41 protein-coding genes (1 of these 41 only partly in view) are annotated in these 43,622 nt (G+C 66.6%); 21 read left to right on the forward strand and 20 right to left on the reverse strand.

Going from position 1 to position 43,622, the window contains the following annotated elements; genetic code table 11:
* The 4 genes from MOM01_RS20940 to MOM01_RS20955 form a co-directional block, all read left to right on the forward strand.
* A protein-coding gene (locus MOM01_RS20940) for a DNA cytosine methyltransferase (protein WP_241387369.1) crosses the window boundary here: on the forward strand, window positions 1-444 show its 3' end. The gene continues 876 nt to the left of window position 1, outside the view; 444 of the gene's 1,320 nt are visible here — the last part of the coding sequence; its start codon lies beyond the left edge, outside the window; its stop codon occupies window positions 442-444.
* A gap of 20 nt (window positions 445-464) precedes the next feature.
* Window positions 465-944 carry a very short patch repair endonuclease gene (locus tag MOM01_RS20945; RefSeq protein WP_374112351.1) on the forward strand — a complete coding sequence of 160 codons (480 nt, stop codon included), beginning with the start codon at window positions 465-467 and terminating at the stop codon, window positions 942-944.
* Window positions 945-1,147: 203 nt separating this feature from the next.
* Window positions 1,148-3,043 carry a TerD family protein gene (locus MOM01_RS20950; protein WP_241387370.1) on the forward strand — a complete coding sequence of 632 codons (1,896 nt, stop codon included), beginning with the start codon at window positions 1,148-1,150 and terminating at the stop codon, window positions 3,041-3,043.
* Window positions 3,044-3,258: 215 nt separating this feature from the next.
* Complete coding sequence (locus MOM01_RS20955) at window positions 3,259-4,263, forward strand: hypothetical protein (RefSeq protein WP_241387371.1); 1,005 nt, start codon at window positions 3,259-3,261, stop codon at window positions 4,261-4,263.
* Between the two features lie 39 nt (window positions 4,264-4,302).
* On the opposite strand, the gene MOM01_RS20960 is transcribed toward MOM01_RS20955, so the two are convergent.
* The 3 genes from MOM01_RS20960 to MOM01_RS20970 form a co-directional block, all read right to left on the reverse strand.
* The gene (locus MOM01_RS20960; RefSeq protein WP_241387372.1) at window positions 4,303-5,478 is read right to left on the reverse strand and encodes a DUF3761 domain-containing protein; all 1,176 of its coding nucleotides are present in this window, start codon (window positions 5,476-5,478) and stop codon (window positions 4,303-4,305) included.
* A gap of 352 nt (window positions 5,479-5,830) precedes the next feature.
* Window positions 5,831-6,601: a helix-turn-helix domain-containing protein gene (locus MOM01_RS20965; RefSeq protein ID WP_241387373.1), complete on the reverse strand. Its 771-nt coding sequence runs from the start codon at window positions 6,599-6,601 to the stop codon at window positions 5,831-5,833.
* 267 nt (window positions 6,602-6,868) lie between these two features.
* On the reverse strand, window positions 6,869-7,870 hold the full coding sequence (locus tag MOM01_RS20970; protein WP_241387374.1) for a hypothetical protein: 1,002 nt from the start codon (window positions 7,868-7,870) through the stop codon (window positions 6,869-6,871).
* A 15-nt stretch (window positions 7,871-7,885) separates the two neighbouring features.
* Here MOM01_RS20970 and MOM01_RS23215 point away from each other — a divergent pair, with 15 nt between their 5' ends.
* Both MOM01_RS23215 and MOM01_RS20975 read left to right on the forward strand, forming a co-directional pair.
* Window positions 7,886-8,011 (forward strand): hypothetical protein, encoded by a 126-nt coding sequence (locus MOM01_RS23215; protein WP_277610055.1) that lies wholly within the window; start codon window positions 7,886-7,888, stop codon window positions 8,009-8,011.
* Between the two features lie 174 nt (window positions 8,012-8,185).
* On the forward strand, window positions 8,186-9,565 hold the full coding sequence (locus tag MOM01_RS20975) for a T3SS (YopN, CesT) and YbjN peptide-binding chaperone 1 (protein ID WP_241387375.1): 1,380 nt from the start codon (window positions 8,186-8,188) through the stop codon (window positions 9,563-9,565).
* A 149-nt stretch (window positions 9,566-9,714) separates the two neighbouring features.
* Here MOM01_RS20975 and MOM01_RS20980 read toward each other — a convergent pair whose 3' ends face one another.
* Window positions 9,715-10,053 (reverse strand): hypothetical protein, encoded by a 339-nt coding sequence (locus MOM01_RS20980; RefSeq protein WP_241387376.1) that lies wholly within the window; start codon window positions 10,051-10,053, stop codon window positions 9,715-9,717.
* Between the two features lie 193 nt (window positions 10,054-10,246).
* Window positions 10,247-10,714 (reverse strand): hypothetical protein, encoded by a 468-nt coding sequence (locus MOM01_RS20985; RefSeq protein ID WP_241387377.1) that lies wholly within the window; start codon window positions 10,712-10,714, stop codon window positions 10,247-10,249.
* Window positions 10,715-10,929: 215 nt separating this feature from the next.
* Here MOM01_RS20985 and MOM01_RS20990 point away from each other — a divergent pair, with 215 nt between their 5' ends.
* Together MOM01_RS20990 and MOM01_RS20995 are read left to right on the forward strand one after the other, a co-directional pair.
* Window positions 10,930-12,189, forward strand: coding sequence for a hypothetical protein (locus MOM01_RS20990; RefSeq protein ID WP_241387378.1), 1,260 nt, complete (start codon window positions 10,930-10,932; stop codon window positions 12,187-12,189).
* Window positions 12,176-15,007 carry an FtsW/RodA/SpoVE family cell cycle protein gene (locus MOM01_RS20995; RefSeq protein ID WP_241387379.1) on the forward strand — a complete coding sequence of 944 codons (2,832 nt, stop codon included), beginning with the start codon at window positions 12,176-12,178 and terminating at the stop codon, window positions 15,005-15,007. The genes MOM01_RS20990 and MOM01_RS20995 overlap by 14 nt, the downstream gene beginning before the upstream one ends.
* A gap of 21 nt (window positions 15,008-15,028) precedes the next feature.
* On the opposite strand, the gene MOM01_RS21000 is transcribed toward MOM01_RS20995, so the two are convergent.
* From MOM01_RS21000 to MOM01_RS21010, 3 genes are all read right to left on the reverse strand, one after another.
* On the reverse strand, window positions 15,029-16,018 hold the full coding sequence (locus tag MOM01_RS21000; RefSeq protein ID WP_241387380.1) for a rod shape-determining protein: 990 nt from the start codon (window positions 16,016-16,018) through the stop codon (window positions 15,029-15,031).
* Between the two features lie 169 nt (window positions 16,019-16,187).
* Window positions 16,188-16,541, reverse strand: coding sequence for a hypothetical protein (locus MOM01_RS21005; RefSeq protein WP_241387381.1), 354 nt, complete (start codon window positions 16,539-16,541; stop codon window positions 16,188-16,190).
* Between the two features lie 55 nt (window positions 16,542-16,596).
* Window positions 16,597-17,148: a helix-turn-helix domain-containing protein gene (locus MOM01_RS21010; RefSeq protein ID WP_241387382.1), complete on the reverse strand. Its 552-nt coding sequence runs from the start codon at window positions 17,146-17,148 to the stop codon at window positions 16,597-16,599.
* A 145-nt stretch (window positions 17,149-17,293) separates the two neighbouring features.
* On the opposite strand from MOM01_RS21010, the gene MOM01_RS21015 reads away from it, so the two are divergent.
* Window positions 17,294-17,590, forward strand: a complete 297-nt coding sequence (locus MOM01_RS21015) for a hypothetical protein (RefSeq protein WP_241387383.1) — start codon at window positions 17,294-17,296, stop codon at window positions 17,588-17,590.
* Between the two features lie 18 nt (window positions 17,591-17,608).
* Here MOM01_RS21015 and MOM01_RS21020 read toward each other — a convergent pair whose 3' ends face one another.
* Entirely contained in the window at window positions 17,609-18,274 is a 666-nt protein-coding gene (locus MOM01_RS21020; protein WP_241387384.1) for a FadR/GntR family transcriptional regulator, read from the reverse strand.
* Window positions 18,275-18,285: 11 nt separating this feature from the next.
* Here MOM01_RS21020 and MOM01_RS21025 point away from each other — a divergent pair, with 11 nt between their 5' ends.
* Window positions 18,286-19,509, forward strand: coding sequence for an MFS transporter (locus MOM01_RS21025; protein ID WP_241387385.1), 1,224 nt, complete (start codon window positions 18,286-18,288; stop codon window positions 19,507-19,509).
* Window positions 19,510-19,544: 35 nt separating this feature from the next.
* Here the strand turns inward: MOM01_RS21025 and MOM01_RS21030 are convergent, their stop codons facing one another.
* Genes MOM01_RS21030 through MOM01_RS21080 form a run of 11 tightly spaced genes read right to left on the reverse strand, consistent with a single transcriptional unit; the run spans window position 19,545 to window position 30,550 of the window.
* Entirely contained in the window at window positions 19,545-20,954 is a 1,410-nt protein-coding gene (locus MOM01_RS21030) for an NAD-dependent succinate-semialdehyde dehydrogenase (protein WP_241387409.1), read from the reverse strand.
* 8 nt (window positions 20,955-20,962) lie between these two features.
* On the reverse strand, window positions 20,963-22,342 hold the full coding sequence (gabT, locus tag MOM01_RS21035) for a 4-aminobutyrate--2-oxoglutarate transaminase (protein ID WP_241387386.1): 1,380 nt from the start codon (window positions 22,340-22,342) through the stop codon (window positions 20,963-20,965).
* 56 nt (window positions 22,343-22,398) lie between these two features.
* Complete coding sequence (gene speB, locus MOM01_RS21040) at window positions 22,399-23,340, reverse strand: agmatinase (RefSeq protein WP_230825293.1); 942 nt, start codon at window positions 23,338-23,340, stop codon at window positions 22,399-22,401.
* Between the two features lie 25 nt (window positions 23,341-23,365).
* Window positions 23,366-24,124 (reverse strand): class II aldolase/adducin family protein, encoded by a 759-nt coding sequence (locus MOM01_RS21045; RefSeq protein ID WP_241387387.1) that lies wholly within the window; start codon window positions 24,122-24,124, stop codon window positions 23,366-23,368.
* A complete protein-coding gene (locus MOM01_RS21050; RefSeq protein ID WP_241387388.1) occupies window positions 24,121-25,104 on the reverse strand; it encodes a PDR/VanB family oxidoreductase in 984 nt (327 codons plus the stop codon). The genes MOM01_RS21045 and MOM01_RS21050 overlap by 4 nt, the downstream gene beginning before the upstream one ends.
* Window positions 25,101-26,306 (reverse strand): aromatic ring-hydroxylating oxygenase subunit alpha, encoded by a 1,206-nt coding sequence (locus tag MOM01_RS21055; protein ID WP_241387389.1) that lies wholly within the window; start codon window positions 26,304-26,306, stop codon window positions 25,101-25,103. The genes MOM01_RS21050 and MOM01_RS21055 overlap by 4 nt, the downstream gene beginning before the upstream one ends.
* Complete coding sequence (locus MOM01_RS21060) at window positions 26,303-27,211, reverse strand: sugar phosphate isomerase/epimerase family protein (RefSeq protein ID WP_241387390.1); 909 nt, start codon at window positions 27,209-27,211, stop codon at window positions 26,303-26,305. Before MOM01_RS21060 ends, MOM01_RS21055 begins: the two co-directional genes overlap by 4 nt.
* Complete coding sequence (locus MOM01_RS21065; RefSeq protein WP_241387391.1) at window positions 27,208-28,173, reverse strand: C-terminal binding protein; 966 nt, start codon at window positions 28,171-28,173, stop codon at window positions 27,208-27,210. Before MOM01_RS21065 ends, MOM01_RS21060 begins: the two co-directional genes overlap by 4 nt.
* 40 nt (window positions 28,174-28,213) lie before the next feature.
* Entirely contained in the window at window positions 28,214-28,984 is a 771-nt protein-coding gene (locus tag MOM01_RS21070) for an amino acid ABC transporter ATP-binding protein (RefSeq protein WP_277610056.1), read from the reverse strand.
* Window positions 28,981-29,712, reverse strand: coding sequence for an amino acid ABC transporter permease (locus tag MOM01_RS21075; RefSeq protein ID WP_241387392.1), 732 nt, complete (start codon window positions 29,710-29,712; stop codon window positions 28,981-28,983). The genes MOM01_RS21070 and MOM01_RS21075 overlap by 4 nt, the downstream gene beginning before the upstream one ends.
* A 4-nt stretch (window positions 29,713-29,716) precedes the next feature.
* Window positions 29,717-30,550 (reverse strand): transporter substrate-binding domain-containing protein, encoded by an 834-nt coding sequence (locus MOM01_RS21080; protein WP_241387393.1) that lies wholly within the window; start codon window positions 30,548-30,550, stop codon window positions 29,717-29,719.
* 248 nt (window positions 30,551-30,798) lie between these two features.
* Between MOM01_RS21080 and MOM01_RS21085 the strand changes: the two genes are divergently transcribed.
* From MOM01_RS21085 to MOM01_RS21135, 11 genes are all read left to right on the forward strand, one after another.
* Window positions 30,799-31,731: an Lrp/AsnC family transcriptional regulator gene (locus MOM01_RS21085; protein WP_241387394.1), complete on the forward strand. Its 933-nt coding sequence runs from the start codon at window positions 30,799-30,801 to the stop codon at window positions 31,729-31,731.
* Window positions 31,728-32,384 (forward strand): hypothetical protein, encoded by a 657-nt coding sequence (locus MOM01_RS21090; protein WP_241387395.1) that lies wholly within the window; start codon window positions 31,728-31,730, stop codon window positions 32,382-32,384. Before MOM01_RS21085 ends, MOM01_RS21090 begins: the two co-directional genes overlap by 4 nt.
* A 146-nt stretch (window positions 32,385-32,530) precedes the next feature.
* Entirely contained in the window at window positions 32,531-33,889 is a 1,359-nt protein-coding gene (locus tag MOM01_RS21095) for an MFS transporter (protein WP_241387396.1), read from the forward strand.
* Window positions 33,890-33,997: 108 nt separating this feature from the next.
* Complete coding sequence (locus tag MOM01_RS21100; protein ID WP_241387397.1) at window positions 33,998-34,876, forward strand: sulfurtransferase; 879 nt, start codon at window positions 33,998-34,000, stop codon at window positions 34,874-34,876.
* A gap of 168 nt (window positions 34,877-35,044) precedes the next feature.
* Window positions 35,045-37,579 (forward strand): phosphoenolpyruvate synthase, encoded by a 2,535-nt coding sequence (locus MOM01_RS21105; protein WP_241387398.1) that lies wholly within the window; start codon window positions 35,045-35,047, stop codon window positions 37,577-37,579.
* A 61-nt stretch (window positions 37,580-37,640) separates the two neighbouring features.
* Entirely contained in the window at window positions 37,641-38,426 is a 786-nt protein-coding gene (locus tag MOM01_RS21110) for an AraC family transcriptional regulator (protein WP_241387399.1), read from the forward strand.
* Window positions 38,427-38,567: 141 nt separating this feature from the next.
* A complete protein-coding gene (locus MOM01_RS21115) occupies window positions 38,568-39,605 on the forward strand; it encodes an iron-siderophore ABC transporter substrate-binding protein (protein WP_241387411.1) in 1,038 nt (345 codons plus the stop codon).
* Window positions 39,602-40,645, forward strand: coding sequence for a FecCD family ABC transporter permease (locus MOM01_RS21120; protein WP_241387400.1), 1,044 nt, complete (start codon window positions 39,602-39,604; stop codon window positions 40,643-40,645). The genes MOM01_RS21115 and MOM01_RS21120 overlap by 4 nt, the downstream gene beginning before the upstream one ends.
* Complete coding sequence (locus MOM01_RS21125) at window positions 40,642-41,694, forward strand: FecCD family ABC transporter permease (protein WP_241387401.1); 1,053 nt, start codon at window positions 40,642-40,644, stop codon at window positions 41,692-41,694. The genes MOM01_RS21120 and MOM01_RS21125 overlap by 4 nt, the downstream gene beginning before the upstream one ends.
* On the forward strand, window positions 41,691-42,491 hold the full coding sequence (locus MOM01_RS21130) for an ABC transporter ATP-binding protein (protein ID WP_241387402.1): 801 nt from the start codon (window positions 41,691-41,693) through the stop codon (window positions 42,489-42,491). Before MOM01_RS21125 ends, MOM01_RS21130 begins: the two co-directional genes overlap by 4 nt.
* Window positions 42,492-42,542: 51 nt before the next feature.
* The gene (locus tag MOM01_RS21135) at window positions 42,543-43,592 is read left to right on the forward strand and encodes a LacI family DNA-binding transcriptional regulator (RefSeq protein ID WP_241387403.1); all 1,050 of its coding nucleotides are present in this window, start codon (window positions 42,543-42,545) and stop codon (window positions 43,590-43,592) included.
* Window positions 43,593-43,622 lie beyond the last annotated feature (30 nt).

The raw sequence follows: 43,622 nt of genomic DNA on the forward strand, positions 1-43,622 counted from the left end.
GGATGGTACGGAGAGTTCACTGGGTGGGAATTTCTGGGTAAGAAGACTTCGGTCTATCGTCAAATCGGGAATGCCTTTCCTCCGCCGGTGGCCAAAGCGCTCGGTGTATCGATAAGGGACGCCCTTCTCAAGACTGGAGCACGTCGCAAACTGATCGAAGACGTAGATGTTGTCCACGATCCGATCTATACGCTTTTGCGCAGTTGTGTGCAGCCGTTGACCGTCGATCAGATTTGCGCGCGGCTGTCGAAGAATGAAATTTTTATTGCCGCTCCGGAAGTGGAACGCCGAATCGCGAATCTATCGAGGGACTTCGAGATCGCAACGACTGAACGATCGAGCGGTACGCTTGCATTCAGATTAGGTGAATTTCTCGGATTCGTCGGCCAAGAATCGCACGTGCGACACGAGCTTTTCGCCCTGAATCGCTCCAAGATCAGTTAAGCGGTGTAAGCTCGTCGAAGATGAGCCGAAATGGAGCGAACACGCCCGCCGGCAAGGCTGAGGGGCGTGAAACATACCCGCGCGCGAGCAACGCCGGCAGGTCGCGGAATATGCGGGCTATCCGCAGGTCCAATACGAAACCGGAAGTGCAGTTGCGGAGTGCCTTGCATCGGAAGGGCTACCGATTCCGGAAGGATTACCGGCTCGACTTGGGAGCATCTCGAGTCCGGCCGGACATCGTATTCACCGCCCGCAAGATTGCGGTCTTTGTCGACGGCTGCTTTTGGCATGTATGCCCAATTCATGGACGGCAGCCGACGGTGAACGAATGGTACTGGTCTCCAAAATTATTGAGAAACGTCGAGCGTGACAGGCGGGCGGATGAGCTCCTCGCTGCTGCAGGGTGGACTGTAGTTCGGGTATGGGAACATGAAACCCTTGAGCAGGCAATGGACTTGGTCGAGCAGGCGCTAATGCGCTCGAGCGATGGCGCAATGTGAGCGACGAGCCGTGAGAGAGAAGCAGCGAGCAACTTCGTGGGCGCACCTGTCAAATTCGAGGGGTGAGAGCGCCGAGGATCCGGATTTGAGCCGGTACGATACTGCGGTCCCAAGGTCCGGATGGCAGTGGGACTCGATGGTGGACGTTATCCTCGGAGATTGCGATCCTCCGGGTTCTGACGGTCGGGGAGGAAGGTAGCCGCATGCGCCACATCGAAGCCCACGTCCCGGGGGATGCAGGGTTGCCCGAGGGGCGTCGATGGGCAGTAGCGCATGTGGAGACATCGGGCACGCGTCTTACTTCGGACCGAGTGATTGGTCTTTGCATCCTTGTGCTCGGCGGCGACGGCATGGTCGAAGACGAGTACGCCACAGCTATCGATCCGGGTCCTGACTTTGGCCTCGGTTCGTTGCACCATCGTTTACGCGATCGGCTCGCGGGAGCTCCGCACTTCGAGGATGTGACGGACCGCGTGGTCGATCTGCTCCACGGGCGGACGCTCGTCGCGTATGACGCAAGTACCCATTACGGTTTTCTGGATGGAGAGTTTCGCCGAGCCGACATTGCCAACCCCATCGTTTCGCGCCTATGTGTGCGTACGCTGTCGCGGCGCCTTGAATTGGACGTGCCGAACCTCCAGCTGACGTCCCTAGCCGAACACTGGGGAATCGAACGGCGCCCGATGGGGGACAAAGCGCGCGACGAAGCTGATCTTGTAGCACGAGTGTTTCTCTCGACCTTAGGGCTAGCCGACTCCCTTGAGCTCCCACTGCCGGTCGTCGAGTGCGTGGCGAATAAGGCGGGCGCACCGAGACTGTCCCGCCGAGTGCCGTGTCCGTGGGTCAATCCTGGAAGATTCGACCCTGGCGTCGGCTTGGTGCAGGGAACGAAAGTTGCCATCATCGGCACTACGAAGACCCCACGCGATGCGCTCGAACGAAAGCTAGCATTGGCCGGGCTCGATGTAATGAGCACAGCCGGAAGTCATGTAGGTCTGGTCATCTGCAATGACAGAACGTCCGGCTCTACAGAAGTATCCAGATTGCTGGACGATGGGATCAGTGTCATACCAGAAAAGACACTAGAGCGCTTATTGGAAAGTGTTCTCCCGGGAATTCCGCGAACGAAACCGGAGCAAGATGGATGGACTGCGCTGCCCGCTGTCGACGAGGCGAGCCCAGAGCGTGCGCATCCTGAGCGGCCCGTAGAGACGGCAAGCACCGATTCCATCGACGCCGTCGCCTCAGCGGATCCAGTCCCCACGTCTCTTGCAGAGCAGCCGACAGTACCGAGCTTCGTGGACAATCCATGGCAGAATCGCCACATTTTGGTGATCGGTGGCACCCATGAAGACGCGGCAGCAATGCGTTCGAAAATTGCGCGGCTGGGGGGTACTCCCGCGATCAACCTCTCCGCTGCGGTAACAGATCTACTTGTGCTCGGCGGCGATGGAAGGGATCGCAAGACGGTCACGATCGGAGGCCGGGAGCTACCTGTCCTGACACCCGAGATTTTGAAGGAGGCCAACGAGAACGAAGCCATGCACTCAGACATTGTGCAGCGCAGGCCGGGTGTTCGGTCGCTTGCCAGAGGAGAGGTTGTCGATCTCCACATGGACGATACACAAGTGAGCATTCATGCGTCCTGGCGTGCGGATTCGACGCGTGACGGAATTATCGTCGATATCGTCGGATTCATGCTGTCCGAGGAAAATTCGGTGAATTGTGACGAGGACTTCGTCTTCTACAACTTCCCGAGTAGGGACGACGGGGCAATGGCTCTCACCGTCGACGGAAACTGCGAGCAAAGTATCCATATAGATCTTAAGGCGTTGCCGGACAACTGTGTCAGGATTGCAATTGCCGCAGCCATTGAGGGAACAGCGACCTTCGGTCAGCTGGGTCCGGTAGCAGTAAAGGTGGAGGCATCCGAGCAGCCGGAGGCCGAGTTCGTTCTCGATGCAGGTACAACGGAACGAACGATGGTGCTGTGCGAGGTATATCGGCGGGCGAACAGATGGCGCCTGCGTGCCTTTGGCCAGGGCTACGATAGTGGCTTGGATGCTTTGGCAACACTGTACGGGGTGGATGTCAAGTGAATATGGGTGACGCAAGGCAAAGGCGGGTCCAGCCATTCGATTGCTGAAACTCGTCGATGCTGAATTCTCGGCAAATTGAGGTGCGGGTGCGCAACGGTGATTCACAGTAGTGTATGAGCCTGTGAAATTGCCCTGGACCTCGTAGGCCAGCCTTGCGACATGAGCTATGCGGTGATCGATATGCCATCTTCCCACGATTGACATCCGAAGGTCTCATGCCCAACGAATATACGAAACCGGCTGCGGGTCGTTCGGCTCAAATCGTCGAGATTGATCAGTCGAGTTGCCCACAACTCTTGGTAGTGGTACCCGTAGCAATTGATCTCTCGGGTTGCATGGACTCTTGGATATTTGAAGCGACGGCTCGATACAAGTCATCGTCGAGCCATGAGCCGAAGCTCAAGATCAAGCGGCGGCACTCGCTCAACATATTGCATGCAGACACTAAGATCATCGGTGTGGCTGTGAAGGTGGATCTCTCGGCAATTACCCGACCGACGGTCCTGTCCGCGATCGAAGAGTTCGACACACTCGGACAAGAAGAGTTCCTGCGTACACGGGGCTATGCCGAAGCGCGAAACTTCAGGCTGGTCTATCGCGGCCGCTTCTACGATTCGAAAGCGATCGCCGGTGTCGCACACGGGTACGCGACGGGGCATTTCTGCGACAGCTCTGAATTCTCCGGCGGGCTCGCAACGGTTTCCGATTGCCTCACCGCACTCGGGTTTGTCGTCGATCACGGCGGTAAGCACGCTCGCGGCGGCCTCTTGTGGGACCTCGAGACCACTCAGGTGTTCAAGATGGGTGGCCGAAGTGCTGCGTACAAGTTTGTCGTGCTGCTCTGGGCCGTCATCCATGCAGACACGTTAGTCGGGCTCATGCCGTTCTCTGAGGTTCGGAAGGAACTGGCGGCATTATTGGCGCCCTTTGCGCTAGCTCAGTCTGCACCGAACCCCGCGGACCCTTGGGTGGCGTTGAGGGGAAGCAGCTGGTGGACGCTGGAAGTTCCCGAGGGAGTTGATCAGGCCGAAGCCGGGCATCAGGTCCTGAGCTCGCTGGCCGTGCGGGAAGACTTCCGCGCCGGCCTCTCGGAATCTGTCAGGTACAGACTCCGAGAGGCCGAATGGTGCCAGGAAGCTACCGAAGTACTCGAGCGGCGAATTGCGGAGCTGTCCAGTCCTGCCCGCGCTTACGACCTCGTCAAGCAACTCCGCAATTGAGGGGATACTGGTGTATTCCGGGCCGGCCGGCCTGCTCGCCTACAGCCATTCGTCCACGCCGCCATGGCCCGAACACGTGCCGCGTCGATTCTGACTGAACGAATACGTGCCATCAACACAGCGGGCGGATGCTCCAGCCGGAGCTGTGGGCGCCTGGACAGGGCCTGGGATGCAGTTGCCGTTCACATTGACGTAGCTGTTCGCTCCGCAACCGCCGCTGTAACCACTGTCGGGAGCGGGAGCGGGAGCGGGAGCGGGAGCGGGAGCTGGTGCCGGTTCGATCTCGACCGGTGGGGGAGGAGCGACAATCGCAGCCGCCGGCGGAGGCGTGTACTGCTCTGTGGTCGGCGCGGGATCGGTAGTCGTGGGGATTGTGATCGGGGCAATGCCACCGCACGAACGCAATTCACGTTCGAGCGCTTGGCGTTCCGTGATCGTCGTCCACAGCTGATACGCGGCCTTCACCTCGACCTGCCGTGCTACATACGTGCAGCGGTAGCCCTCGTTGGGCGGCAACCATGCAGAAGCGTCTCTGTCGTTCTTCTCTGTGCTGACGCTCTGTGCGACCGCCTGAAGGTTGCGAGGATCGTTGGCCAGGTCCTGGAGGGCCTCGGCACCGAGTTCGTACGCACCCTTCTGCCATGCATCGCTCAACGAGACGACGTGGTCGATGACGACATCGTCGAAGGCGACCGAATCACCTGTGTAGGCGTCTTCGAGCGTTCCGGTACGGACTGTGCACGAAGACTCTGGATCGAGTGATACGGCCGTCAGGTCGCGGCGGAGGATGTCGTTACGCGTGTCGCACCCATTGTGGCCACCATCGACTGTGACGTCGTCGGACCATTCTTCACCGAAACGAGAAAGGTCGAACTGCGCGGCAGGTGCTTCATCGCGGACGCTGATCGTTGCAAGGGTCTTCAGCGCCAGCGTGGCGCCATCGCTGTCGACCGGTTCGAAACTGGCCGGTGCCGGTAGTGGCTCCGGTGGCGGCGGCGTACTCGATGTGGACGAGGAGACCGGTGCTGCAGTAGCGGAAGTCTGCTCGGCAGCGGGCGTTTCCGGATCAGGTTCGGGCTCTGGGGCAGTAGCGCCAGCGAGTATGAAGCCGGGGATGAGGGCCCACGCCGCCCATTTGTAGCGCGCAGGCCGGGTGCGGTCCTCGCGCAGGTACATGACGCCTGCAGCGGTCGCAAGGAGTCCGAAGACTGCCATGCCCCACGCTCCTGTGAAGATGGCCAATGCAAGCGTTGCGCCGAGCACGATCGCGATTACAGCAATGAGCTTTCCCAGGCGAGAGCGTGCTCCCCGATCACGTTGTGACGTTCGGGAGGGATTTGTCGACATGGTTACACCTGCTCGACGCGGAAGCAGGGATGGATGACCGCGGCAAGAATGGCATGCGCGGAGGTGGAGTAGAGCATGTGTATACCAATTCATAGGGGCCGGCAATGGACGCCGAGCCGGTGCACTTGCTTGTTTCGGTGGCAGTGCGAAATCCGTTACGCCATGTCCGAAAAGACGGAAATTTCGCTACTCGGAGGTCATTCGGCGGGTGTAAGCCTGCTTACGCGACGCGAGCGAGGCGGCATCGACACTTCACCGCACGCCCGTACTCGTCGTCCGGTAGCCATCCGTACTCGTCGCAATCGTCGCACTTCTCCGGGACGCTGCGCGGGACGGTCAGTTCTTGCCACATACGCACCCACGCTTGTGCGTACTTCATGGGGTTCTCCGGACGATGGACGGCCCTGGCTGCTGCGACCAGCTTCGCGGTGCCATGGATGTCGATCAGTTTCTCGATTGCGACGGCCGCCTCGGGCTTGAGGTACGCGAATGTCGCCATCAATCCCACCTGCTTGCAGGCTGCTGCCAGGCTTGCCACAGCCGGAGTGAGCGGAGCATTGGACGCCGGCCGGGTGCGGTTGGTTTTCATTCTTGGTTCATCGGTACTGATAAGAGCGCCTGGCATACCGTTGTCCGCGCGACCGCGCGTCGGTTTTTCAGGCCCCGGGTCGGTACGCGGCTCCTCGTAGATCGTCTGGATAGTGATCCACTGTCCGCGCTCGTTCTGGATCTTCTCCCGGATCAAGTAGCCGAGCTCTGCCAGCTCGCGGAGGGAGGAGCGGATGGCGTCGCGCCCTTCCTTCGGCGACTGGTCGGCTATCGAGTCGGATCGGGTACGCCAGTCGTCCGGCTTCGACAGCAACCAGATGAGCACGCCCCGGGCGCGGAAGGACAAGCGCTCATCGTTGATGACGGCATTGCTGAGGATGGTGAAGTTGCTGGCGAGGCGCGGTCCACGACGCACGCCGCCAGCCAGGGTATTCTGGCCCACGTTCGACTCCCATTTAGTCGGACATCCGGCCCGTCGGGAGTTGCCGCTCCTGGCGGGCCTTCTTCAATTGTGACGCCACGCGGGGCGGTGACGATCTTGGAATCTTGGCACCAGTTCTGCAGCGGGCGCAAGAGGTCTCTCAATATTGTTTTGAGTCAGAGCATTTCGTGCACTCGGCGAAGTTGAGGGTCTATTGGAACCGTTGGCTTGGCGGCCATGGATGTCCTGGAACCCGCAGAAACAAGCGAGGGGTTCCAGGACAGGTCCCTACGCCGGATCGGGAATTGCCGAGTGAAGCGCGGCCTGCGCGAGTTGTGCGCAATGTGACCGGGTCTGCGAGCTCCGCCCCTTACGCATCAGCGCGAGGTTCAGGCTCGCAGCTGCGCGTGCAATCACAGGATCCGTGATCATTGCTGCGATAGCTTCGGGGCCGCGTGCAATGAGGTGTTTCTGGGTCGGCCCGCCCGGCGCGTGCGTGATGCTGCTTCGGTGGATGCCTCGTCGCCGGAGATAGAGTGCCTGCCGGATCCGGCCCTGTGGAAGCTCCTCGCCGTCGACGAACAAAGATGCGCGTACTTGTCCCGAGGGAGCAACGAAGAGAACGAACGTTTCCATCCAGTTCAATGTCACGCAGGCCAGCCGATTCGGGTTCGAGGTCGGGAGGCAGCTGACGGACCAGAACTGGGCCTCGGTGCGGTGCGGGTGGCATACCGTATCCGATAGATAGAGGTTCACGAGCCGCACGAGTTCGTCGGCATCGGGGCGATCCGTGAATCGCTTCCAGCGATGCGCATAGCCCTCGATATGACTCGCCGGCAGCGCCGGTGGCGTGCACGCATCGTCGAGCGCATTTCTCACGCTCGGCTCTTCGAGCCACAGCTCTTGTTCGTCGGGATCCACGACGTCATCGAAGACCGATGTGCCCTCGAAACGAAGTGCGTGCTCCCGGTTACGCACGACAAGCCCGTGCTTTTCGGCATCGTGAATGAGTTCACGTTCTCGCGCGCGCAACGCCGAATACGAACCGGAGAATCGCTGCAGCCGAAACGCTGAGATGTCGTCGTAGGTCTTGCCGTGTGCGGCCAGGCGATGAGCGCAATTGCTACCGGATATCCCGATATAGCAGGCGCCGTTGGAGAACTCGACGAGGTAGATGCCCCGCGCACCACGAGGACCGCGCGGTGCGCGCGAGACCGACAATGCTTCGGGAGTGTAGGTGACGCGTGGGCCGAAGCCGTTCGTCGGAGCCCATGAATCTATCGGTTGCATCAAATGTCCTGCCTGATGGATCTGGTTGCACCGCTCGAGGACGCGCTGTGCGAAGAGCTGTTGTACGTGATGGTGATCGTCGTCCTACGGCCTGCCTCTGCACTCGCGGTGAAAGGCCCGTCGGCGACCGTTGCCGAATAAAGCTGCGACTTCATGGTTCGTCGGTGTTCCGTCCCTTCTGCAGGCTGCCGGTACACGCCGACCTGGCCGTGTGCCCGGGCTGCTTTGGAGACATCGGCTCGGCAATGCGAAATGTAACAACTATCCAGTATGTCGCTCTCGTCCGTTCTGGGTGAACAGGCATACTTCCCCCTCATGAGCGGTATGCGAACTGACGATGTCCTCGTGCCGGACGGACGTCTTCTCGGAGTCAGGCCGTGGGAAGAGCGGCGGACGGAAGGCTGGTTGGCGTTCAAGAACTGGCTCGCGAGGGAGACCGAACTCTTCAAGGAGCCGTCCTCGATCATGTGTACGGGGGTCATGGAAGATCGTGAAGTCTGTCTCCAGATCGAGATAAGTTCCTCCGGCGGCACGGCCAGGCTCTCGATCGCTCCGGAATCTGTGACACCCGACCAGGTCGAGCGTTTGATGAAACGACGCGAGTGGTCGGAGCGGCACGCACCCTCTGAGCGCGGCGCTGAAACCAAGGGCAAAACTGTAGTGGAGTACCGGGCCTCACGCTCCACAGCGCTCGGTACCGGCCTACTTGCCGATGTGGTCGACATCTTCCAGCATGTGTTCAAGGTCCCTCACGCCGACGGCATCACACTGAAAATGACGTTCCGTCTGAACGGGCGCGTACGAGCATCTCAGTTCGTTCAGTCCACTCTTCCGATCGTCGGAGGCCGGTTGTCGTCGATAACCGAGGACGAAGTGAACACCGCGGTCTTTGCTCGAGGCCAGGATGATCTCGGCCGCATCGTCTATCGGCACCTGTGCCGGATACTCGGTCGTGCACCGAAAGTCGACAAGGCGAACTCGTGGGAATTTTCAGTGAGCAGTCGCACAGTGCACGCAAGGGTGAGCCCTACCTACCCGAGAGTGATCCTGATAGTCCCGGCAGTCCCCAAACCGTTCGGGCTCAAAGAATTCCCGAAGCGGCACGTGGAGCTCGTCGTCAAGACCGCGTATCTCAGATTGCTCGAACATGAGAACTCCTTGTCGGCCATGATAGACATACCGGCCTACCCGTTCGTTCCTCGGCATCTCGACGACGCAATCGATAACCTGCACACTTTCTTCAACCGGCTCGCCGGTGAGTACTCGATGAGCACAGAGGGAAGAACGCGGTATCGCGCGATCTTCTCCGAGGTCGAGAAGGCGGCAACCGAGCCGACAAGCTCCGAAGACGACCTGCTTCCTCCAGCATTGCAAGCCTTGATCCATCTCGATGACGACGGGACCGGTACCCTCGACCCGCATCATGTCGCCCACGTTTGTGGGCATGATAGGGATGCAATTCTCGCCTACTTGAGAATCGTGCAGGAACAAGAAATCGATTGGCGTTCCGGTGCGGATGAGGCCACGGCCGATGGCGATGAAGAGGAAGCAGCTGCGCAGAACCACGAGGCAGATGGCTGGGCGAACACGTACCGGCATTTGAGGTCGGCGTTGGAAGTTACGGTGCTGCCCGGTGGCAAGGGTCCATGCGTGCACTGTGAAGTGCCCATGGCCGCAGCAGTATCGCGTTCTTGACCATAGTGCCGGCATTCGAGTCGAGCCATCGCGACCTCGTACGCCGGACCGGGGTCCGTTCGCGCTACACGCGGGGCGAGTCTCGGTTCAGCGCGCAAGAGTTGTACGGGCGTAGTTGGCCCGGCGGCACGGCCCCCGACCCCTTTGGGCTATGAACCCTTCCATCGCGACGTGTGCCGTCGATCGCCGTTGCCGTAGATGACAGTGTCGAGGTTCTGGGTCCACCCGGGCCCACGCGCGAACGCGGTCACCTTGCCAGCCGCCGGGAACATCCCGTCGATATTGCCCCAATTGTTGTTGATGCCGGAGCAGTCGTTGCCCGAGCACCTCGGACTGTCGTTCGCCTTCGTGAGATCGACCTTGATCGTTGCCGAGTTCCGGTCGCCGATCGCGTCGGGAGCGACGCCGAGTCCGCAGATCTCCGGCTCGAACTCCTGCCCTCGATCGTTGCCACGGCGAGTCCCCAGCGATCCCCCATGCGATCGCACCCCTGAGCAGTCGCTAGTCCGGGTCGTGATAGTCGGCACAAGCGACGATCAGGGCACTCCGTCGTCCGGTCACCGTATTGCACCCGTCTGTTCTCGTTCTGCCTGTGCAGGTGGGGAGGCCGCTACACCACCCGCATGCGACACGATTCCGACCGGTTCCGCACCGGCTGGCCGCGCCCAGTTCATCGGGGAATTACCTGCATTCCGGTGTCGGTGGCGCAGCCGGGTACGCGGGAGGATTCCCGATGGTGCGCCGCGAAGACGCAGATCGTTGCGTGAACGTCACGACCAGCCCCGCCGCCACCATCAGCTGGCCCACCATCAACGCTGCCGGCAGCGCGACGAGTTCCCACCCGGTCGACGCGAACCCGAAAGCCCACACCAGGATGGCCGCGGCCAGCGCCACGGTGGCCACCTGTCCGAGGGCCATGAGGACTGTCGCCGGCCCGCGAGTGCGCCGCTGGAGAATACAGGCCGTGCCGACGACGGCACCAGCGAGAGAACAGGGCAATCCGACCAATGTCGGCAGCACCACCAGCAGTTCGAGACCACGGCCGCCTACCTCGACAACCCCGGGCGAGAGCAGCGGCGGCACGACGTAGATCAGGATCGACAGGGTGCACAGCACCGAGATGATCGACGTGGCTCGGAGCATCTTCATCAAGGCAAGGTAACGGACGAGGTGAGCCGTTCGGAGAATCCCCGGACGGGTCGCGGGGTTTCGATCGAAAGTCACCGCAACAGAGGGGTGAATGACACAGAATGGATTCCGGTAACGAGTAGCAGGCAAGTGGGGAAGGCGCTTGCAGGGTCCACCGTCCGCCCGCTCCGGTCTGGTTGAAAGCTGCGGGGGGACTGTAGTTTTCAGGATGCGCGATGAGTGAAGCACTCGTGGGACTCCATGCGAAGGATGACGAGCCTTCCCGTGCCCGGCCCGGATCGGCCGCACGGATCGAGGACGATGCAGGTGGCGCCGGTATTCCCCTCGAGAGGCTGCTCGCGATCGCGAAGCTGACCCCCGCGCAGGCGGCCGTGCTCGTCACCGATGTGGTCGATCAGGTCGAGTCGGCACACGAGCTGGGGTGTGCTCCGGCGAGTCTTCGCGGAAGCGCCGTGAGGGTGTCCGAAAGCGGGCACCTCACGATCGAGCGCGGCGGCAACCTGGGATCCTGGGACGAGGTGCGTGATGCGGTCGCGGTCCTGCTTCGAGAGCTCACGGCGAACTGCCGCAGTGCGGCACTTGCCGCGCGGGTGGACGAAGCGATCGCGGAGGCGTCGGATCCGGTCGTCCTCGCGCAACTCGTACACAACACTGTCGCAACAGAATTCGCTCCGGGCGAGGTGGACTCCACCCGGCGTAGGATCGCCGCGCTCGTCTCGGCGACGCTGGGACGCGCTCGCCCGGACGATCGAGAGCCGGAGCGGCCGGACGCGCCGGATCCACCGCCCCCGGCTACCGGATCCTCTCTCGCCTCGATCGGCTGGCATCCACCCACAACGAAGATCTGGCATCGCAAGAGAAGACGACCCTCGTGGCGCCGAGGTCTGCTCGCTCTGCTCGCGCTCCTGGTGCTCGCAGGGATGGTGTGGATGGCTCCGAAGGCATGGTCGGAGCTGAGGCAGGGATGGAATACGCTTCTCGACCCTGGGGAGTCGTCGATGGATGATCGGATCAGCCCGGTGTCGCCACCGCCCCCGGCGCCCGACGCCGCATCCCCTCCGGTCGAGCCGGGGGCCACCGAGCCGGGCCCCCTCCCCATCGATCTTCCCGGTGAAGCGGGACCGATCAGGCAGATGACCGCGACCTTCGCCAACGGCGCGTGCGAGCCGGGCCGACCGTGCGACCTGCGGGTGGACGTCGCTGTCGATCCCGCGGCGAATGTCGGTGCGGTGACCTGGAATGTGACCGTCTACGACCGCTGCACGGGTGTGGCCCGCCCAGGCGCCGACATCACGGTGCCGGTACCGCCGGGTGCGCAGGAGACATACGGTGTCGGCCGCGTCGACCTGCCGCCGGGCTCCGCACTCGCCGTCGCCGCGGTCAGCACGGCACCTGCAGCGGCCGCATCGGAGCCGCTGTACGTGCCCGCCGAGAACGCCACCTGCCCGCCCGGGGGTTCTCGTGACGGCGGATAGGCGCCGCTCGGATCCCTGGCTCGTCACCGCGGCCGTCGTCCTGGTCGCTCTGGGCGTGCTCAACATGGTCGCGGCGGGCATGACCTCGCTTGCGGTGCGTCACGCGATGCTCGCGGCCGTGGGTCTCGGCGCGATGTGGGTGACCTCGCGTATGCGGATCGCTGCTCTGAGCCGGTTCGGCTGGGTGCTGTTCGCAATCTCGGTCGTCCTGCTCGCGGCGGTGCCTCTGCTCGGGATCGCGACGAAGGGCGCCCAGCGCTGGCTCGACCTCGGTGTGTTCACCCTGCAACCCTCCGAGATCGCCAAGCTCGCCCTGGTTCTCGTGCCTGCCTCGCTCCTGGCCGGCGACTACACGGTCGGCCGGTTCTTCGCGGTCCTGGGCGTGGCGGCCGTGCCGATCGCGCTGGTTGCGCTGCAACCGGACCTGTCGACGGCGGTGGTGCTCGTCGTCACCGTGGTGCTCATGCTGATCCTGGCCAGGGTGCCGATGCGGTCGCTGCTTCCGCTGTTCGCGATCGGTGTGGCCTCGCTCCCTCTGGGCGTGCTGTTCCTGCGCCCGTACCAGCTCGAACGGATCAATGTCTTCCTCTCGAACGACTCCGACCCGCAGGGTTCCGGCTGGGCGGCCTGGCAGGCGGACATCGCCATCGGCAGTGCCGGATGGTGGGGTCTCGGGCGTGAACCGGACTACGGTCTCAGAGCCACCTACCTGCCCGAATCCGAGCACGACCTGGCGTTCGCGAGCCTGGTCTACGGGTGGGGTCTGGCCGCCGGGATAGCCGTGGTGCTGGCCGTCGTCGTCATCGTGTGGTGCGCTGTGCTCGCCGCCCGGAAGGCACGGACACGGGAGGCGGCGCTCGTCGCGGCGGGCATCGCCGGGCTGTTCGGGATTCACACCGCCGTCTCGGTCGCCCAGAGCCTGTCGCTGATGCCGCACACCGGCATGCCGATTCCGCTGTTCAGTTACGGCGGCACCGCCTCGATCGTCGGATTCGTCTCCATCGGGCTGGTGCTCGCGGTGCGCCGTGACGGGGTGACGCGCTCGCTGTGGGCCACCGAATCCCGGAAGCGCCGGCTCCCGCGAGGAGTGTCGACGAGCGCGGTGGCTCTCACGGCGTCGCTGGTCGCGATGTCGGTCTTCGCCTGGCAGCTGCAGACCGCTCACGGCAGGGATCTGCGCGCGACGAGCGACACGCAGATGCTGCGCTGCCTCCGGCTGCCCGCCGAACGAGGTGACATCCTCGACCGCACCGGGGTTCCCGTCGCTGTCAACGTCCCCGAATATTCCGTCGCGGTGGTTCCGCGGATGTTCGCCGAGGGGGATCCGGCGGTGCGCGACGAGCTCGCCGCGCTGCTCGCCATCCCCCCGGGCGAACTCGCGGACGAGCTCCGGAACGCGGAGGGGGAGATGCAGCTCGTGCTCGGACGCGTCGGGTCCGAGCAGGCTCGGCAGGTCGTGGATGCGCGACTGCCCTGGGTGCTCGTCTATCCGACCGGACGCAGGCAGTATCCGCAGGGGGAGGCGCTGGCGTCCGTCCTCGGCTATGTCGGGACTGCGGATGAACAGGACATGCAGCGCTGGCCGAATCTCGCGCTCGGGTCGCGGGTGGGCAAGGCGGGATTGGAGAGCCAGTACGACGCCTTGCTCCGCGGCACCGACGGCCGGCAGTGCATGTACGTCGATCCGTCCGGGCGCCCGGTCGGCACGGGGGAGAGGGTGGACCCGGTGCGGGGCCACGACCTGCGATTGCATCTCGATCTCGGCCTGCAGGAGGCCGCGACCGATGCTCTCGCACAGGCGATGCGCACCAGTGGAGGCGATCTCGGTGCCGCGGTCGTGATGGATGCGCGCAACGGGGGTGTGCTGGCGCTGGCGAGTGTTCCCGGTTACGACAACAACGTCTTCGAACCACCCGTCGACCCGGTCGCGCTCGCGGCGCAGACCGAGGGCTCGGGGCCGGGCCGGATGCTCAATCATGCCGTGCAGACGGCGGTGCCCCCGGGCTCGACGTTCAAGATCGTGGCCGCCTCGGCGAATGCGGCCCACCACGTGCTGTCACCGGACACGGTGCTCGCCGGCGGTGCCTCCTACACCTACGGAGGCAACACCTTCGCGAACTGGCAGCCGATGGGAGGCAACGACCTGCTCGGGGCACTCCAGTGGTCCGACAACGTCTACTTCTATCAGCTCGCCGATCTGCTCGGCCCCGAGCGCATCGCGGCGACCGCGCAGGAGCTGGGGGCGGGGTCGCGGTCGGGCATCGATCTGCCGAACGAGTCCGCGGGCTTCCTCGGCACCCCGGAGAACGTCGGCAGTATCGGCGGAACCTGGTATCCGGGGTCGACGCTGCTGATGGGAATCGGTCAGGGCACCGTCAGCTCGACCCCGGTGCAGGTGGCGCGGTGGACGTCGGGCATCGCGTCCGGTGCGGTGGTGACACCGCAGCTCGCGGCGGCGTACGGGCCGGGGGAGGGTGTGCCCGTTCCCGGCACGGAGCCGCACCGGCTGTCCTTCGCGGACGAACTCGGTCCCGTGCGGGCGGGCATGCGGGCGTCGGCCGCAGCGGGCACCGCTGCCCAGCTCGCGAGCCTGCCGGTGACGGCGGGAGCGAAGACCGGGACGGCGGAGGATCCCTCGGCCCCCGGGAAGGGCCTCAACGCCTGGTTCTCCGCGGTGGTGCCTTTCGAGTCACCCGAAATCGTGGTGACGGCACTGGTGCGGGGCGGCGGATTCGGTTCGGCGACAGCGGGTCCGGTGGTCAAGTCTCTGATCGAGCGGTATCTCGCGCAGGTCCGCGGTCCGGCCCCGGCCCGCTGAGCGACCGACGTGCGTGACCGATCACGCGCTGTAGGCGGCGACCACCTCGGGGTGATCCATGCAGGCGGTCGCGCCTTCCGCAACGCAGGTGAGGGGCCGTTCGGCCGTCTTCACCGGGAGCCCGAACGCATCTTCGAGCAGTTGCGGCAGGCCACGCAGCATCGATCCGCCGCCGATCGCCAGCATGCCTTCGGCCATCACGTCGCCGATCGCCCGCGCCGGAAGGTCGTCCAGGCATGCGGACAGCGTCTGCACGATGCTCGTCATGGTCGGTCGCACCGCGTCGAGGATCTTCTCGGTGTCGAGGGTGACGAGCCGGACCCGGCCGGTCGCGGCGTCGCGGCCTTCGACCACGAGCGGTTGTTCGTCGGCGGTGTCGGGTGCCCCCACTTTGGCGCGTTCCGCGGTGAGTTCGCCGACGACGAGTTCGTGTTCGGCGCGAAGGTAGCGCAGTATCGCCCGATTCAGGTCGTTTCCTGCGATTCGGCAACTGCGGTGGGACAGCACGCCGCCGTAACAGATGGCGGTGACTTCCGAAGTCCCGCCGCCGATGTCGACGATGAGATGGGTGGACGGCTCGAGCGGGTTGAGGCCGCAGCCGAGAGCGCCGGCGACCGGTTCCGGTATCAGCCCCACCTTCCGCAGGCCCGCCTCGTGTCCGACCTCGAGCATCGCGCGGCGCTCGAGCGGGGTGACCCCGGCGGGAACCGCGATGACGCCCGTGGGCCGGGGACCGAACCGGCGACGTGGGGCGGACCGTTCGAGAACAGCGGTGACGAACGTGCGAGCCGATCCGAGGTCCACGATCACGCCGTCGCGTATCGGGCGAATCGCCGTGATCCCGGCGGGAATGCGGTCGACGAGGTCGCTCGCCTCGTGGCCGATCGTGAGCGCTCTGTGTGGCTCCCTCGCCCGAACCATCAACAGCGACGGCTCGTTCAGGACTATGCCGTCTTCGGGGGTGCCGACGACGGTGTTGGCAGTTCCGAGATCGATACCGAATCCACGCACATCGGCCTCCGAGAGGATTCCCAGCGAGATGTTCAGATGGTGTCCACCGGCATCGCAAGATGTCGAATACCACTCAGGCTACCGCTGTCGAATTCCCCTCAGCGCGTTGTTCGGCGGAATAGGTGACATGGAGTTCCGGCGAGTGCCCCGCTCGTCGTGGATGACCGGATCAGGCGGGGCCGAGCCGCAGCACCACGGTGACGCGCCCCCGATCGTCGCGCGTCGCGACGGCGTGGCCGGTGCGCTCCTCGTCGTCGAGCCGGATGGACATGGGTGCACCGTCGCCGAGAAAGTTGCGCCACCACGACTTCTCGTCGGGCATCGCGACGCCGATCGTCACGGTGTCGCCCGAGAGGCGGTAGCCGACCGGAAGCGTGATCGTCCTGCCGGACCTGCGGCCGGTGTAGGTGATCGAGGTGATGTGCTTGCGGATGCGGCTGCCGATCACGGGCAGTCCGGCGGCCGTCATGACGGCGGAGTTGAAGGAGCCTGCGTGGCGAAGGAGCGAACCGGCGAGCGTCATGTCTACCTCCCACCGTCACGGTACGGGAATGTGCAGCTCTGTCTTCGGCGGTCGGCTACTTCTCTTCGGGCGCGACGGCCGGGGGAGTGGGAATCACCGCGGTGGTCAGGTCGACGCGCATCCGGTCGCCGCCGGTATCCGTTCGGTACGGGGCAAGGATCTCGCCGAGTCGCGCCTGGATCTCCGCGAGGTCGTCGGTGGTGACGTAGAGCGGAGTGGTTCCGAAACCCAGATAGCGTCGGAGCTGTCGATCGTCGTTCTCGACGAAGGTGTCGAAACTCTTGCCGAGTGATCCGAGGAAGGCGAGAAAGGCATTCCGCAGTTCGGCGTCGTCCATGGCAGCGAGCTCGTCGTGCCCGACATGGGCCATACGCTCGCCGAGCGCGAGGGTGCGTTCGATGGTGCCGCGTACGCGGCGTTCGTCGACGACGGTGACGATCTCGGCGTCGATCAGGGCCGAGATGTGCCGATAGAGGGTGGCCTGGGTGACGTCGGGGAGTTCGGCCCGGAGTTGTGCGGTGGTCAGCCGGCGTCCGCCGAGTTGCTGCACGATCCGCAGTCGAACGGGGTGCAGCACCACCTCGGCGATCGGTGAGATCTTCCCCATCGGCACCCTTCCCTCATTATTATCAGTCTGATAATGTTCTCAGTACTGCATCCAGCTTACCGCCGACGGGAGACCTGACGTTATGGCGACATCGATATGTCGAGACGATGCCCTTCACCTCTCCTTCTCCTGGTGGGAAGCGATCATGGTCCGCCGGAGCACGATGAAGGTGCCGTTGCCGGAGATCTCGAGCGTCGAGGTCCTGCCGGGCTGGACGTCCGAGATTCTCGGCATCAGATCGGGATTGGTGATCTCCGGATACCTGAAGGTGGGCACCTTCCGGCATCCGCGCGGCGCCCGGCGCCTGGTCGCGATGAAGCGCGGATATCCGGTGCTGCGTATCGGGGTGCGCCGGGTCGGCACCGGGTTCGACGAGCTCCTGCTGAGTTCTCCGAATGCCTACGCGCTCGCGAACGCCGTGGACCCGGCCGGGGCTCACTGACCGCCGACGCCGTCCGGCTCAGCCGGCGAGTTCGGCGAACAACACCTGTGCTGCCCGCATGGCGGCGTCTTCGTCGCCGTCGATCACGGCCGTCACCAGCGCGGAGTGTTCGGGTTCGAAGCCGAGACCCGTGGCTCGGACGTGCCTGTCGATCGTCCGGCGGATCGAGGGGAGCAGCGAGTCGTAGAACTCGAGGTAGACGGCGTTGTGGCTGGCTTCGACGATGCCCCGGTGCAGCGCGACGTCGGCGTCCACCGCGGCGGCCGTATCGGAACCGCCGAATACCCGATTGCGGTCGGCGAGCAGTCGCTCGAGCCGGGCTGCGTCGTCGGGGGTGCGGCGCTGTGCGGCCAGGACGGCGGCGGTGACGTCGAGCGTCTGCCTCAGTTCGAGCAGGTCGCGTTCGCGGGCGGTGGCGAAGTACTTGCCGAGTGTGCCGCTGACGTCGGAGGTCGCGACGACGTAGGTGCCCGATCCCTGGCGGCGTTCGAGCATGCCGGTGTGCACGAGTGCCTGCACCGCTTCGCGAACGGTGTTGCGACCGGTGCCGGTGAACTCGCACAGTTGCGGTTCGGTGGGGATACGGTCGCCGACCTTCCAGCGTCCGCTGCAGATCTCGCTCCGCAACTGTTCGGTGACCTGCTCGATCAGGTTGGTGCGCCGAACCGGTTTTCCCAAATTCATCCCATCATCCTATGATTTTTGCCGTGAGTCTTCTTCGTGGTCGTCTTCTGGTGTTCTGTGCGATCGCGATGTCGGCACTCGTCCTGAGGCTCGCGGTCACCTCGTTCAGTCCCCTCGCCGCGCGAATCAGTGAGGACATCGGCTTCTCGTCCACCGTCGTCGGCGTGTTCGGCATGATCCCGACCGCCATGTTCGCCGCCTTCGGCCTGGCCACCCCGATGCTCGCCCGTCGATGGGGACTCGAACGCACCGCACTGATCGCGATGCTCATGGCGGGTGCGGGCATGGCGACCCGCGCGCTGATGACCGACACATGGTCGCTGCTGATCCTGTCGGGTGTCGCGCTGGGCGGAATGGGCATCGGCAACGTCGTCATTCCCCCTCTGGTCAAGCGCTACTTCTCCGACGGGCTGGCGCTGGTCAGTTCGGTATACATCGTGGGCGTTCAGCTGGGCACCATCGTGCCCGCTTTCGTCGCGGTACCGCTCGCCGACGCCTTCGGATGGCGCATCTCGCTGGGAGTGTGGGCGCTGGTCGGATTCGCGGCGGCCCTCCCGTGGATCTGGGTCCTGCTGCGACGTCGCGGTGCCGACACCGGGGAGGCGTTGCCCGCCGACCAGCCTGCGCCCGGCAAGGTGTGGCGCTCCCCGGTGGGCTGGGGAATGGCCGGCATGTTCGGGATGACATCCCTCGTCACGTACTCGATGTTCACGTGGATCCCCGACATCCTCGCCGACGCCGGGGCCAGTGCGGCATTCGGCGGCGCGATGGTGGGATTGTTCGCCCTGCTCGGGCTGGTCTCCGCCTTCGGTGCTCCCTCCCTGTGTGCACGGATGGAGAACCCGTTCCCGGTGGTCGTGGCGTGCGGCGCGTGTTTCCTCGTCGCCTTCGCCGGTCTGTGGATCGCGCCGATGAGTGCCCCGATCCTGTGGATCGTGCTGCTCGGGCTCGGACCCAGCACCTTTCCGATGGCGCTGACCTTGATCAACCTGCGCTCACGCACCCACGCCGGGTCGGCCGCACTGTCGGGCTTCACCCAGGGCGTGGGCTACACCGCCGCCTGCCTCGGCCCGCTGCTGTTCGGCGTCTTCCACGACCTCACCTCGGGCTGGACGGCCTCGTTCGCCTTCATGACCGTCGCCGTCGCGGTGCTGATGACCGGCGCCTACCAGGCGTGCAAACCGCGCGTGGTGGAGGACAGCTGGCACGCCGACCGCACGACTTCTGTGGGGTAGAGCCCGCTCACCGGGCCCTACCCCACAGAAATCGGCTACAGCGCGACGTACTTCCTCTCGAGATACTCCTCGATCCCTTCGGTGCCGCCCTCCCGGCCGAAGCCCGACTCCTTGATGCCGCCGAAGGGTGCGGCGACATCGGAGACGACCCCGCGGTTCACGCCCACCATCCCGGCCTCGAGGGCCGACGCGACACGCACGGCCCGGTCGAGATCGCGGGTGTAGAAGTAGGCGGCCAGGCCGTACTCGGAGTCGTTCGCCGCGGCGACGGCCTCGTCCTCGCTGTCGAAGGTGGTGAGTGCGACGACGGGACCGAAGATCTCCTCCCGCAGCACCCGCGCGTCGGCGGGGACCCGGTCCAGGACGGTGGGCGGATAGAAGGTGCCCGGACCGTCGGGGACCACACCACCGGTGAGCAGGCGCGCGCCGCGCTGCACCGCGTCGACGACCAGCTCGTGCACCCGGCAGCGCTGCACCGAGGTGATGAGCGGACCGAGATCGGTGCCCTCGTCGAGGCCGTGGCCGACCCGCAGCGCCGACATCCGCGCGACCAGCTTCCCGGTGAACTCCTCCGCGACCTCCCGGGCGACGTAGAAGCGGTTGGCGGCAGTGCACGCCTCACCGCCGTTGCGCATCTTCGCGGCCATCGCACCGTCGACGGCGGCGTCGACGTCGGCGTCGGCGAACACCAGGAACGGGGCGTTGCCGCCGAGCTCCATGGACGTGCGCAGGAGTCTCTCGGCGGACCGACGGACCAGCAGCTTGCCGACCCCGGTCGAGCCGGTGAACGTGATCTTCCGCAGTCTCGAGTCGGTGAGCAGCGGCTCGGTCAGCGCGGCAGCATCGGAGGTGGGCAGGATCGACAGCACACCGGCAGGCAGACCCGCGTCGGCGAAGACCTGCCCGAGCAGCAGCATCGTCAGCGGGGTTTCGGCCGCGGGTTTGACGATGATCGGGCAGCCCGCCGCCAGTGCCGGGCCGATCTTGCGCGTCGCCATGGCCAGCGGGAAGTTCCACGGTGTGATCGCGAGAACCGGCCCGACGGGCTCCGCGGTGACGAGGATGCGGCCGGTACCGGCGGGCGACGTCGTGGTGCGCCCACCGATCCGCACGGCCTCCTCGGCGTTCCAGCGCAGGAACTCGGCGCCGTAGTTCACCTCGCCGTGTGCTTCGGCGAGGGGCTTGCCCATCTCCGAGGTGATGGTGTGGGCGAACTCGCCGGCACGTTCTTTCACGAGATCGAATGCCTGGCGGAGGATCTCACCGCGCTCCCGCGGCGGGGTCGCCGCCCACGAATTCCGGACCGAGACGGCCAGGTCCAGCGCGCGCAGACCGTCGGCCGGGGAGGCGTCGGCGACCTCGGCGAGGAGTGCACCGGTCGCGGGATCCTGGACGGGGAACGTCGCGCCGGTGGAGGATCCGGTGAGGTTGCCGCCCAGCCACATCAGCGCGGTCACTGCGCTGCTCCCACGAGCGCGCCGGCGGTGGCGCGCACGGCGTCGGCGAGGACGTCGAGGCCGTCGGCGAGCAGATCGTCGGAGATCACGAGCGGCGGCAGCAACCGGATGACATTGCCGTAGGTGCCGCAGGTGAGCAGGATGACGCCCTCGGCGAGTGCGCGGGCGGCGATCTCGGAAGCGGCCTTCGGGTTCGGATCGCGGGTACCGGGACGCACGAGTTCGATCGCGAGCATCGCACCGCGGCCACGCACCTCACCGATCACGTCCACCTCCTCGGCCAGGGCACGCAACCGCGCGGTGGCGATCTGCTCGATCCGGCGGGCCCGCTCGCACAGATCCAGTTCGGCCATGCGGTCGAGCGTCGCGAGCGCGGCGGCACACGCGACGGGATTGCCGCCGTAGGTCCCGCCGAGTCCGCCGCCGTGGACCGCGTCGATGAGGTCGGCACGACCGGTGACCGCCGCGAGCGGCATCCCGCCCGCGACACCCTTGGCGATGGTCACGAGGTCGGGGACGATGCCCTCGGCGTCGCTGGCGAACCACGAGCCGGTGCGGGCCAGGCCGGTCTGCACCTCGTCGGCGACGAAGACGATGCCGTTGGCCTTCGCCCAGTCCACCAGTGCCGGCAGGAAGCCTTCGGCGGGCACGATGAAACCGCCCTCGCCCTGGATCGGTTCGATGACGATCGCCGCGACGTTGTGCGCGCCGACCTGCTTGTCGATCTGCAGGATGGCCCGCTGCGCGGCCTGCGCACCGCTGATCGGGGTGCCGTCGTGGTCGAGGCCCTCGCGGAAGGGATAGGACGCCGCGACGCGGTGGACGTCCGCGGCGAACGGGCCGAAGCCCTCCTTGTACGGCGCGTTCTTCGCCGTCATCGCCATCGTCAGGTTGGTGCGCCCGTGGTAGGCGTGATCGAAGACGACCACGCTACGGCGACCGGTCGCGACCCGGGCGATCTTCACCGCGTTCTCCACGGCCTCCGCGCCGCTGTTGAACAGCACCGTGCGCTTGGCGTGATCGCCCGGGGTGAGCTCGGCGAGCTTCTCGGCGACGGCGATGTACCCCTCGTAGGGGGTGACCATGAAGCAGGTGTGCGTGAAGTGCGCGGCCTGCTCCTGGATCGCCTTCACCACAGCACGATCCGAGGCACCGACGGAGGTGACGGCGATACCGGAACCGAGGTCGATGAGGGCGTTGCCGTCGACGTCGAGGACGATGCCGCCGTCGACATCGGCCGCGTAGACGGGCACGGACGAGGCGACACCCGCACCGACGGCGTTGCGGCGACGCTCGGTCAGCGCGGCAGAACGCGGGCCGGGCAGTTCGGTGACGAGGCAGCGCTGCTGGGGGATGCGGTATTCGATCTCGGGCATCGACGGGCCTTTCGGTGGAGCAGAGGAAGGAGGGGGTCAGGCCTTCGGCAGTGCCGTCAGGCCTTCGGCAGGGCCATGGCCGAGAGCAGTTCGTAGCCGACGTGCGCGGCCGCGATACCGGTGATCTCGGCGTGGTCGTAGGACGGGGAGACCTCGACGATGTCGGCGCCGACGAGGTTTGTGCCGGCGAAGGCGCGCAGCATGCGCAGCAGTTCGCGGCTCGTCAGGCCGCCGGCCTCGGGGGTGCCGGTGCCCGGGGCGTGGGCGGGGTCGAGCACGTCGATGTCGACGGAGACGTAGACCGGGCGGTCGCCGATGCGGGCGAGCATCCGCTCGATCGCCGCTGCGACACCGTCGATCTCGATCTCCGGGGAGGTGACGGCGGAGAATCCGAGCATGCGATCGTCCGACAGGTCCTTGTCGCTGTAGAGGGGGCCTCGGGTGCCGATGTGCATGCTGGCCTCCTTGTCGATGAGGCCTTCCTCCGATGCGCGGCGGAACGGCGTGCCGTGCGTGATCGACGCGCCGAAGTAGGTGTCCCAGGTGTCGAGGTGCGCGTCGAAGTGGACGACGGCGACCGGTCCGTGGCGACGCGCGACCGAGCGCAGCAGCGGCAGGGCGATCGTGTGGTCGCCGCCGATGGTGAGCAGGCGCGTGCCGTCACCGGTGAGGGCGTCGGCGCCGCGCTCGATGTCGGTGACCGCTTCGTCGATGTTGAAGGGATTGCATGCGATGTCGCCGGCGTCGGAGACCTGCATCTCCCGGAACGGGGAGACGTCGAGTGCCGGGTTGTAGGGGCGCAGCAGCTTCGACGACGCGCGGACGTGGGCCGGGCCGAGGCGCGCGCCGGGCCGGTAGCTCACGCCGGTGTCGAACGGGACGCCGACGATCGCGACGTCGGTGCTGGTGACCTCGTCGAGACGAGGCAGTCGCGCGAAGGTGCCGGGCCCGTTGTAGCGGGGGATCTGCGAGGCGTCGACGGGTCCGATGGGGCTCATGGTGGAAGGTCCTTTGCTGGGAGGGTCAGTCGGCGTAGCCGGGCGCGATGCGGTCGAGCAGGCGCAGCAGTGCTGCCCACGCGAGGTCCGCGCCCGGATCGGCGAAGTCGTCACCGCTGTTCGTGCCGGTGAGCTGGCGGGCGCTGCGTTCGCACACGTCCGGTGGCGGCAGCACCAGGGGACCGGCCGCGGCGGCCGTCACCTGGATCTCGCACGCCCGGTTGAGATAGAACATCCGCAGGAATGCCTGGGCGGGAGTGCTTCCCACGGTGAGCAGGCCGTGATTGCGCAGGATCATCACGGGGCGGTCGCCGAGGTCGGCGACGAGCCGGGCCTGCTCGTCGAGGCTCAGCGCGACACCCTCGTAGTCGTGGTAGGCGACGCGGTCGTAGAACTCCATCGACATCTGGTTCACGGGCAGCAGACCGTCGGTGGTCGCCGCGACCGCGCAGCCGGCCCGGGTGTGGGTGTGCAGCACGCAGTGCGCGTCGGGGCGGGCCGCGTGGATCGCGCCGTGGATGACGAAACCGGCCGGGTTCACCAGGGTGCCGGTGTCACCGACGGGCATCCCGGCCGGATCGACCACCACGAGGTTCGACGCGGTGATCTCCTCGAAGAGCAGGCCGTAGGGGTTGATGAGGAAGCGTGGTTCCGGTCCGGGCAGCCGCAACGAGATGTGCGTGAAGATCAGGTCGGTCATCCCGAAGTGCGCGACGAGCCGGTACACGGCGGCCAGTTCGCGGCGCAGCCTCAGTTCCTCGGTGCGGGCGACGGTGCCGGTCACAGGTCCAGCACCGCCGTCGAGATCGGCCGGGACACGCAGGGGAAGAAGCACTTTCCTTCCTCGCGCTCGTCGTCGAGGAGGATGTTGTCGCGGTGGTCGATCTTCCCGGACAGCACACCCACCTCGCAGCTGCCGCACGTGCCTTCGCGGCACGACCACATGACGTCCGCACCGGCACGTTCGAGCGCGTCGAGGACCGATTCGTCCTCGGCGACCTCCACGACGGGTCCGTCCGCGCCGAGCTGCACCGAGCACGCCGACGACGGCGCGGCGTCCTCGGATGCCGGAGCGGACCCTGCCGGAGCGGGCGAGAACGACTCGATGCGCAACGCCTCGGCCGGAAGCAGTTCCGTCAGTTCGGTGAGCATGCGTTCCGGCCCGCAGGAGTACACGAGCGCGTCCCCGGTACCGGCCGCGAACAGTGCCGGCAGGTCGAGCCGTCGGCCCTCGGCGGAGGGGTGGAGGTGGACGGGCACGCCGGTCGCGGCGAGGCGCTCGACGAACCGCGCCGGAGCCTGACCCGAGTAGGCGTAGTGCACGCTGACGGTCGCTCCACGCGCGGCGGTCGCCTCGATCATCGGCAGCAGCGGGGTGATCCCGATACCGCCGGCGACGAAGACGTAGGCCGGGGCGTCCTCGAGCGGAAAGTGCTGACGCGGGCCCTGCACGCGCAGGATGTCACCGGGACGCAGCGTGGAGTGCACGTAGGCCGAACCCCCGCGGGAGTCCGCGGCGGCCCGCACCGCGACCGTCCAGCTGCGCAGGTCGGCCGGGTCCCCGCACAGCGAGTACTGGCGGGTGAGTCCCGGGGCCAGTTCCATGTCGACGTGGGCGCCGGGATCCCAGGCCGGCATCGGATCCCCGGCCGGGTCGGCGAGAGTCACCGACAGGATTCCCTCTGCCTCCCAGGTGATTCCGGTGACCCGCACGGAGCGGGTGCGCGGGGTGCGGTCGGTGGAACGCTCGAGCAGGGCGGTCATCGGTAACCTGCTTTCGTTGCGACGCGGTCCTGGAACAGTGCGGTGATCTGATCCCAGTGCGAGACGAGGTTCGTCGAGTCGGAGCCGGGGGAGTTGCGGCCGATCTGCAGGCGGTGCAGCATCGGCATGTCCTGCTCGTTGACCTCCCACAGCACGTCGCACAGCTGCGACCTCGTCTCGGCGAAATCGTCACCGGCGGCGGAGGAGTCGACGAAGATCGCCATGTATTCGACGGTGTGATCGGGGGCGACGGGGTGGTAGCCGATCACCTGGAACCAGTCGGCCTCGAGGAAGACCAGGGCGTTGGGGAACAGGCAGAAGATGTCCTGGCGTTCGAGGCGGTCGGCGGGGACGTCACCGAGCCAGGGCAGCGACTTCGCGGTCTTCTCGGCCTTGCCGGCGGCGCCGCGCGGATAGCTGCCGCCGATGATGTCCGGGTGCAGTGCCACATCGTCGACGTCGAGGGAGGCCGTGACCGGCCCGACCTGCGGGTGCACGAACGGCAGGTGGTAGAAGTCGAGGAAGTTCTCGACGACCAGCTTCCAGTTCGCGTCGACCTCGAACTTCTTCTCACCGGCCAGGTGGAGGCGATCGAAGTCGATGTGCGACCAGCGGCCCAGCACGGGCTCGAGCTTCGCGGCGAAGTCGTCGGCGCAGGCCTGCGGATCGGTGTCCGTCGCCGACAGATCGACGAAGATCATCCCGGCCCAGGTATGGCTCGCGACCAGCAGCAGGCTCAGCCGCTTCGCGACCTCCGGGTCGAGCTTCGAGCGACGCTCACGCGTGTAGTAGGGGGCGGCGGCGAGCGTGCCGTCGAGCTTGAACGACCAGCAGTGGTAGGCGCACTGGATGCGTCCCTGCACGACCATCGGATCCTCGGTCAGCGCCATGCCGCGGTGCCGGCACGAGTTGTGGAACACGCGGATGCGGCCGTCCTCGCCGTGCACGAGCAGCAGCGGCTTGCCGCCGATGGTGACGGGATGGACCGCGCCGGGTTCGGCGACCCAGTGGGCGTAACCGGCCCACACCCAGCCCGACGAGAAGACGCTCTTCTGCTCGTCGGCGAACTCCTCGGTGCCGGTGTACGCGCGGGCAGGGACGATCGCGCGTCCGGTGGGCAGCTCGGGCAGCGGGCCGTCGATCACGACGTTGCCGGTCGAGGTGGTGGTGCGCTCCGGCAGGGGGAACTGCGAGGTGCTCATCGTGACGCTCCTGAGGTCGTGAGGGTGGAAGTGCGGCCTGTGGACCCGGTCGCGGATGCGGCCTCGGCGAAGGCGGCGACGGCCCGGTCGCGCAGGGTCAGGGTGTCGGCCCACCGGTCGGACAGCTCGACGCCGTCGCGATCGGTGATGGCGTAGGGGGTGGTGCCGAGTTCGGTGCAGAACATGACGGGCTCGTCGCTGCCGGCCCGGGCGCGGCGTTCGAGGATCGAGGTGAACGCGCGGGTCCACCAGCCCGTGAACAGCTCCTCCCATTCGCGGTGCTGGGGGAAGCCGAGGGGGATCTGCACCTGGCAGCGGGTCGCGACGCGGCCCTGGACCGATTCGGCGCGGGCGAACAGGGCCTCGATGTGCCCGTCGATCTCGGGGGTCGGCGTCGACGGGATCTCGCTGCCGGCCACATAGTGCGACAGGTCGATGGCCAGGTTCACGGCGGGGTCGATGTCGTCGAGCAGACGTGTGGTGCGGCGCATGTCGTCGGTGAGGGTGTTGCGGTGGGTCTCGAGTTGCATCGCGACACCGGCAGCCTCGGCGGTGCTGTGCCAGCGATGGACGGCGTCGATCACCACGCTGTCGTCGGGGTCGAAGACGCAGCCGCACACGACCATCCGATCCGCGCCGATCCTCTCGGCGTAGCGCAGCGCGGCGTCGAGATCGGTGTCGTCGCGCAGGAACGCGAAGACCGCCGACCGCAGGTCGCGCTCGCGGAGCAGGGGAGCGAGGCTCCCGGCTTCGGGCTTGCCGCGGGCGCCGAGATCGACTGCCGCACCGTCGAAGTTCTCCTCGACGAGGCGATCGAGCTGCTCGGGCAGGGTCCAGGGAGTGCCGCGCCAGGGCAGATCCTCCATGGCCCACAGGGACTGGAACATCTCGAGCCGGGGGCTCATGCGATCACCTCGTGCGGGTCGTTGACGGAACGGGAGGGTGCGCCGGTGCGGTACCACTCGACGACGTTCGCGGCCTGCATGCGGATGTACTCGCGGGCCGTGCGGTCGGACAGATACGCCACGTGCGGGGTGAGCAGCACGTTCGGGTGTTCGGCGAGGCGGTCGCCCGGCACAGGTGGTTCGACGTCGAGCACGTCGAGGGCGGCCCCGGCGAGGTGGCCGGCGTCGAGTGCGTCGGCGAGTGCACCGGAGTCGACGATGCCGCCGCGCGAGACGTTGATCAGCCACGCGCCCGGCCGCATCTTGGCGAGCAGGTCGGCGTCGAACAGCTTCTCGGTGGAGTCGTCGAGCGGGAGGTGGATGGACACGACGTCGGAGCCGGCGACCACCTCGGCGAGCGAGGCGGGTGTCACCCCGGACGATAGTGCACGACCGGCCCGGTCGTAGCCGAGGATCGTCCCGACCGAACCGGACGCGAGGGCGGCGACCTCGCTGCCGATGCGGCCGAGACCGACGAGCCCGAGGGTCGTCTCGGCGAGGCTCCGCGGAGGATACTGCGGACGGTCGAGCCAGCCGCGCCGCCCGCCGAGGGCGAAGAAGTCGAGCCGGCGGACGGCGGCCAGGGTCAGGGCCCAGGTGTGGGTGGCGACCTCGGTGGTGGCGACATCCCCGACCGTGGCCACCCAGACGTCGCGCACGGTGGCCGCGGCGACGTCGACGGAGTCGTAGCCGCGCGAGAGCATCGAGACGATTCCCACCTGCGGGAGCCGGTCGAGCAGGGCGGCGTCGACGGGGGCGTAGCCGACGAGCAGGGCGGACGCATCCGCCGCGGCGGCGGCGATCGTGTCGGGGTCGCGGGTCTCGAGCACACGCACCTCGAATCCTTCGGCCTCCAGCAGGGCGATGCCCTCCGTGGGGTCGAGGTCGTCGAGATCGGTGTAGACCGCGATCGGGGATGCCATGAGAGTGCTCCGTTCGGGGTCGGTCGGCGGATGTGGGAAATCAGTGGATGTGGGACAGGAATTCGCGGGTGCGCTCGTGCTCGGGCGCGGTGAAGAACTGCTCCGGCGGTGCCTGCTCGACGATGACGCCGCTGTCGAACAGGGCGACCTCGTCGGCGACCCGGCGGGCGAAGCGGGTCTCGTGGGTGACCACGATCATCGTCATGCCCTGCTGTGCCAGGTCTTCCATCACGGCCAGGACCTCGTTGACGAGTTCCGGGTCGAGTGCGGAGGTGGGCTCGTCGAAGAGCATCACCGCGGGGTCGAGGACCAGCGCCCGGGCGATCGCCACGCGCTGCTGCTGGCCGCCGGACAGTTCCGAGGGGTAGTGCCGCATGCGCTGCGACATCCCGACCCGCTCGAGCATCCGTTCGGCACGGTCGACGGCCTCGTCCTTGGCGATGCCGTGCACCTCGGTGAGGCCGAGCGTGACGTTGTGGAGCACATCGAGGTGGGCGAAGAGGTTGAACTTCTGGAAGACCATCCCGATGTTCGTGCGTTCCCGGGCCAGCTTGCGTTCCGGCAGTGGGATCGAACGCCCGTCACGCCCGGTCGCCACACCGATCTCCTTGCCGTGCAGCAGGATCGAACCGTCGTCGACGGGTTCTAGCAGCGACATCAGGCGCAGGATCGTCGACTTGCCGGAACCGGACGGGCCGAGTACGGCCTTGACCTGTCCGGGTTCGATCGCGAAATCGACTCCCTTGAGGATCTCGTTGTTGCCGTAGGTCTTCCGCAGTCCGATCGTTTCGAGCAGTGCGGTGCTGGTCATGCTGTCACCGTCTCCTTCTTCGTGCGGGCCGTCGGGGCTGTGGCGATCCCGGACGAGACCCAGCGGTAGCGGCGCTCGATCAGGGTCTGCACGCCCATCAGCGCGGTGACGATGACGAGGTAGTAGACCAGTGCGGCGCTGTAGTACTCGGCGTAGCGGAAGGTGTTCGACACCCCGACCTGGGCGGTGGTCAGCAGCTCGCGCAGGGAGATGACCGAGGCCAGGGAGGTGTACTTGAGCATCGCGATGAACTCGTTGCCCGTGGGCGGCAGCGCCACCTTGATGGCCTGCGGCAGCACCACCTTGAACATCACCTTGTGCGGGGGCAGACCGATGGCGCGGGCAGCCAGGCGCTGGCCGTCGTCCACGCTGAGCAGTGCCGAGCGCAGGATCTCCGCCATGTAGGCGGCCTCGACCACCGCGAAACCGATGAAGGCCGCGAGGAACGGGCTGAACCAGTTCTCCCGCAGGGCGGGGAACAGCTGCGGTCCGGCGTTCCAGATGATCAGCAGTACGAGCAGGGTCGGGATGGCGCGGAAGAACCAGACGTACGCGCCACCCACGGTGCGGGCCAGGCGGTTGTCGCTGATGCGCAGCAGGGCGACACCGAAGCCGATCACCGTGGCGAAGAGCATCGACGCTGCCGCGAGGGCGACCGACAGCCAGGCTCCCCGGAAGAACTCCGAGGACGTCAGAGCGGAGAGGAAGATCTCGACATCGAAGGTCATGGCGTCAATCCGTGATCACGCGCGCAGGATCGAGACCGTATTCGACGGCGATCTCCTGCAGGGTGCCGTTCTCGGCCAGTGTCCGGACACCCTCGGCGACAGGGCCGGTCAGCGGGGAGTCCTTCTTGGTGTAGACACCGAATCGCGTGTCGGCCGGGAAGATGTCCGGCACCGCGACGAGCGCGCCGTTCGACTTGCCGACCATGTCGACGACGGCGACATCGGTCTCGATGAGGGCGTCGGCCTTGCCGTTGGTGACGGCCGCGACGGTCTCTGCGGTCTTGGGATAGGCCTGGATGGTGATGCCGGGCAGACCGGCGGCCTCGAGCTCTTCCGACAGGGCCTTGACGGTCAGCTCGTTGCTACCGCCGCCCTGCACGGCGACGGTCTTGCCCGACAGATCCTCGGAACTGGTGATGGAGGTGTCGCCGGTGCGGACGATCAGGCCGGGGCCGGTCTCGAGGAAGGGTGCGGCGTCGGCGACCTCGAGACGCTCGGGGCTGATGTACAGCGCGGTCCACAGCACGTCGCAGCGGCCGGCCTGAAGTCCGGGCATGAGGCCGTCGAACGAGGTGATCTGCCACTTCGCGTCGACCTCCCAGAGGTCGGCGAGGGCGCGGGCGGCATCGGAGGTGAAGCCGATCGGGGTACTGGTGTCGCCCTCGGCGTAGTACTCCATCGGGGGATATTCGGGGTCGGTGCAGAAGGTGACCTCACCGGCGCGGGCCAGGCCGGCGGGGGCCGCGCCGTCGGCTTCGCTGCCACCGGATGCACCTCCGCACGCGCTGACGAGCAGGGCGAGGCCGGTGCCGGCTGCGAGCAGTCCTACTTTTCTCATCGTTCGATCTCCTGTGGGGGCGGGGGATGTAGAGCAACGAGATCGGCGCTGGTCTGTGCTCGTTCGGTTGGTTCGAAACATATGGAGTGGGATATGTTCTGTCCAAGTCGAAAACAGAGCAATCAACGTCACTTGTCGATTTTCGGGAAACTCGAACTGCCTTCGACCTTGACCAGTGGATCGGAAAGATGGAGATAACTGCTGATGAGTAAAGTTCCGTTGGCCCGGATCTCGTTTGTAAACATCCGATGACATCGCCCGTAACATTTCCGGTGCAGGACCTCGATGCGCGCATCGTCGAAGAGCTGCGGCTCGACGGCCGCATCGGGCGCAACGAGCTCGCGGCCAAGCTCGGGGTCTCCCGCCCCACCGTGTCGAAGAGGCTGAACGCCCTGCTCGAGAGCGGCCGGGTCAACGTCGTCGGCATCGTCCATCCCTCGACGATCGGGCTCGACGCCCTCGGCCACGTCTCCATCGCGGTCGACCGGCCCGTGCGGCAGGTCGCGGCGCGGATCGCCGAGCTGCACGACGTGCCGTACGTCTCGCTCACCAGCGGCAGGTATCCGCTCATCGTGGAGATCCGCACGGTCGGCGCAGCACGGCTCGCCTCGTCTCTCGAACGGATCCGCGGCATCGACGGTGTCCGGGAGACGAACACGCTCACCTACACCGATCTGATCGTCGACATCGGCCGGCCCGACAAGGTGCCCGTCACCCACCTCGACTCCCTCGACGTGCGGCTCCTCGGCGTGCTGCAGGACGACGGACGCGCCTCGTACACAGAACTGGCGGAGGCGACCGGGACGTCGCCGGGTACCGCGCGCATGCGCGTCCGGCGACTGATCGACGACGGTGTGCTGCGCATCGGCGCCCTCACCGGCGGGCAACACCAGACGGAAGTCGCGGTGGGTTTCGGAATCCGTGCGAGCGGCCGCATCTCGGACCTGGCGGCGGTCATCGAGGACTTCCCGGGTGTGAACTTCCTCGCGAGCACCATCGGCCGGTTCGATCTGTTGGGTACCGTCCATGCCACGCGACTCGAGGACGTCGTGTCGTCGCTCGACACCGTCCGCGCGCTCAGATCCGTTCTCGAACTCGAAAGCTGGGTCCACTTCCGCACCGTGAAGGAGCGGTACAACAACGTCCCGGTGCTCTCGACCATCCAGGAGGAATCCCCGTGACGATCGAACCTCCCTACGCTGCGATACCGGTGCGCGGTCGCGTCGACTCCGAGGCGTCCGCGGTGGCCGTCACGGCTCTGCTGCTCGCCGGCGTCGTCACCGGCGGCACGGTGATGGTGCGCGAACCCCTGCGGCTCGACGCCGGCACCGTGCGCCGGCTGCGAGCGGACGTCGCGACCACCGGCGCGTACGTCGTCGCCTCCGCCGACGGGCTGACGGCGACGACCCGCTCCACCGCCGGGGAGCTTCCGCAGTTCGAGGCGACCGTACCCGCCGATGTGCTGCCGCTCTACGCGGTCGCCGCGACCCGGGCGGCCGGAGCCTGCGTGCTGTCCGCCGACGACGGATCCGCCCCGGCGTGGGCTCCGCTGCTCACGCAGCTCGGCCTGGCTGTGTGCGTTGAAGGCGGCTCGCTCGTCGTCTCACCCGGACTCGGCGAACCGGCCGGGGTGCTCGACCACGACGGAGACGTGCGGGTCGTGCTGACGGCGCTGCTGGTCGCATTGTCGAATCCGGCGGTGCGGGTCGTCGACGCGGCTCCGCTCGACCTGTTCCCGGGCTTCCTCGACCGGTGGCGGTCGCTGCTCGAGGCGGACGAATATCTGCTGCCCGGCAGCGGACTGCTGCCGTCGGACTACGTCCTGAGGTCCTGACCGGGCACGCCTCCGGAACGTCCCATTCAGCGGGCGCCGGATTGGCTCACTCCGTGCGTATTGACAGAGTTTCGGTGACGCGCATCACACCCTTCCGGGTGCCGGTGCTGCGCCACGACCTGTCCCTACGATCTCAGGAGCGCCGAATGGAGCAACCTGCGTCGACCTCGGTCGAGGAAACGAATACGGCCTCGGCCGTTCCGGACTCGACGGCCGGTGACCGCTCGCAATTGCGGAAGGTCACGCTGTCGAGCCTGCTGGGCACCACCATCGAGTACTACGACTTCCTGCTCTACAGCACCATGGCCGCCCTGGTCTTCGGCGACCTGTTCTTCCCGTCGTCGAACTCCGCGGTGTCCACCATCGCTGCCTTCGGAACCCTCGCGGCCGGCTACGTCGCGCGGCCGCTCGGCGGCCTGGTGTTCGGGCACTTCGGCGACCGGCTGGGACGCAAGTCCATGCTCGTCATCACGATGGTGATGATGGGTATCGCGAGCTTCGCGATCGGCATCCTGCCCACTTACGAGCAGATCGGCGTACTGGCTCCCATCCTGCTCGTGACGCTGCGGGTCGTGCAGGGCATCGCCGTCGGCGGCGAATGGGGCGGTGCGGCACTGATGGTCGCCGAGCACTCCGACGATCGCCGGCGCGGGCTGTGGACCGGGCTCATGCAACTCGGGTCGCCGATCGGATTCCTGCTGTCGACGGCGGCGGTCATGCTCGCGACCCTGCTGCCGGACGAGTCCTTCGAGTCGTGGGGCTGGCGCATTCCCTTCATCGCGAGTGCGGCGCTGCTGGTGATCGGCCTCTACATCCGTATGAGCGTGGTCGAGAGCCCGGTCTTCGAAGAGGCCGCGGAGAAGTCGAAGGCTGCGACGAGCGAGAAACCGCCTGTCCTGCAGTTGCTTCGACAGCCGCGTCCGCTGATCCTCGCGTGCGCGGTGGGCATCGGGCCGTTCGCCATGACAGCACTCATCACCTCGCACATCATCTCGTACACCACCTCGATCGGGTACGAGTCGTCGACGATCATGCAGATCCTGATGGTGATGCCGATCGTCTCGATCGTCGCCATCCCGGGCTTCTCGGCATTGTCCGACAGGGTCGGGCGGCGCGCGGTGAGTCTCACAGGTGCCGCGGTGGCCGTGCTCTACGCCTTCCCCCTGTACACGATGATCGACTCCGGTTCGGTCGCGCTGCTGACCGTCTCCCTGTTGATCGCGCAGTCGGTGCAGGCCGCCATGTACGCGCCGCTCGCGCCGATGCTGTCGGAGATGTTCGGCACGAACGTGCGCTACACGGGTGTCTCCTTCGGCTACCAGTTCGCCAGCCTCATCGGTGCCGGCTTCACGCCGATGATCGCCGCGAGTCTGCTGGTCGCCTCCGACGGGTCGAGTCTGCCGCTGAGCATCATTCTCGCGGGCACCGCCTGCGTCACGATCCTCGCCGCCTGGACCGCCTCGGAAACGAGCGGAAAGAACCTGGCCGGTAGCGGGTCGGAGTAGGACTCGGGTTGATTCGTGTGGGTCGGGCCCCGCCCGGCGGGGTCCGACCCACACGACTGCTCGGGGCTGTTCTACTGGAGACAGACGCCGAACAGAGGAGGACCTCCCATGAGCGACACCAAGCCGAACACCGTTTCGCCGGAGTGGTTGTACGAGCAGCTGGGCGACGAGGACCTCGTCATCGTCGACGCCACCGTGCACCTGAGCATGCCGCCGGACGGGTCGGTGCACATCGAACCGGGATTGACGACCTACCTCGAGGAACACATCCCCGGCGCGGTCTACGCCGACCTGTTCACCGACTTCTCCGACCACGAAGCGCCGCAACCGTTCACCGCGGCGTCGTCGGAGCGCTTCGCGATCGCTGCCGGTGCGGTCGGCATCGGGGAGGGTCGCCGCGTCGTGCTCTACGACCAGAAGAACGGCATCTGGGCCGCGCGGCTGTGGTGGCAACTGCGGCTCGAAGGTTTCGACGACGCCGCGGTACTCGACGGGGGTCTGCCCGCCTGGAAGGCCACTGGCTATCCGGTCTCGGACGAGCAGGTGGTCCCGCACGGCGCGACCTTCACTCCGCATCATCGCCCGGAGCTGGTGCGGTCGACGCAGGAGATCGCCGCGTCGCTCGACGACCCGCACACTCTGATCATCAACGCCCTCGATCCCGCGACCTATCGTGGGGAGAGCGCGTCCTATCCGCGCCGCGGCCACATTCCCGGAAGTATCAACATTCCGTTCGCCGACCTCGTCGACTCGCAGACCGGACGGTTGAAGCCCGCGACGCAACTGCGGGAGATCTTCGAGAAGGCCGGTGCCCTGGATCCGGACGTGAAGCCGGTGACCTACTGCGGGGGTGGCATCGCCGCGTCGGGTCTGGCGCACGCGCTCGCGGCCGCGGGCCGGCCTGATGTCGCGGTCTACGACGGTTCGCTCAATGCGTGGACCGCCGACGACTCCCTGCCGCTCGTGGAGGGCCCGGATCCCCGCTGATTCCTGAACTTCGGTGTTCTCGACCTCGTCCAGCGCGGTCGAGAACACCATGGTTTCGGTTTCCGGCTTCCCCCTTTCACGTTATACCGGATCCTCGGCTCTCATGAGGATCGAAAATTCGGTTCATACTCGCCCGCACAGCATCGAATCAGCAGGTGGGGAGCCGAAATGGCATACGTACTGAATCTTCGGGACATCGACCGGTCGTCGGTGTCGGCGGTTGGTGGCAAGGGGGCGGGACTCGGAGAACTGCGGCGCATCGAGGGCGTCGACGTGCCGGAGGGCTTCTGCGTGACGACGGACGCCTTCCAAAAGGTGCTCTCCGAAGCGCCACATCTCGACGACCTGCTCGAGCAGCTCTCGCGGGTCGCGGCCGACGATCGCGCCGGCATCGCGGCGTTGAGCGCTCGGGTCCGGCAGGTCATCGAAGGATGTGCAATTCCGGACGATCTCGCCGCGGAGATCGCAGACGGTCTCCACGAGCTCGGTGACGACGAGCCCGTCGCCGTTCGCTCGAGCGCGACCGCCGAAGACCTTCCCACGGCTTCCTTTGCAGGGCAACAGGACAGCTATCTGAATGTCGTGGGCGCCCCGGAAGTCATGAGGCGCATCGGCATGTGCTGGGCGTCGCTGTTCACCGAGCGTGCCGTCGGCTACCGGTTGCGCAACGGCTTCGACCACCGGAAGGTCCACATGGCCGTGATCGTGCAGCGGATGGTGCCGGCCGAGGCGGCGGGAGTGCTCTTCACCGCCGATCCGATCACCTCCGACCGCACGGTGGCCCGAGTGGACGCGGGATCCGGGCTCGGTGACCGGTTGGTGTCGGGCCTGGTGAACGCCGACGCGTACACCGTGCGGGCCGGCGAGATCGTGGACAGGACGCAACGGCAGGACGTGCCGGTGCTGACGGACGCGCAGATCGGGGAACTCGTGCGGCTCGGCCGGCGCATCGAAGCACATGCCGGATGCCCGCAGGACATCGAATGGTGCCTGGCGGACGGCGATTTCCGGATCGTCCAGAGCCGCCCTATCACGACGCTCTTCCCGATCCCGGAGGCCGACGACGACGCGAACCGCGTGTACGTCTCCGTCGGTCACCAGCAGATGATGACCGACGCGATGAAACCGCTCGGCATCTCGGTCTGGCAGCTCACCAGCCGCGCTCCCATGCGCCACGCGGGCGGGCGTCTGTTCGTCGACGTCACCTCGATGCTGGCCTCACCCAGCCGGGGGCCGGGAATCGCGGCGGCGCTCGGCACGTCCGACCCGCTCATCGGCGATGCACTGCAGACGGTTCTCGACCGGCGGTTCGTCCCCCTGCGCCCCGACGACGATGCTAACCGCGCTCCGGTCGGTTTTCCCTCGGCCCCAGCAGAACTCGATCCGGATATCGTCACAGAGCTCATCGCGCGCGGCGAAGCCTCGGTGGCAGAGTGCGGACGTGTCATCGCGGGCAGATCCGGACCGGCGCTGTTCGATTTCATCCGCGCCGACATCGGAGAACTGCAAGACAGGCTGTTCGATCCGCTCGGCGGACAGGCCATCATGGCGGGAATGGAGGCCGCGGGACGGTTGAACACTCTGATCGAAGAGTGGCTGGGGGAGCGGAACGTCGCGGACGTCATCAGCCGATCGGTTCCTCACAATGTCACCGCTGAGATGGGGCCGGCGTTGCTCGATGTCGCCGACGCGATCCGCCCGTACCCGCAGGCGGTCGACTTCCTGAGGCAGGTCGCGGCCACGGGTGTCGACGACGAACTCTTCCTCGACGCACTGGAACGGTGTGAAGGTGGCCCGCACGCCCGAGCGGCCTTCGACGGTTTCCTCGCCCGGTACGGCATGCGATGTGTCGGAGAGATCGACATCACGCGTCCCCGCTGGAGCGAACAGCCGACGGCACTCGTCCCGACGATCCTGGGAAACATCGAGAACTTCGAACCGGGAGAAGGCCGGCGGCGGGTCGAACGCGGTCGGCAGGAGTCGCAGCAGAAGGAGGCGGAACTGCTCGAGCGGGTGCGCGCACTGCCGGACGGAGACGGCAGAGCGGACGAGATCAAGACCCTGATCGACCGCATCCGCAACTTCGCGGGCTATCGGGAATACCCGAAGTACGGCATGGTCGCCCGCTACTTCCTTTACAAGCAGGCGCTCCTGCGTGAAGCCGCGAGTCTCGTGGAGGCGGGAGTGATCGACGGGGAAGAGGACATCTTCTACCTGCGCTTCGACGAACTCGGCGAGGTCGTGCGAACGCCGCGGCCGTGCGGTGAGCTCGTCGCGGAACGGAAGGATGCCTTCCGCTCGTTCGAAGCACTCACACCACCCCGGGTGCTGCTGTCGACCGGGGAGATGCTCTCCGGCGCGTATCGGCGGGAGGATCTGCCCGAGAACGCGCTGGCCGGGCTGGCGGTCTCGGCCGGGGTCGTCGAGGGGCGCGCGCGGGTGGTCACCGACATGTCGCAGGCCGACCTCGCGCCGGGCGACATTCTCGTCACCGCCTACACCGATCCGAGTTGGACCCCGTTGTTCGTCGCGGTCGATGCGCTGGTGACGGAAGTCGGAGGGTTGATGACCCACGGCGCGGTGATCGCTCGCGAGTACGGGCTTCCGGCCGTCGTGGGGGTGGAGGACGCCACCCGGCTGATCCGTGACGGGCAGCGGATCCGGGTGGACGGCACGGTGGGCCACGTGGAAATCCTGTCCTGACGGGTGCCGTGGTGGCGGCGCGTGTGAGGATTGTCGTCGTCGCGGAGCGGAGGAGGGCACGGTGAAGAGCGTCGAGGCCGTGGAGAGCAGGACGTTGCCGGTCTACGGGGCCGGCGAGATCGACGTGCCGTTCGTCATCGCAGGCATGGACGAACTCGTCTCGTGCGATACCCGCTTCGAGGAGCATTCGCATCCGACGCACGAGTTGCTGTGGAACGACCGGGGAGCGTCGAGCGCGACGATCGGTGCGCGCACGTGGACCGTCACCCCGGCCATGGGACTGTGGATTCCGGCGGGCATGCTGCACTGGGGTGTGATGCCCGCCGGAACCTGGTATCGCACCGCACATTTCGGGATCGGATCGGCGCCTTCGCTGTCCGACGGCCCCGTCGCGGTGGAGATGACACCGCTCCTGCGACTGTTGCTCGACCGTCTGGCGGAGGAAGAGCTCGGCGACGAGTCGCGGTCGTTGACCGAACGCATGGTGATCGACGTGCTCGCGCCGACCGAGAACGAGCTGATGGTGCAGGTGCCGTCGTCTCCGCTCGTGCGCCCCATCGTCGAGGCGATCGCCGAGGATCCCAGCGACCCGCGGACGCTCTCGGACTGGGCGGCCGAATTGGGGGTGAGCACCCGCACCATCACCCGCGCCTTCCGGTCGGAGACCGGACTGAGTCTCGGCCGGTGGGTTGCGGCGGTCCGTGCACAACGAGCGGTGATGCTGCTCGGTCACGGCACGGATGTCGACGAGGTCGCCGAGCAGGTGGGCTACCGGTCGGCGAGTGCGTTCGGGGCGGCCTTCCGGAGGGTCACCGGCGCGACACCGGGGATGTTCCGCGTCAGCTGATGTCCCGATCGCTACAGGAGGTGTCCCGACCAAGCGATTGCGCCGGATTCGGGCGAACATTACGGTTTAGGCAAACCTCGCCTAACTGGTCTCGACCGTAGGGCCGAGGGCCCTACCCGTACGAGAGTGAGTTCTGCCTCCATGCGTTCGAAGCGCTTTCTGACGATCGCCGCCGCATCAGTCGCGGTCGCCCTCGGTCTCACCGCCTGTGGATCCGATTCCACGGAGAGCACCGACTCCGCTCCTGCCACCGACTCGGGCGAGTACCCCATCACCATCGAGCACGCGCTCGGCACCGTGACCCTCGAGGAGAAGCCCGAGCGCGTCGCCACGGTGAACTGGGCCAACCACGAGGTTCCGTTGGCCCTCGGCGTCGTGCCCGTGGGTATGGCAGCCGCCAACTTCGGTGACGACGACGGCAACGGGATGCTCCCGTGGGTCGAAGAGCGACTCGAAGAACTCGGCGCCGAGACCCCGGTCCTGTTCGACGAGACCGACGGCATCGACTTCGAAGCCGTCTCCGACACGAACCCCGACGTCATCCTCGCCGCCTACTCGGGTCTGACGCAGGAGGACTACGAGACCCTCAGCGAGATCGCGCCCGTCGTCGCGTACCCCGAGGCGCCGTGGGCGACCTCGTGGCGCGACATGATCGAGCTCAACAGCGCCGGCCTCGGCATGGCCGAGGAAGGCGAGGAACTCGTCGCGAGCCTGGAACAGGAGATCGCCGACGCCGCCGCCGCGCACCCCGAACTCGAGGGCAAGGCCACGATGTTCCTCACCCACGTCGACACCGCCGACCTGAGCCAGGTCAGCTTCTACACCGCCAACGACACGCGAGCGGCTTTCTTCGAGGATCTCGGTCTGGCCACCCCGAAGAGCGTGGCGGACGCCTCCACCGACGACGCGTTCTCGAAGAAGGTCAGCGCCGAGCAGGTCGACGTCTTCGACGATGTGCAGATCATCGTCACCTACGGTGACCAGGCGCTCGTCGACGCGCTCGAAGCCGACCCGCTGCTGTCGCAGATGCCCGCGGTCCGCAACGGTTCGATCGTCTTCCTCGACGGTTCCGGCCCGCTCGGCACCGCCGCGAACCCCACTCCTCTGGCCATCTCCTGGGTGCTCGCCGACTACGTCGAGCTGCTCGCCGACGCAGCCGGCAAGTCGAACGCGGAGTGACCGCACCACACCGGCAGTCGACGCCGAGCGCCCACGAACGGGGGCGCTCGGCCGTCGGCAATTCTGTCTGGCTTCTGGCCCTGCTCGGGGTGCTCGTTCTGCTGGTGATCGCGTCGATCACCATCGGCTCGCGCAATGTCGACTGGGCCGACATCGTCGCGGCTCTCGGAGGCGCGACCGACAACATCGGTCAGGGCGCGATCGCCAAACGCATTCCGCGCACGGTGCTCGCGCTGGTCGTCGGAGCAGCGCTCGGGCTCGCCGGTGCCGTGATGCAGGGTGTCACCCGTAATCCTTTGGCGGATCCCGGCATTCTCGGTGTCAACATGGGTGCCTCGCTCGCCGTGGTGATCGGCATGGCCTGGTTCGGATTGTGGAGCCAGACCTCCATGATCTGGGTCGCGATCGTGGGTGCCGCGGCGGCCGCGCTGTTCGTCTACACGATCGGATCGCTCGGCCGTGGGGGAGCGACACCCCTCAAACTCGCGCTCGCCGGTGCCGCCACCTCGGCGGCGCTCGCGTCGTTCGTCACCGCCGTCATCCTGCCCCGCGGCGACATCGCGGGCAGCGTGCGGTCGTGGCAGATCGGCGGGGTGGGCGGAGCGAACTTCGAGGCCATCTCGCAGGCCCTGCCGTTCTTCGGCGTCGGCTTCGCCGTCTGTCTGCTGTCGGCGCGCAGCCTCAACTCCCTCGCACTCGGCGACGACATGGCCGCCGGTCTCGGCGAACGGGTCGCCCTCGCCCGTGGCGTCGCCTGGTTCGGTGCCGTCCTGCTGTGCGGGGCGGCGACCGCGATCGCCGGTCCCATCGCGTTCGTCGGTCTCGTCGTGCCGCACCTGTGCCGGTTGCTCATCGGCATCGACAACCGGTGGTTGCTGCCGTTCTCGGCTCTCGTCGGCGCGGGACTGCTCACCGCCGCCGACGTCGTCGGCCGCATCGTGGCGCGACCCGCCGAGATCGACGTCGGCATCATCACCGCGCTCATCGGGGCGCCCTTCTTCGTGTACATCGTCCGACGGCAGAAGCTGCGCGAACTGTGACAATCACACTCGAGACCACCGAACCCGACATCGACGAACTCGCCGCGAGCAGAGTGCAGCGCGGACGGCGTCGACACCTCGTCATCGCCGTGCTCGCGACTCTCGTGGCCGCAGCCTTCGCCGCGAATCTGATGTTCGGCAAGACGTTCTATCCGCCCGCGGACGTGCTGCGTGTCGTCCTCGGACAGGACGTTGCCGGCGCGACCTTCACCATCGGACGCCTGAGACTTCCCCGCGCGGTGCTCGCGGTGGTCGCCGGAATCTGCTTCGGGCTCGGCGGCATCACCTTCCAGACGATGTTGCGCAACCCGCTCGCGAGCCCCGACATCATCGGCATCAGCTCCGGGGCCAGTGCCGCGGCGGCCTTCGCCATCATCGTGCTGGGTCTCGGTGGTACCGGCGTGTCGATCTTCGCGATCGTCGCCGGTCTGGCCGTGGCCCTGCTGATCTACAGCCTGTCCTATCGCGGTGGTGTGGCGGGCACACGCCTGATCCTCATCGGCATCGGCATCGCCGCCATGCTCGACAGCGTCACCTCCTATCTCCTGAGCACTGCGGCGACCTGGGATCTGCAGGAGACGATGCGCTGGCTCACCGGCAGCCTCAACGGCGCGACGTGGGGTGCGACGGTGCCCGTCGTCGTCGCCCTCGCCGTGCTCGGGCCGGTGCTGCTCGTACAGATCCGCAACCTGTCGATGATCCAGCTCGGGGACGACGCCGCGCAGGCGCTCGGTGTGCGGGTCGAACGCACGCGTCTGATCGCGATCGTCTCGGCGGTCGGGCTCATCGCCTTCGCCACCGCCGCGACCGGACCCATCGCGTTCGTCGCCTTCCTGGCCGGGCCCATCGCCGCCCGCATCGTCGGACGGGGAACGTCGCTGTTCGTCCCGGCGGCACTCGTCGGCGCACTGCTGGTGCTGGTCGCGGACTTCGTCGGCCAGTACGCCTTCGACACGCGCTATCCGGTGGGGGTGGTGACGGGTGCGCTCGGCGCGCCCTATCTCGTCTACCTCATCATTCGTTCCAACCGCGCGGGAGGCTCGCTGTGACCGCATCGCACACTCTGATCGCCGAGAAACTCGAACTCGGGTACGGCAACCGCACCGTCGTGGAGAGCCTCGATCTCGAGGTGCCACCGGGGCGGATCACGTGCATCGTCGGCGCCAATGCGTGCGGGAAATCGACGTTGCTGCGGTCGATGTCACGACTGCTGTCGCCGCGCGGCGGGCACGTCCTGCTCGACGGCAAGGACGTCCACCGGCTGCCCGCGAAGAAACTCGCCCGCACCCTCGGGTTGCTGCCGCAATCGCCGATCGCCCCGGAGGGCATCGTCGTCGCCGACCTCGTGGGCCGCGGCCGGCATCCGCACCAGCGGGTGCTGTCGCGCTGGAGCCGGGAGGACGACGCTGCGGTCGCCGACGCGCTCGCTGCCACCCACACCACCGAACTCGCGGAGCGGTCGGTGGACGAGTTGTCGGGTGGGCAGCGGCAGCGCGTGTGGATCGCGATGGTGCTCGCGCAGCAGACCGACCTGCTGCTGCTCGACGAACCGACCACCTTCCTCGATGTCAGCCACCAGGTGGAGGTGCTCGATCTGCTCACCGATCTCAACCGCGACCGCGGGACGACCATCGTGATGGTGCTGCACGACCTCAACCTGGCCGCGCGATACGCCGACCATCTCGTCGCGATGGCCGACGGCAGTATCTACGCGTCCGGTGATCCGTCCGATGTGCTCACCAGTGAGACGGTGAGCGCGGTGTTCGGGCTCGACAGCCGAGTGATCTCCGATCCGGTCTCGGGGAAGCCGCTGGTGCTGCCGGTCGGGCGGCATCACGTGATCTGAGCAGGCGGAGCAACCCGACGGACCGGCAGCCTTGTCCCTACAATCCGGGGAATGAGCAACCGGGCGGTCACCAGTTACGACGTCGCTCGTCGCGCCGGCGTGTCGCAGTCGACGGTCTCCCGTGCCCTGCGTGACGATCCGCGCGTCGTGGAGAAGACCCGCCTGCGCATCCGAGCTCTCGCACAGGAGATGGGGTACGTCCCGCACGTCACGGCCCGCAGCCTGATCACCCGGAAGTCGTCGACCATCGGGATAGTCAGCGGCGACCTGCACAACCCGTCGTACCCGACGCTGGTGAACACCTTGCAGGACTGCTTCGCCCGCAACGACTACCGGGTGCTGCTCATGAGCGACCGCACCGAGGGGTCCCTGGAGAAGGACATCCTGGCGTTGCGCGGGGGACTGGTGGACGGGGTCGTGTTCATCTCCTCTCGGCTCGATTCTCCGATCGTCTCGGAGATCGTCGACTGGAACATTCCCCTCGTGATCCTCAATCGCGACGTCGACGGCAAGTACGCCGGCCGGGTGGACCGGGTGACCTCGGACAATATCGGAGGCGGCAGGCTCGTCGCCGAACATCTCGTGAGGATGGGGCACACGCGGATCGGCCTGATCTCCGGTCCCCTGCAGAACCCCAGCATCCGGCTGCGCGAGCAAGGTTTCCGGGAAAGGCTCGAGAGTCTCGGTGTCATCGTCGAGGAGCGGCACGTACATCGGGGGCCGGTGGATGCGGCCACGGGGCTCGAAGGTGGTCTGGCTCTGCTCGGCGCCGACGATCGTCCGACCGCAGTGTTCTGCGCCACCGACTACATCGCATACGGAACGCTCGACGCGGCGAAGCGGTTGAATCTCGATGTGCCGTCCGACGTCTCGATCGTCGGCTACAACGATCTGCAGCAGTCGAGCTGGGCGATCTTCGATCTGACGACGGTGCATCAGCCCTTGGAGGAGATGGCTGCGGCTGCGGCGGAGCTTCTCCTTGCGCGGATCGACCGGATTGCGGGAGATCCTGTACACCGCACCTTCGGTGTGGAGTGGGTGCAGCGGGGGAGTGCGGCGCAGTGCCCGGCACCTCGTGCGGACCTCGTCCCTGATCGTTAACGTCGGCAACAGTGTTGTTACCGGTGGGCG

It is taken from the genome of Rhodococcus sp. CH91 (assembly GCF_022554085.1).
In the GTDB taxonomy this organism is placed as follows: Bacteria; Actinomycetota; Actinomycetes; order Mycobacteriales; family Mycobacteriaceae; genus Rhodococcus.

Bases quoted from the DNA above. Each gene is read 5' to 3' on its own strand.
- MOM01_RS20960 (WP_241387372.1), bottom strand. From the start codon at position 5,478: ATGGCAGTCTTCGGACTCCTTGCGACCGCTGCAGGCGTCATGTACCTG.
- MOM01_RS21105 (WP_241387398.1), top strand. From the start codon at position 35,045: ATGGCATACGTACTGAATCTTCGGGACATCGACCGGTCGTCGGTGTCG.
- MOM01_RS21055 (WP_241387389.1), bottom strand. From the start codon at position 26,306: ATGAGCACCTCGCAGTTCCCCCTGCCGGAGCGCACCACCACCTCGACC.
- MOM01_RS21100 (WP_241387397.1), top strand. From the start codon at position 33,998: ATGAGCGACACCAAGCCGAACACCGTTTCGCCGGAGTGGTTGTACGAG.
- MOM01_RS20970 (WP_241387374.1), bottom strand. From the start codon at position 7,870: ATGCAACCGATAGATTCATGGGCTCCGACGAACGGCTTCGGCCCACGC.
- MOM01_RS23215 (WP_277610055.1), top strand. From the start codon at position 7,886: ATGGATCTGGTTGCACCGCTCGAGGACGCGCTGTGCGAAGAGCTGTTG.
- MOM01_RS21115 (WP_241387411.1), top strand. From the start codon at position 38,568: ATGCGTTCGAAGCGCTTTCTGACGATCGCCGCCGCATCAGTCGCGGTC.
- MOM01_RS21135 (WP_241387403.1), top strand. From the start codon at position 42,543: ATGAGCAACCGGGCGGTCACCAGTTACGACGTCGCTCGTCGCGCCGGC.
- MOM01_RS21005 (WP_241387381.1), bottom strand. From the start codon at position 16,541: ATGACGCTCGCCGGTTCGCTCCTTCGCCACGCAGGCTCCTTCAACTCC.
- MOM01_RS21095 (WP_241387396.1), top strand. From the start codon at position 32,531: ATGGAGCAACCTGCGTCGACCTCGGTCGAGGAAACGAATACGGCCTCG.
- MOM01_RS21065 (WP_241387391.1), bottom strand. From the start codon at position 28,173: ATGGCATCCCCGATCGCGGTCTACACCGATCTCGACGACCTCGACCCC.
- MOM01_RS20955 (WP_241387371.1), top strand. From the start codon at position 3,259: ATGCCCAACGAATATACGAAACCGGCTGCGGGTCGTTCGGCTCAAATC.
- MOM01_RS20990 (WP_241387378.1), top strand. From the start codon at position 10,930: ATGAGTGAAGCACTCGTGGGACTCCATGCGAAGGATGACGAGCCTTCC.
- MOM01_RS21050 (WP_241387388.1), bottom strand. From the start codon at position 25,104: ATGACCGCCCTGCTCGAGCGTTCCACCGACCGCACCCCGCGCACCCGC.
- MOM01_RS20985 (WP_241387377.1), bottom strand. From the start codon at position 10,714: ATGAAGATGCTCCGAGCCACGTCGATCATCTCGGTGCTGTGCACCCTG.
- MOM01_RS20945 (WP_374112351.1), top strand. From the start codon at position 465: ATGAGCCGAAATGGAGCGAACACGCCCGCCGGCAAGGCTGAGGGGCGT.
- MOM01_RS21015 (WP_241387383.1), top strand. From the start codon at position 17,294: ATGGTCCGCCGGAGCACGATGAAGGTGCCGTTGCCGGAGATCTCGAGC.
- MOM01_RS21075 (WP_241387392.1), bottom strand. From the start codon at position 29,712: ATGACCTTCGATGTCGAGATCTTCCTCTCCGCTCTGACGTCCTCGGAG.
- speB (WP_230825293.1), bottom strand. From the start codon at position 23,340: ATGAGCCCCATCGGACCCGTCGACGCCTCGCAGATCCCCCGCTACAAC.
- MOM01_RS21010 (WP_241387382.1), bottom strand. From the start codon at position 17,148: ATGGGGAAGATCTCACCGATCGCCGAGGTGGTGCTGCACCCCGTTCGA.
- MOM01_RS21070 (WP_277610056.1), bottom strand. From the start codon at position 28,984: ATGACCAGCACCGCACTGCTCGAAACGATCGGACTGCGGAAGACCTAC.
- MOM01_RS20950 (WP_241387370.1), top strand. From the start codon at position 1,148: ATGCGCCACATCGAAGCCCACGTCCCGGGGGATGCAGGGTTGCCCGAG.
- MOM01_RS20975 (WP_241387375.1), top strand. From the start codon at position 8,186: ATGAGCGGTATGCGAACTGACGATGTCCTCGTGCCGGACGGACGTCTT.
- MOM01_RS21030 (WP_241387409.1), bottom strand. From the start codon at position 20,954: ATGTGGCTGGGCGGCAACCTCACCGGATCCTCCACCGGCGCGACGTTC.
- gabT (WP_241387386.1), bottom strand. From the start codon at position 22,342: ATGCCCGAGATCGAATACCGCATCCCCCAGCAGCGCTGCCTCGTCACC.
- MOM01_RS21025 (WP_241387385.1), top strand. From the start codon at position 18,286: ATGATTTTTGCCGTGAGTCTTCTTCGTGGTCGTCTTCTGGTGTTCTGT.
- MOM01_RS21020 (WP_241387384.1), bottom strand. From the start codon at position 18,274: ATGAATTTGGGAAAACCGGTTCGGCGCACCAACCTGATCGAGCAGGTC.
- MOM01_RS21080 (WP_241387393.1), bottom strand. From the start codon at position 30,550: ATGAGAAAAGTAGGACTGCTCGCAGCCGGCACCGGCCTCGCCCTGCTC.
- MOM01_RS21060 (WP_241387390.1), bottom strand. From the start codon at position 27,211: ATGAGCCCCCGGCTCGAGATGTTCCAGTCCCTGTGGGCCATGGAGGAT.
- MOM01_RS21085 (WP_241387394.1), top strand. From the start codon at position 30,799: ATGACATCGCCCGTAACATTTCCGGTGCAGGACCTCGATGCGCGCATC.